We start from the raw sequence: 57,671 nt of genomic DNA, 5'->3' as shown, positions 1-57,671 counted from the left end.
GCAGTACACGTGACCGCGACGCACCGCGCGGTGCTGGGCCTGCTGGGCCGCTACTGCCGCCACCGCGGGCGGGAGGTCAACCTGCTGCTCATCGACGTCGATCCGCGGGCCGCACTGGAGGCCCAGATCCGGCGCGGACGGGCGCTCACCCCGCGCACCCACCGGCGGCATGTGCGTCGGTGGAACCGCGTGCTCCTCGACTGCGCTCGGGGCCCGGGGGCGGTGGTTCCGGCAGCGCGCTCGCTGCTCCTGCTGGACCGCTCGGCGGCCGCCGAGCTGGCCGAGATCCGCTTCGCACCGGCCGCCGCCGAGCCGGGGGACGGCGGGGCCGCGCCCCGGGCGGTGCCATAATGTGCGGGTGAGCTCCCTGGTCGACATCGCTGTGTTCGGGATCGCGGGTGCGGTCATGCTGGCGGCCCTCGTCGGGCTGCTGCTGGTCGCCGGGCGGTCCGCCGCCGCGCCCGCCAAGGGCGCGCTCGGTGCCGTCTGCGCCGGGCTGCTCCTGGCGGTCCCCGCGCTCGCGGCGGGCCGCACGCTGGGCGGCGATCCGGCGGCGGGGGCCCTCCAGGCGTTCCTGGTCGCCTCGGCGGCGGTGGTGGTGGTCTACGCAGCCGGCATGGCGCTGCTTCCCCTGGTGGCGCGACAGGCCGCGGCCGGGCTGGGCGTCGCCGGACCGCGGGGCCTGCGGCTCACGCCGGCCGTGGCGGGCGGCGGCCTGGTGGTGTGCGCCGCGCTGGGCGCCGCCGGCACCGCAATCGCCCTTCTGCTGGCGTGATGCTGCTCCGGCCGGAACCGGCCTGACCACGACCCGCTCCGCGGCGGTCGGCCCGCGACCGGTACGGCAGCCTCCGGTCCCGACCGCGTGCCGCCGGGACCGCCGACCCCGAGCGCCCTCAACCCGTCGGCGCGGCCTGCTGCTCGCCGGCCTTCTCGCGCACCACGGGGATCACCGTGCCGAGCGCCTCGCGGAAGGCCCCGTGGGTGGTGATGTAGGAGAACCCGAGCTCCTCGCGGTTGCCGACCAGCTTGGCCGCGATCTCGTCGGCGGTGCCGACGAGCACGTACGGGCAGTCCAGCACCTTGCGGACGGTGTCCAGTCCGGTCTCGGAGTATCCCTCGACGAGCTCGGCCGCGCTCTTCTCGGCGTCGTCGGTCACCACCACCGCCTGCGCCAGCATGTTGAACTCCAGGGCGTCCGCCCGCTGGCCCGCCTTCGCGCGGACGAAGTCCACGCGGCGCCGCGCCTCGTCCCGGTCGTCGACGCGGAAGGTGCCCATGCGACGGCCCTTGATCTGCCTTAGGCCGGCGAAGCCCACGATGTCGGCGTGGCGCGCGGCCAGCGCGAGGCCGGCGTCGCCGTTGGCGCCGATCAGCAGCGGCGGACGCGGGACCTGGTGCGGGAGCGGCTCCTGGCCGTCTTCGGCGAACAACCGGTCCAGCTCGCCGATGCTGCGCTCCAGCCGCTCGATCCGCTCGGCGTGGGAGCGCCAGGGGATCCCCGCCGCCTCGAACTCGGACTTCATGTGCCCGGCGCCCAGGCCGAGCTCCAACCGCCCTCCGGAGATCCGGTCCACCGTCGCGGCTTCGCGCGCCAGCAGGGCGGGGTTCCAGAACTCGTTGTTGAGCACCAGGGTGCCGAGCCGGACACGCGAGGTCGCGGCGGCCGCGGCGGCCAGCAGCGCGAAGGGCGAGGCGGCCCCCAGGTGGTCGGGAACCTGGACGGCGTCGTAGCCCGCCTCCTCAGCGGACCGGCACACCTGCATCCAGCGGTCGATCTCCTGTTGGCGGCTGTTGAAACCGAACCGGAATTTCCTCATGGCTCCGACCCAACCGGAATCGGGCTTTCGGCGCCACCCCGTCGCGGAGGAGGGGCGCCGTTTTCCGCTCTGGGCGGAGGACGCGGTGTCAGGCCCCGCCCTTCGAGCGCCGGTCGAGCTCGGCCAGGTAGGCGTTGTAGGCGTCCATGTCGGCGTCGTCGGAACCGCCGCGCCTGCTGTGGCGCTCCCTGCGGCGCTCGGCGCGCTCGTCGTCGATCCACCACTGGCGGACCATGGCGAGCATCACCAGGCCCGTGGGGACCTCGCCGACCGCCCAGGCGATGCCGCCGCCCGCGTACTGGTCGGCGCTCTGGGCGTCCAACCAGGGCACGTCGAACTGCCCGTAGTACTCCATCGCGAGCGGGGCGGACTGCATCATGATCGTGATGCCGAAGAACGCGTGCACGCCCATGGCCGCCAGCAGGAGCACCAGCCGCAGCAGATAGGGCAGGTTGCGCGGCCCCGGATCCACGCCCACGATGATCCAGTAGTAGAGGAACCCCGTGAGCAGGAAGTGCACGTTCATCAGCAGGTGCCCGGTGTGGTCGTTCATCAGCGCCGGGAACAGCGGGGTGAAGTACAGCGCGTAGGGGCTGAGGACGAACAGGGGGGCCGCCACCGCCGGATGGGTGGCGGCCTTGGAGAACCCGCTGTTGATGAAGGCGGCGAGCCACTCGCGCGGCCCGCGGTCGCCGCGGATGCGGGCCGGGTGCAGCGCCCGCAGCGCCAGGGTGACCGGCGCGCCCAGCACCAGCAGGATCGGCACGAGCATGGACAGCACCATGTGCTGCACCATGTGCATGCTGAAGGTCACCATCGAATACGTCGCCACGCCGCTGAGCAGCATGGCTACCAGCACCGCCAGGCCCGCCGCCCAGGAGAGGGTGCGGCCCCAGGGCCAGCTGTCGCCGCGGCGCAGCAGGCGCAGCACGCCCGCCGCGTAGCCGCCGCCCAGCACCACGACCACCAGCGCGAAGAACAGGTCGGGCCGCCACAGGGTGAGCAGGGTCTGCACGCTGACCGGGGGCGGGACGGGGAAACCCAGGACCGCCTCGGCCTTGGTCACCGTGCCTTGCTGCTCCGGGGGCGGAGTGCGGCTCAGCGCGGCCGCGATGCCCATCGTGGCCGACATGACCGCGATCTCCACCCCGGCCAGGCGCGCGAACAGGCGGCGGCCGCCGGCCTCGGCGATGCGCGGGATCGTCCGGCGGCGGTGGGCCCAGCCGAGCGCGCCGAGCGCGCCGAACAGCACGGCCTTGATCAGGATGAGCAGGCCGTAGGACGTGGTGACCAGGTCGGACACCGAATAGAGGCGGCTGGCGGCGCTGGCGAGGCCGCCCACGCCCACGCCGATGTAGGCCCACAGGGCCATCCGGCTGAAGCGCTCGGCGGCGACGGCGGGGTTCGCGGCCCCGGCTCGCAGCCCGTGGAAGGTCACCGCGATCAGTCCGCCCACCCACAGCGAGACCGCGAGGACGTGCAGCGCAAGGCCGGTGATGGCGAGTTCGTGACTTCCTGCGGAGGCGGAGTGGCCGGTCAGCGCCGGCGGCATCAGCCCGGCGACGGCCAGGGCGAGCGGGGCCAGGGCGCCGGCGGCGGTCTCGGCGGTGCGGCTCAGCAGCGCCGCGGCGCAGGCCAGCAGGATCACCGCCAGCAGCCCGATGCCCTGGGCCACCGAGACGGCGTAGCTGGTCAGCTGGTCGCCCACGACTTCGCCGGGCGGAAGCCCGGAGACGTCGGAGAGCTGGAAGACCAGCAGGGCACCGGCAGCGGCCGCCCACACCAGCGCCGGCCAGGCCGCGGCACGCACGTAGCCCAGCGCCTGCGCCCCCAGAGCGCCCTTGCGCAGCGGCAGCAGGAAGGCGCCCAGCACGAGCAGGCCCACGGTCAGCGCGGCGGCGGCGTCGCGCACCGCGGCGGCGGTGGGAAGCCCCCAGCGGGTGACGGGGCCCGCGTCGGGAAGGCCGGGGATCACCCGGACGGTGACCGCACCGCCTGCGACGAGGGCGACGACGAGGGCGATCAGGCCCGACGCGGCGGCGGCGACGGCGATGGTCGCGGCGGTGTCGGCACCGGGGGCGCGGACGGTCGCTTCCGGCGCGGGGCTCTCGGCGGGCTCCTCGCTCGGGAGGTCGCCCTCGCGGACTCCGGGGGAACTCACGCGGGTCGCTCCGTGGGTCAGGGGTCGCTACTGGCGGTCGCGGTGGCGGATCACCGCTGCAGCGGCGGCCGCGCCGACCAGTATCCCGGCCGCGCCCCACATCCACGGGGCGATCCAGCCGGTCGCATACGAGACGAGCAGAACAGGGACGTCCACGCGAACACCACCACGGACCACGATAAATCTACTACATCTACTACAACGTGTCGGAGACGCCGGCCCGGCAGGCGGCCCCTGCTCCGACTCCTGCTCCGACGGCGGCGCGGCGGGACCGCTCCGCTGCCCTCGTCCGTAAAGTCTCCTCTCGCGAAGGGCCCCGCGCCACCCCGCAGCGCTCGGAGCGCGCTCAGGGCCCTTCGGGCGAGCAAGGACAGGGTGGCGGCCGCCACCTCGACCCCGTCGCCGCCCGGCGGGGCGCACAGCTCGCCGTCGAACCCGTGCGGTCCGAAACGGGCCGTTCGCGGCGGAACCGCCGAAGAATGACCGGCGGCCGCGCATATGCGGACCGATCCGCTGGATTCGGCGCGTCACCGAAGCGCGACGCGTTCTTTCACCGGCGCGTCCGCGCAGTTCGCCCCCTGCGCGGCCCCGATCGCGATACCGTCGGGCGACCGCTTTCGAAAGGCGCCCGGCCGCCGTTCCCGTTCTGCGCGCGACTACCGCCATCGAGCCACGAAGGGGATTCATCGAGATGCCCCAGATCGACACCGTCATCCGCTCGCGGCAGGTCGCCACCCCCGGCGGCGTGGCGCCGGCATCAATCGGAGTGGGCGCCGGACGGATCCTCGCCGTCGCCGGGTATCGGGCGCCCAGCACCGCACCGGAGGACGTCGACCTGGGCGAAACCGCGCTGCTCCCCGGCGGTGTCGACGTCGACGCCGCCGTGCAGGCGCCGGGCCGGGATCTGGGCGAGGCATACGCCGATACCACCGCCGCCGCGGTCCGCGGCGGCGTCACCACCCTGGTCGCCTCGGGGCCGGCCGATCCGCCGATCACCGGCGAGCGGGGGCTGCTCGCCCATCTGGCCGCTGCGGCCGGGACCGTGCCCGGAGTCGCCTTCCTGGGCGCGGTCACCGCCTCCAGCACTCCCGCCGACCTCGCCGAACTGCGCGCGGCCGGTGCGGTGGGCTTCCACTGCTCGCTCTCCGACGGCGCGGGCTCGGCCGACCAGCGGATCGACGACACCCCGCTGCGCAAGGCGATGGCCGAACTGGCTGCCATGGACGCGCCGCTGGTGGTACACGCCGAGGACGCCGGCGAGCTGTCGGAGCCGCAGGGGCCCGGCCCCTCCGCGCTTATGGCCGCGCGCCCGGCGCGCGCGGAGCGGCGCGGGGTGGAGCGCCTGGTCGCGGCCGCCCGCATATCCGGCACCCGCGTGCTGGTATCGCCGTTCAGCGCGGCCGAGTGCGCGGCGGTGCTGGCCGCGGCCCGCGCCATGGGAGCCGGGATCAGCGCCCAGACCTGCCCGCACTACCTGTGCCTGCCGGTCGAGCAGGTGCCCGAGGGCTCCGCCGCGCACTCCTGCCGGCCGCCGCTGCGCAGCGGACCCAACCGCGACGCGCTGTGGAGCGCGCTGCTGGACCGCGGCGACCCGGTGATCACCCAGGTGGGCTCGGGCCACCGCCCCGGAACCGGCGTCGCCGGCATCGGCTGGACGCTCCCCGCGCTGTGGACGGCCGCCCGCCGGCGCGGATGCGACGTCGCCGACCTCGCGCGCTGGACGTCCCAGGCGCCGGCCGAGTTCGTCGGGCTGCGCCGCAAGGGCCGCATCGAGCCGGGGTACGACGCCGACCTGGTCGCATTCGACGCCGCGGCCGAGCAGACCGTCCCCGAGTCCGACCCCGGGCCCTACTGCGGGCGCAAGCTCGTCGGACGGGTGGCGGGCGCCTGGGTCGAGGGACGCGGTGCCTACGGGTGCGCGCTGCCGGCCGTGCCGCGCCGGCGGTTCGCCGAGCCGGATGGCCACGCGCCGCACACGGCGCCGGAGAAGCCCGCCGCCCGACCGCGCTGACCTGGCCGCCATTCCATTACACCATGTAAACATGCTGCGAGAACGGCAGCCATTGTGGAGATAGCGACTTGCGATCGGGCACGCGAGAGTGAAGACGTATCAATGACGATGCGAGGAGGAGCCCCGTGCGCGTCGGCGTGCCCAGCGAAGTCAAGAACCACGAGTACCGGGTGGCCATCACCCCGGCAGGCGTCCATGAACTGGTCAGCCGCGGCCATTCGGTCGCCGTCCAGAGCGGCGCCGGGCGGGGGTCCTCGATCTCCGACGAGGAGTTCGCCGCAGCAGGTGCCCGCATCCTCGACTCCGCCGACGACGTGTGGGCCGAGAGCGAGCTCGTCCTGAAGGTCAAGGAGCCGGTGGCCGAGGAGTACGACCGGATGCAACCCGGCCAGGCCCTGTTCACCTACCTCCACCTGGCGGCCTCGCGCGAGTGCACCGACGCCCTGCTGGAGCGGGGCGTCACGGGCATCGCCTACGAGACGGTGCAGCTGGCAGACGGCTCGCTGCCGCTGCTGGCCCCGATGTCGGAGGTCGCCGGACGGCTCGCCCCCCAGGTGGGCGCATACACCCTGCAGCGGCCCAGCGGCGGCCGCGGCCGGCTGATGGGCGGGGTGCCCGGGGTCGCCCCGGCCCGCGTCACCGTCGTCGGCGCGGGGGTCGCCGGTCTGAACGCCACCCGCATCGCCGCGGGCATGGGCGCCGACGTGACCCTGCTCGACCTCAACGTGGCCAAGCTGCGCCACGCCGACGACATCTACCAGGGCCGCGTGCGCACGGTAGTCTCCAACGCCTTCGAACTGGAGAGCGCCGTGCTGGAGTCGGACATGGTCGTCGGCGCGGTCCTGATCCCCGGCGCCAAGGCCCCCAAGCTGGTCTCCAACGACCTGGTGGCCAGGATGCGGCCCGGCGCGGTGCTCGTCGACATCGCCATCGACCAGGGCGGCTGCTTCGCCGACTCCCGCCCCACCACCCACGACGACCCCACGTTCGCGGTGCACGACGCGGTCTTCTACTGCGTGGCGAACATGCCCGGCGCCGTCCCCAACACCTCCACCCACGCGCTGACCAAGGAGACCCTGCGCTACGTGGTGGAGCTGGCCGGCAAGGGTTGGCGGCGGGCCCTGTCGGAGGACCCGGCGCTGGCCCAAGGGCTGAACACCCACGACGGCGTCGTCACCAACGAGGGCGTGGCCGAGGCCCACGGCGTCAAGTCGCGCACCGTGGCCGAGGTCCTGTCCGAGTAGGGCACCGGACGAACCGCGGGCGGTCGGGGACCGCCCGTGCGAGGCCCGGATCCGGCGGACGCGCCGTGCGGACCCGGGCCGGCCGTGTTGCGTTATGCTCCCCCGCGGGCACGATCCGGTTGGCACCGTCCGGGTGCCGGACCGGGCCGGACAACGCGCGAAAGGGGGCGGCGATGGGCGAACGGAAGCTGTGGAGCGGTGAACCCGTGGGCGGCAACCCATTCGCGCTGCCCCGTGGACCCCTGGGCGTCGCGGCGGGCTGGGTGCTCGCCCGCGCCAACCGGCGCCAGCAGGCCGAGATCCTCGAAGCGCTGGCGCCCGGACATTACCGAAGCGTGCTGGAGGTCGGCTGTGGACCGGGCGTGCTGCTGGACCTGCTCGCATCGGCGCCCGGCGTGGAGGAGGTCGCGGGCGTCGACCCCTCGCGGCAGATGGTGTCCATGGCCCGGCGCCGCAACGCCGCCGCGCTGCGCGCGGGCCGCCTGCGGGTGCACCCGGGCAGCGCCGGCGCCACCGGCGAGCCCGACGCGGCCTTCGACCTGGTGGTCACGGTGAACACGGTGGCGATGTGGCCGTCGCTCGACGACAGCCTGGCCGAGCTCTACCGCGTGCTGCGCCCCGGTGGGCGCGCCGCCGTCAGCTGGCACGGCGCCTCCTCGCGCTTCGCGCTGACCGACGAGGAGGACGCCCGGGTGCTCGCGGCCCTGCGGCGGCGCTTCGGAGCGGCCGAGCGCCGGGAACTCGGCTCGGCGGTGCTGTTCGAGGCGCGCCGGTAGCGGCCCCCGAGAGACCGCCGGGCACGCGCGCCGCCACCCGGCCCGGGATGCGCATCGCCGTTGATCTTGCAGCTATCGCCAATGGAAATCGCATTCCTTTACGAGGGCTACAAGATCAACGCGCTCAGCGGAACCGCCCCCACCGCTGGCAGCGTCCGCGGTGAGCGGATACGTTCGGTTGTGGGCGGTGATCGAGCCCGGACCGGGCGCCGCCCTTCGCACATCCCGGCCGAATCGAGACGGAGCCCGCGTGTCACCCACCGAACCGGCGACCCTCGCCCGCGTCACCGGCGTCGACGCCACCCTGGCCCGGTTGCCGCTGGTCCACCCCCGCTCCCGCGGGTCAGCCGAGGCCCGTCCGCAGTTCGCCCGCCACGCGCTGGTGCGGGTGCGCGACGAGCTCGGCAACACCGGGTGGGGCGAGGTGCCCGGGGCCGACGACGAACGCTGGCGGCTGCTCGTCGACGACTTCGCGCCCGCTCTCCTGCACCACAGCTGGCACCGGCCCACCGAGGCCGGCGACGCCTGGGCCGACCTGCCCTGGGCTCCGCAGGTGGCCGCCGGGCTGGACGCCGCCTGCTGGGACCTGTGGAGCCGACAGCGCGGCACGCCGCTCTCGCACGCCCTGGGCGGCGACCGCACCGCCTTCACCGCCGGCGCCACGGTCGGCCGCCAGCCGTCCGACGAGTCGCTGGTGCGCGAGGTGAACCGTCAGGTCGGCGGCGGCTTCCGGCGGGTGCGGCTGGAGGTCGGACCCGGGTGGGACGCCGATGTTGTGCACACCGTCCAGGAGAGCTTCCCCTTCCTCGTGCTGCAGGTCGACGCCGGCGGACGCTACAGCGAGGACCCCGCCGACCTGCGGGCGCTGCGGGCGCTGGACGAGTACGGTCTGATCGCGATCGAGGAGCCGTTCCCCCGCGGCGACCTGGAGGCCTGCGCGCGACTGCAGCGCGAGCTGCGCACACCCGTCGCCTTGAGCACCTCGATCGACTCGCCCGAGACCCTCGACCGCGCCGTCGCCGCCGAGGCGGCCCGCGCGCTGAGCCTGCGGACGAGCCTGCTGGGCGGGCTGACTCCGGCGCGGCGCGCCCACGATCGCGCGGTCGACGCCGGATGGGACGTGTGGTGCGGGTGGGACGCCGAGTCCGGTGTGGGCCGCGCGGCCATCGCCGCGCTGGCGTCGCTGCCCGGCGTCTCCCTGCCCAGCGAGATGCCCGGCGCAGGCGGCCACCTCACCCGCGACACGGTGCGGCCTGCGGTTCGGGCGCACGAGGGCATCACCCCCATCCCGCTGACCGAGCCGGGCCTGGGATACGAGGTCGACACCCGTGAGCTGCGCAGCCTGGCCGTCGACTCGGTCACCCTGGGCGCCGACGGCTGACCCACCAGCACCTGCCGAGCGGAGGCCCGTACGACGCCGTCGGGCCACCGGCTGACCAAGCTGCGCGCATGAGCCCCTAGCACCGGCCTTCGGGCTCCGTGCTGCCCCCGGCGCTGGACCGCTCGGGGCGGGGCCGACGATGGGATGGGCGCGCGCAGCACTGCGACACGTCGCCGGATCCGGCCGTCGCCCGGCGCGCTGCGTCGGTCGTTGGCGGACACGCTGCGCAGCGTCATCATTACCTGGAGGTGCCGACCGTTCGCCGTGCGGCCGCTCATCCGCCTGGAGGTCTCCGCCGTGTTCCACCGCGCCGCAGCAGCGGCCCTCGTCCTGGTCTCCGTGCTGTGGCCGGCGGCCCCTGCCGCGGCCGCAGCGGACGCGGCTCCGCGGGAGGTTCCGGTCGCCCCCGGTGTGGTGCTGGCGCCGGCCGGTGCCGACCACGCCTTCGGCATGCTCAGCGTGGACCTGAGCGGACCGGCGCAGGTGGCCTACGTCGGCGGCGGATCGGTCACCGAGTCCGCGCCGCTGGCCGAGCTCGCCGCGTCGCCGGGGACCGTCGCGGCCGTCAACGGCGACTTCTTCGACTCCGGCGCCTCGAACGCGCCGCTGGGCGCGGCCGTCCGCGACGGCGCGGTCCTCAAGTCGCCCGCCGCCGGCCACCGCCATGTCGCCGCGATCGACGCCGCGGGGCGCGGCGGGATCCACCGCGCCGAGTTCTCCGGCACCGCCGACCTTCCGGGCTCGGACCTGGACGTCGACCGCCTCAACAGCCACGAGGTCCCGGCCGACGGCACCGGCGTGTTCACCGGAGCCTGGGGCGCCCATCCGCGCTCGCGCGCCGCGGGATCCGGTCCCGTCACCGAACTGGTGGTGGCCGGAGGCGAGGTGCGCGACGTCCGCCGATCGGCCGGCGAGGGGGCCGTCGAGCCCGGCACCCGCGTACTGCTCGGCCGCGGCGCCGCTGCAGAACGCCTGGCCGAGGTCGAGCCGGGCGCCCGGGTCGGGCTCGACTACACGCTGCGCACCGCGGGGTCCGTACCGCACACCGCCGTCGGCGGGCGCAATGTGCTGCTGCGCGACGGGCGCGTGACCGCCGCCGACGACGGCGCCCGCCACCCGCGCACGGCCATCGGGTTCTCCCGCGACGGGCGGCGGATGTTCGCGCTGGTCGCCGACGGACGCGTCCCCGAAACCGAGGGCGCGACGCTGCGGGAGGCCGCCGAGCGGTTGCGCGCGGCCGGCGCCCATGAGGCGCTGGAGCTGGACGGCGGCGGCTCGGCGACGCTGCTCGCCCGCGAGCCCGGAACGCGCGAGGCGGTGCCGCACAACCGCCCGGGCGAGGCCCTTCGCGCGGTGTCCAACGGGCTGGCGGTGCGCGCGCCCGAAGGAGGCGGCCGTGCCCGCGGCGTGTGGGTTCGCCCGGTGCTGCGCGCGCGGCCGGAACCGGGCTCGGCGCTGCCCGTGCGGCCCGACCCCCGCCGTGTGTTCTCCGGGCTCAGCCGCGCGCTGGCCGCCCGCCCCTACGACTCCGCCTACGGGCCCGCGCCCTCGGCCGCGCCGCGCTGGACGTCCGAGGGCGGCGGGGTGGCGGAGGGGCTGTTCCGCGCCGGCGAGCCCGGCCGGGCGCGCGTGGCAGCGCGCATCGGCGGCGCGCGGGGGGCACTGGGCCTGCGCGTACTGCCGGGCCCCGATCGCCTGGAGACCGATCCCGGGGTGCTCGCCTTCGCGGACGCGTCCGCGCCGGGCCGGCCCCTGGTCGTCGACGGGGTCGCACCCGACGGCACCCGCGCGCCCGTCGAGCCCGCCGAGGCCGAGATCACCGTCGAGCCGCGCCGGCTGGCCGGCGTCACCCGGCGCGACGACGGCAGCGTGCTGGTCGAGCCCGAGACCGGCGAGGGGAGGGGCTCCGTCACGATCGCGGCGGGCGGGCGCAGCGCCGAGGTCCCGCTGGTGATCGGCTCGCGCCGCGTGCGGCTCGCCGACTTCGAGGACGCCGGGTCATGGAGGGCCGAGACCTACCGCGCCGCCTCGGCCGAGGTCGGCCCGGCGGTGGGGCGGGAGGGCCGCGGGCTCGGACTCGACTACGACTTCACCGGCGAGCGGCGCAACCGGGCCGCCTATGCCGCCGCCCCCGCGCCGCTGCCGGCGGGCGGCACCGCCTTCGGGTTCCGGCTGCGGGTGCGCGGGGACGGCAACGGCGCCCTGCTGGCACTGACCGTGTCCGACGCCGAGGGCGGACGCCGTTCGGTCTACGGCCCGCGGATCGACTGGAAGGGCTGGCGCGAGGCGGAGTTCGGCGTGCCGGAGGGGACAGCGCATCCGGTCGCGGTCGAGCGCGTGTACCTGGTCGAGACACGATCCGCCGAGCAGTACCGCGGCCGGGTGGTCTTCGACGACCTGCGCGCCTCGGTCGCCCTGGACGGCTGAGGCCCGCGCGGGGTCGGCCGCGGCCGACCCGGGACGGCCTCCCGCACCGCCCCGCCCTTGCCATACCGAACAGTCGGTTCGCTACAGTCTCTGGGAGCCGTCCGTCCGGGCCAAAGGAGTGCACACGAACATGCGGACCTTCACCGACCTCGCCGACCTCGTCGCCGCCAAGGGCGAGCACCTGGGATACAGCGGGTGGCACACCGTCACTCAGGAGTCCATCGACACGTTCGCCGACGCGACCGGCGATCACCAGTGGATCCACGTCGACCGGGACAAGGCCGCCGCGGGCCCCTTCGGCGGGACGATCGCGCACGGCTTCCTCACCCTGTCGCTGCTGTCGGCCTTCAGCCCGCAGGTGTGGCGGCTGGAGAAGCAGCCGACGATGACGATCAACTACGGCCTCAACCGGGTGCGCTTCCTGCAGCCCGTGCGCTCGGGGGCGCGCGTGCGCGACGGGGTCGAGCTCACCGACGTCCGCGAGACCAAGAGCGGGACGCTGCTCACCTTCCAGCACACCGTGGAGATCGAGGGCGAGGAGCGCAACGCTCTCGCCGCCGAGGGCCTGTCCCTGGTCGTCCCCTGAACCGCGTTCCCGCGGGCCTCGGCCGCGTTCAGCGCGGCCGAGGCGCCCGACCGCCGCGGGTGCGCACCGCTATCACAGCGCCTTGCGGACGAAGACCCGCGCGCCCTTCTCCGCCTGCTCCTCGCGCGAGCCGAGCTCGGGGAAGTCCTGCAGCCAGCGCTTGCCGATCGCGCGCTCGTCGGGACGGCCGGCGTCGTCGAGGACGAAGACGGCGTCGGGCGCGGAGCGGGGCAGCAGCACCGGCAGGGCGGGATAGCGGGCCTGCTTCGCGGTGCCCGCGGGCGGTCCGTCCACGAAGACCACGCCGATGTCGTGCAGGTCCTCCACCGCCGACGTGTCGTACCACGGCCGGGCCTCCGCGGCGGCGCCGTCGGTGTCGGTGTCGGGGAGAGGGCTCCAGTCGGTCAGCGGCGCGTGGCGGACCTCGACGATGTCCTCCAGCCGGTGGTCGCGCACCAGTTGGCGCGACAGCTCGGCATAGCGCTCGGTGTGCTCCAGGGCGACCAGGCGCCCGCGCCCGGCGCGGCGCAGCGCGTAGCCGAGCCAGACGCTGGACGCGCCGCTTCCGCACTCGACCACCAGGTCGGGCCGGTTCGTGTCGACCAGGCGCACCAGCAGCCGCATCACGTCGGGCGAGGCGGCCCAACCGCGCAGCGCGGGCATGAAGGGACCCGCCCCGAGGTACTCGCGCAGCTCGGTCCAGGCCACCTGCTGCTCGTAGTCATGGCGGCCCTGCACCGTGACGGCTTCGGTCAGCTCCTTCGACATGGACGGCAGCGCCTTGGCGCGCACCTGCTCGAGCTCCGCGCGTGTACCGGACAGCGACTTGCTCAGCTCCGCGCGGCCCGCGCCGACGGCCTCGGCCACCTCGCGCCCGCGGGTGTCGAGGCGCCGGTCCGCATCCCGCAGGCGGCGGTCCAGGGCGGACACCCGACGGGTCAACCGCACCATGAGCAGCGTGTTCGCCGCCGCCGCGGCTCCCACGGCCGCCACCAGCGCGGCGCTCTCCCAGCCGAGCACGCCCAGTCCCGCAAGCGCCGCGAGCGCGGCCAGCCCGATGGCTGCGACCAGTGCCGTCGCCGCCAGGTACTTCCAGCCGGAACGCAGGGACCGCAGGAACCGCATCGAGGACCTCCAGAATCGTGTGCCCGCCGAGCTCGGCGGACTGGGGGATCTCCCCGCCCGGGCGCGCGCGGCGTTTCGGAGATCGGCGCCGCGAAGCGGGTCGGCGGCCGACCGGAGCAGGGGGCCACCCGCGTTTCGGAACAGAATACAGCGGGGTGGAATTGACACTAACGCAATACGGGGCCGCGTGTGGCGGGCGCGCGCCGGGAGAAACACCGGACGGACACAATTCCCCTTGTGTTCATCGGCACGACAACCCCGGCGCCGCCATCCGGGCGGCCCGCATGAGGGCTCCGCCCGCCGGCGGCGCTCCGCCGAGGCCGGAGGATCACGACGCCCGGGTTCCGCCCGGCCGCCGAGCCGGTCGGCGGCGCTCCAGGGCTTCGGACCAGGCGGAACGGGATCTCCGGCGCGCCACCGGCCACACGCACACCCTCGCGGTGCCGTGCTGCCTCCGGTTTCCGCCGGTCAGCGGCGAATCGTTCCGACCAGCGTGTCCCGAGCCATTCCGGTCCGCACGGGAAATGCGCGCTCCCGCACGCCGGCCCCGCCCGGGCAATGGCCGCCGCCGACCGGAAACGGGGCCGCCGGAACCGCCTTCGACGGCGCATTCCGCGTCCCCGCATGTCCGGCGGGAAACCGGCAGCCGGCCGCGGAGTCAATTCCCGGCCGAATGCGAACGATTCCGCGCGTCCCGCGTCGCAACCGCCCGCCGCGCGCCGCCGGCGGCCTGTCCGCGTCGGACGCCGCGACGCACTAAGTTGGGGCGGGTCATGCACAACGACGACGCCGAACGGCTCCCGCAGACCGCCGGAGACAGCGCCCCCGCACCGGGAACCCGACCGCCCGGCGACGCTCCCGCACCCGCACCCGCAGCGGACCCCGCCGGCGAGGCGGAGGATTCCGCCGGCGGAGCCGCCGACCGGCTGCGGCTCTACGGCTACCTCACCGCACCCGAGCGCCGCACCTATCTGGCGGTCATGCGGCTGTTCACCTCCACTCTCATGGCCGATCTGGGCGCCGGGGAGGTCGCCGCCGCCCTGGCCGGCGCCGAGCGCCGCGGCGAGATCGACGCGGGCGAGTCCCGGCTGGAGGTCGTCGTCGACCGGCTGGAGCAGCTCGCCCGGTGGGGCAACCTCGTGCCCGGCCGCCGCGAGCCCGCCGCCACCATCGCCGAGTTCACCCGCAGCCGGGTGCGCTACCAGGCGGCCAAGCTCGCCGTGCGCGTCCAGCGCGACGCCGAGGACGTGCTCAGCGTCGCCGAGGGCGCCCGGGAGGTCTCCCGCGAACTGCTGCCCGCCATCGAGCGCGGACTCGCCGACATCGAGCGCACGCTCGGCGCGATCCTCGGCACCGAGCAGGGCCGCGGCCCGCAGGCCGCGTCGGCGCACGGACTGCGCGAGCGCCTGGCGCAGCAGGTGACCACGCTCTTCCTTCAGCACGAGGAGTTCGCTGCCGCCGTGCGCGACTTCTACGCCTACCTCGGCTCGGTCATCGCCCGCTACGACCTGGCTCCGGCGGAGACGGCCGGGTTCAAGCACATGCTGCTGGAGTACGTCGAGCTGATCGCCCAAGACGTCCTGCGCCACTCCGAGCCCGTGGTGGTTCGGCTGAGCGAGCTGAACCGCAGGCGCGCGGAGCTGCTGGAGCGGTTGGACGCCGGGGCCGGCGGCGACCTGGCCCCGCGCCCGACCCGCTCCGGCCAGACCGAGCTGATGGAGCGCGCCCCCGGGCGGCGCGCCGCCGACTGGGAGCAGCTGACGGGGTGGTTCGTGGGCCGCCCCGGCCGCCCCTCCGAGGTCGACGAGCTGCGCGAGGCCACCAGCCGCGCGATCACCGCCCTGTTCGCCAACGTCAAGCGTGTCACCGGCGCCGGGGGCGTGGACCCGGGACGGCGCCGCGACCTGGCCCGGCTGGCCGGCTGGTTCGACTCGGCCTCCCCGGAGGCCGCACACGACCTCTACGCCGCCGCCTTCGGCCTGTTCTCGGCCCGCCACCTGGCGCTGGCCGCCGACGACGACTCCCCCGATCCCACCCGCACCTGGCCGCAGGGCCGGCGCATCGACGTCGAGGTCAACGTCCGCAGCCGCAGCGAGCGCGCACCCGGCGGGCCGGCACCGCGCATCAGCGACGACCCGCTGGGACGCGCGGCGCTGCTGGAAGAGGAGGAGCGCCGCCGGGGCCGGCGCAGCGCCGCGGTGGGCGAGCTGGCGGCGGCGCGCGGCGACCTGGCGGGCGCGCGGCTGTCCAGCGACGCGCTGGAGGTGCTGTGCGAGCTGCTGACCCTGGCCGGTGCCGACCGGGACGGGACGGCCGACCAGGGCAGCGCCTCCGACGCGGCCACCGGGCTGACCGTCGTGCTGGAGCCGCGCCCCCAGGGCAGGGTGGCCCGCATCGGTTCCGAGCTGGGGGCGCTGGAGCTGCACGGCGTCGATGTGCGCCTCAGTGTCGAGGACCCGCTGCTGCCGGACGCGGAGGGAGCACGATGAGCCGCCGCGACCCGCTCACCGGCGGCGAGACCGCCGCCTTCGACGGGCTGGACGAGATCGAGGCGGCACAGGTGCGCCGGTGCGTGCGAGTGCTGCTGCGGCGCCCGCTGCTGCGGGCCGAGGGGCCCGACGGCGAGGCGCTGTCGGCCGTGCGGCGCTACGCCGACCGGCTGCAGACCCTCTTCGCGGGCTACCTGGGCTACCGGCTGGTGGTCGAGCCCGGTTTCGCGCGGCTGTACAAGACCGGGCGCACGCCGGACGGCATGGGCGGCGCGCACAAGCCCAACGGGGCGCCGTTCACCCCGCGCACCTACGCCTACCTGGCGCTGGTGCTGGCGGTGCTCACCGGAGGCCAGGGGCAGCTGCTGCTGTCGTCGCTGGTCGGCGAGGTGCGTGCGCTGGGCACCGAGGCGGGGCTGGAGCTGGGTGCGGGCATCGTCGACCGGCGCGCGCTGGCCGCGGCGCTGCGCCACCTGATCGACCTGGGCGTGCTGGCCGAGACCGACGGCAGCGTCTCGCCGTGGGCCGAGGACGCCGAGCGCGAGGCGCTGCTTACCGTCGACGCCGAGCTGCTGGGCCACCTCGTCGCGGCGCCGCTGGGACGCGCCGGCTCGCCCGAGGAGCTGGCGGGCGGCGCCGATCGCGGCGCCGAGGAGCGCCACCGCGTGCGGCGGCGGATCACCGAGGATCCGGTGGTTCCGCACTCCTCGCTGTCGCCGCAGGAGCGCGACCGGCTCCGCGCCGACCTGGGCGCCGAGGCGCGGCTGCTCGAGGACCTGACGGGGCTGCGGCTGGAGGTGCGAGCGGAGGGCGTGCTGGCCGTCGACCCCGAGGGCTACCTCACCGACCGCCACTTCCCCGGAAGCGGGACCGTGGCCCGCATCGCACTGCTGGCCGCCGCCGAGCTGCTGGCCCCGGCCCCGCCCGACCGGCACGCGGACACCGACGGCACGGACGGCACCCCCGGCGGCAGCGGTGAGGAACCGGACGGCGGCACCGAGGAGGGCTGGGTGCCGGTCACCGCCGAGCGGCTCACCGCCACGGTGGCCGGGCTGGCCGAGCGCTACCCGCGCGCCTGGTCGCGCGAGGCGGTGCGCGACACCGGCCGCCTCGCCGCGTCGGTGACCCAGACCCTGGCCCAGTCGGGACTGGCCCGCACCGGCACAGGCGGCTCCGTCGAGATCAGCACCGCGGCGGCACGATACCGTCCGGCGCCCGACGGCCCGGAGGGCGCCTCCGCCGACGGGGCCGACGCCGCCGTCGCGGAGGAGGAGTCCGGCGGAGGCGGCGCGGGCGGGGCGTCCCCCGCCGGCGGGGCCGTGCCGCCCGGCCAGGACGCCCTCTTCGGCGTCTGACGCCCGCCGCACCGCGCGGTCCGGCACCGCGGCTCGGCCCGCCGGCCTCGCGCCGCGCGGCGTCGGCACCGTCTTCTACCCTGCTCGGCAGGGGTTCGGTTGCCCGTCCGCCTTCGGGCGGAGGATTCGTGGGAGGTACACCATCGACGCCAGTGAGCCCGATCAGCAGCCGGTGTCCGCGGACGCTCCCGGCGCCGCCGACGGCGGTGGGCCGGCGGAACGAGGCGGCGCCCGTCCGCGCGAGCGGTGGCGGCTGCACCGGGCCGGGGTGGTCAACATCTGGCAGTACCGCGACGAGGAGTTCGACCTCTCCGGCGGCCGGGTGATCTTCAAGGGCACCAACGGTTCGGGCAAGTCGCGCACGCTGGAGCTGCTGCTGCCGCTGTGCCTGGACGGCGACCTGCGCAACATGGGCTGCAAGGGCTTCGACACCGTCAGTATGAGCCGGCTGATGCTCGACGACTACGCCGAGGGCAGCATGCGGCTGGGCTATGCCTGGACCGAGCTGCGCAGCATCGCGCCCGACGGTACCGAGGAGTTCGCGACCTGCGGCGTGGGCGTGAAGGCCAGTGCCTCCAGCCGCCAGGTCAGCGACTCCTGGCGCTTCATCACCCCGCTTCGGGTGAACAAGGACTTCGCGCTGACCGAGCAGGACCGCCCCATCAGCCAGGCGCGGCTGCGCGAGCGCATCGGCGAGGACGCCGTCCTCGGCGGGCAGGAGGCCTTCCAGCAGCGGGTCGCCGCGACCGTGTACGGCATCAGCGGCGGCAGCCGCTACTCCGACCTGCTGCACCTGCAGCGCACACTGCGCAATCCCGACATCGGCCTGAAGGTGCTGCAGGGCCAGCTGGAGCAGCTGCTCTCCGACGCGCTGCCGCCGGTCGACCCCGACGTCATCTCCCGCACGGCCACGGGGCTGGACAACCTCGAAGGCGTGCGGCGCAACGTCGCCCGGCTGCGCCGCGCCGACACCGCGCTGGGCGAGTTCCTCGACGGCTACGGCGGCTACGCGCTCGGGGTGCTCACCGACCGCACCGCCAAGCTGGAGGCCGCCGAGGCCGACGCTCGGCGGGCCGAGGGCAGGAGCGCCAAGCGCGAGTCCGAGCGCGCCTCCGCCGAGGAGGCGCTGCGCGGCGCCGAAGCCGAGCGCGACGCGGTCACCGAGCGCGCCGACGCGGTGCAGACCGAACTGGAGGCGCTGAAGGCCTCCCCCGCCTACACCGCGCTGGGAGACCTGGAGGACAAGGAGGCCGCCGTGGCCTCGCAGCGGCGGCACGCGGCGGCCGCGCTGGAGAACGCCGCAGGTCTGCGCTCGGCCGAAGAGCAGTCGGTCGGTGCCGTCGAGCGTGCCGCCGGGCTGGTCGACCGACTCGGCGCGGCGGCGTCCGCGGGAGCCGCCGAGGCCCGCGAGGCGCTGGAGGGCGTGGGCCTGGGCGCGGCGCTGGGGCGGCTGCCCGCGCTGGCGCCCGAGGCGGGGCGCGGGCGCACGGTCGAGCGCGTGCTGCTCTCGCCCGAGCCCGGGGCGCGCCCCGAGGAGGTGCACCGGGAGAGCGCCCCCGGGATCGCGGCGGGCGAACTCCGGGAATCGGCAGAGGCGGCGGCCGAGGGCGTGGACGAGGCGGCCCGCGCGGCCGCCGGACGCGGCCCCGAGCTGTCGGCTCTGCGCTCGCGCGCCGAGCACCTCGACGAGGAGGGCCGGCGCGTCGACGGCCTCGGGGAGCAGGCCGCGCGCGCCGCCGAGGACGCCGACGCGGCCGCGCGCAGCGCGCGCGAGGGCGAAGAACGCCTGCGCGAGTCGGGCCGGGACTGGGCCGAAGCGGTAGCGCGCTGGCACGCCGAGGCGCTGCCGGTCGACGACCGCCCCGAGCCGGGCGAGCTGCCCGAGCCGCCCGACGGCGACGAAGTCGGCGCCGACCCCGAGGGCTTCCGCGGCGTCCACCGCGACGTGCGGACCGCGCTGGCGCCGCGGGTGCGCGGCGCGCAGCACGCGGTGCTGCAGGCCGAACAGCGCCTCGCCGAGACCCGCGACGAGCGCTCCCGCCTGGAGAAGGAGCTGGCGGAACTGCGTGCGTCGGCCGAGGTCGAGCCGCCCGCACCGGCGCTGTCCACCGCCGCGCGCACCGCCGACCGGGGAGCGCCCTTCCACCGGCTGGTCGACTTCGCCGACGGGGTGCCCGGCCCGGCCCGTGCCCGCCTGGAGGCGGCGCTGGAGGCCGCGGGGCTGCTCACCGCCTGGGTGCGCGCCGACGGCCGGGTCGACGGACGCGCCGACGGCGACGACACCCTCGCGGTTGCGGGACCGGAGTGCCGCGGCCCGTCGCTCGCCGACGCGCTGCGCCCGGCCGCCGGCGACGCGGCCGTGTCCGACGAGGCGGTCGAGGCGCTGCTGCGCAGCGTCCCGCTGCTGGGCACCGCCGAGGTCGCCCCCGCCGACAGCGCCGCGCTCGCCTCCCGTGCGCAGGACGCCCCGGGCGGGCTCGCGTTCGGGCTCGACGGGCGCTGGCGGTCCGGCCCGCTGCACGGCCTCCACCGAAAGGGCGCCGCCGAGCACATCGGCGCCGGAGCACGCGAGGAGGCGCGGCGGCGGCGCGTCGCGGAACTGGAGGAGCACGGCGCGCGGTTGAGTGCCGACGAGGAGGCGCTGCAGGCGGAGCTGGCGGCCGCCCAGCGCCGGGAGGCGGCGTGGAACACCTGCCTGGAAGCCTTTCCCGACATCGGCGAGGTGCTCCGCGAGCACATCGAGACCCGGTCGCGCCGGTCTGCGGCCGCTCGCGCCGCCGCCGACGCCGAGGAGGCCGAGGCCGGGCACGCCCGCGCACGGGCGCGTCTCGCCGCCGAGCAGGCCGACCACCGGCGCGGCTGCGCCGAGCTAAGCGTGGCCCCGGGCGCGGCGGAGTTGCGCAGGCTGTGCGAGCAGGCGCGCCGCGCCGTTGAGTCGCTGGAAGGCGTGGGCGCCCTGCTGCGCCGCGACTACGCCGAGGCGCTGCGCTCGCTGGCGGCCGCGCAGGAGGACCACGAGCGCACCGTCGAGTCCCGGCGCAAGGCCGAGGGAGACGCCGCCGAGATCCACCGCGCCTACACCGAGGCCCACGCCGTGCTGTCCACCCTGCGCTCGGGGTTGGGCAGCGACGCCGAGGAGGTCGGCGGGCGCATCGCCGCCCTCCAGGAGGAGCGCGGCGAGCTTCGCAATCGGGCGCCCAAGGCGCAGGGCGAGGTCGAGGCGGCCATCAAGGCGCTCGCCGACGCCGAGGGCCGGCTGGGCGCCGTCGAGGCGCAGGTGCGCGAGGCCGGCGCCAAGGTCGCCGACGCCGAGGACGCGCTGACCGACGCCGCCGGCGTCGGAGGCGTCTGGGAGGCCGCCACGGGCCTGGTGGAGCCGCCGTTCCAGCGCGCTGAGCTGCGCGCGGCGCTGTCGGCGGCGGTAGCCGAGCGCGCCGTCGACCGCGAGGACGCGGCGGCCGAGCGGTCCGGGGCCGGGGCCTCCCGCGGCAAGGGCAGGCGCGGCGGAGGCAAAGGCGGCGCGGGCGACCCCGCCGCGCTGGAGCGCGACCTGATCGCGCGCCTGCAGGCGCTGCAGTCGGCGCTGGCCGGCACCCACGACGTGCAGGCCGACCGCGACCAGGGCATCCTGACCGTCACCGTCAGCGACGAGGCCGGGACCGCGCCCGTCGCCGCCACGGCGCGCGCGACCGCGGCCCGCCTCGCCCAGGCCGAGGACAACCTCACCGCGCGGGAGGAAAGCGTCTTCGAGGAGTACCTGCTCGGCGACATCGCCGAGGAGCTGCACCGCCAGATCGGCGCCGCCGAGGCGCTGACCCGCCGGATGAACACGGTGCTGGAGGCCGCCCACTCCAGCCAGGGCGTGCGGGTCGAGCTGTCCTGGGAACCCTCGCCGCAGCTGGACCCGGCCGAGCGCGCGGCGTTCGCGCTGGCGAAGAAGCCGCTGGCCCGCCGCAGCGCCGAGGAGAACGACCGGCTGCGCCGCGCTCTGATGGACCGCATCCGCGCTACCCGCGCCCAGGGGGCCGGCACCGGCTACGCCGAACTGCTGTCGGGGGCGCTGGACTATCGCCGGTGGTACGCCTACCGGGTGCGCATCCACGACACCGGTCCCGACGGCCGCCCGCGCGACCGCCGCGTCCGCCAGCTCTCCTCGGGCGAAACGCGCCTGGTGTCCTATGTCACCCTGTTCGCCGCCAGCGCGGCGTTCTACGACGCCCTGCAGAGCGACGCCGAGGGTTCGCTGCGCATGGTGCTGCTGGACGAGGCCTTCGAGCGGCTGGACGACCCCACCATCGCCCGGCTGCTCGAACTGCTGGTGGACCTGGACATGGACTGGGCGATCACCTGGCCCTCCGGGTACGGGGTCTCGCCCAGGATCGACCGCATGCACATCTACGACATCCTCAAGCGCAAGGGCGCCTGGGGCGTGGCCTGCGCCCGCACGACCTGGAACGGCGCGGGCTTCGAGCGGGCCGGGTGACCCCGCGCGGCGGCTGGTGCGCGCGGGGCGGGCCGCGGTCGGCGCTTCGGGCGCACACGGCGGCGGAGTCGTGGGGATAGGAAGCGGGCGGCCTGGGTAGAGCGCGGGGGTGACGGACCCGGGATTATTCCCGCCGCCCCCTGTCAGAAGGGCTATAGCGGCGGGTCGGGGCGGCTGCTGATAGCTTCTTTACCGGCGATCGCGTTCGCCCCGAATCCTTTTTAACCGCGTCAGAGGAAGGTGCGTAGAACATGCCTGCGCCTTACGAGCTTCCGGAGCTGCCCTACGACTACTCGGCGCTGGAGCCGTGGATCTCCGGTCAGATCATGGAGCTGCACCACGACAAGCACCACGCCACCTACGTCTCGGGCGCCAACACCGCGCTGGAGAAGCTGGCCGAGGCCCGGGACAAGAACGACCTGAGCACGGTCAACCTCCTGGAGAAGAACCTGGCGTTCAATCTGGCGGGGCACATCAACCACACCGTCTTCTGGCCGAACATGTCGCCGGACGGCGGCGACAAGCCCGAGGGTGAGCTCGGTGCCGCCATCGACGACCAGTTCGGGTCCTTCGACGCCTTCCGCGCCCACTTCGGCGCCGTGGCCACCGGTGTGCAGGGCTCGGGCTGGGCGATCCTCGCTTGGGACATCCTCGGCCAGCGCCTGATCATCGAGCAGCTCTACGACCACCAGGGCAACCTGGCGGCCGGCTCCTACCCGCTGCTCATGCTGGACATGTGGGAGCACGCGTTCTACCTGCAGTACAAGAACGTCAAGGCGGACTACGTCAAGGCGTTCTGGAACGTCGTCAACTGGGCGGACGTGCAGCGCCGCTTCGACGACGCCCGCAAGGTCCAGCTCGGCTGAGGCCCGCTCGACCCCGGGCGCAGCGAGCGGACGAGGGGCGGCACCGTCGGTGCCGCCCCTCGTCCCGTCCCAGGCCCCGCACCCGTTGATCTATTCCCAAAACAGCGGAGCTAGCACCTCTGACCTGGGCAAACGCACTCCATCGCGAGACGCCCACGAAATCCCGTTATCGTTCCGTGACATTCTCTGGAGTGGGTCTGGAGCGGGCCGGTTCACCCTCGTTTTGTTCCTCCGGTACGGCCGACCAGAGGGAGGCCCCACACAGCTTGTAGCTATCGTCACTGGAAATCGTTTTTCTTCACGATAGCTACAAGATCAACGGTGGTGGGCCGACTTCAGCCGCGTGATCGCCGGTTGCCGGACGGTCGCTCAGGCGCACAGGGCGGCGACGGCCTGTCGGGGTGAGTCGACCACGGGGTGGCCGGTGGCCTCCAGCCGCTCGCGGCTCATCATGCCGGCGGCGACCAGGATCGCGTGCGCGCCGGCCTCGGAGGCGGCGCGGCCGTCGTCGTCGATGTCGCCGACGAGCACCACCGTGGCGGGGTCGACCTCCAGCTCGGCGAGGTGGGCGGCCAGGTGGCGGGACTTGGAGCCGTCGCGGGTGTCGAAGCGCCGCCCGTCCACCCGCGCGAAGTGGCGCTCCAGCGCGCGCTGGGCGACCAGCGCGGTGACGCTGTCGTGGGAGGCCATCGACAGCAGCGACTGCGAGCCGCCGTAGGCGTGCCAGTCCAACAGGATGTCGGGCACACCGTCGGCCAGGCCGCAGGAGGGCAGCAGCTCGGTGTAGTGGTCGTCGTAGACCCGGTTCAGGCGGGCCCACTCCTCCTCGGCCAGAGAGCGGCCCAGCAGCTCCTCGTAGCAGTCGAGCAGCGGGCGGCGGAAGAAGGTGCGCCAGAAGTCCAGTTCCACGGGGTCCCGGCCGAACTCGGCGCAGACGCGGTTGAGGGCGGCCATGTTGGCGTGGTTGTCGTCGAGCAGCGTGCCGTTCCAGTCCCAGACGATGTGCTTGACGCCGTTGAGGCGAGCGAACCCGTTTTCTACCACGCTGAGCACTCTAAGACACGGCGCCGACCGAACCGACGCCGACCTGCGCGCGCGGGCGGCGGCGAGCACGGAGCCGTACGCAGGCTCGCGCCCGGGTCCGGGCCGAGACCGAACCGGGGTGTACCGCCCGCCGCGGGGTCAGGGGATGTGCGGCGCCGCCGAGCTCCGCCGCTCGCGCCGCCGGCGCCTGCGGCGCTGCCGAGCCCAGACGCCGACCGCCGCCATCAGGACGACGGCGACCACGGCCACGACAGGGACGAGGACGGCCGCGACCGAAGTCAGCACGCTGGCGGCGTCCTCGACGACGCTGACCACCGGGCCGCCGGCACCGAACGTCACGGCGTTGAGGACGGGTCGCGCGCTCGCCTTGAGCAGGTGGAAGGCCAGCGCTATCAGCACGCCGGCGGCGATCTGCCACCAGGCCGCTCCCCCGTCGCCTCCGGCGCCGCCCGCGTCTCCGCCGGCCAGCGAGGCGATCTCCGTGGCGGTTGCGGAGGAGGCGCCGGCGCCGAAGGTGATCCCGCCCGATGTGGGGCGCACGACGGTCTGCACCGCGTCGTTGAGGCTGTCGACCGCGGGGATCTTGTCGGCCGCGACCTCCAGCGCCAGCAGAACACCGAGGATGGCGAGCACGGCGGGGTGCTCCAGCCACTGCCATCCGGGGCCCAGCGGCAGCAGTTCGGTGTAGCGCGCGATGATTCCGACGGTCAGCAGGGGGACGTAGGCGTTGAGACCGGCGGCCGAGGCGAGCCCGGTCCCGGTCAGAATCTCCAGCATCGAGGTGCGGCCCGATCCGTCTCAGCAGCTCTGGGCACCGGAAGCGGCGCCGCTCGCGGGAGGCGCGCCGACCGCCGGTGCGCGGTCGCACTGTGAGACGCCGGAAACGGCCTCCGGGTTCCCCTCGGCTCCTGCCGGGGCCCGCGCGGGCCCGGGCGCGGGGGGGCCGCGACCGCCCGCGGACCTACTGCCGGTAGCCCTCGACGTCGTCGGCGGGGCGCACGCGCACGGCGTCGGGGTCGTCGCCGAACTCCTCGCGGGCGCGGCGCTGGCGCAGCAGGTCCCAGCACTGGTCGAGTTCGCCTTCCAGGCGGCGCATCCGCTGGCGCTCCTCCGGCGTCAGCCGGTGCTCGTTCTGCTCACGCAGGTCGCGCTCCTCGGTCACCAGGTCGCTGATGCGGCCGAGGATGCTGCTCTCCTGGTCTCTGGACTCGCTCATACCCCAATGGTCGGTCGGCGGCCATCCGGTTGGCAAGCGTTGCGGCCCTCCTCTGGAGACGGCGGCGGCCGCGGCGAGCTGCGGATTCGCCCGCCGGAGGTGCGGTCGGGCCCCCGCGGGCGCGGGGCCCTTCCACCGGCCAGGTCTGAGAGCCGCCTTCTGGGGGGACTGTCTGGGACACGGGCTTCGGCGGCCGCCTCCCCGGCCGCGCCGCCGGCGCAACCCTGCCCCCACCCCTCTCACTCTTCGGAGACTATCGATGCGGATCTACGCCGATCGCCCTCTGCGCTTCCTGGTCCAGTCCGGTGCCGACCTGCTGACCGCGGGCTGGATCGCAGCGTGGGTGTGGGCGGGCCTGACACTGCACGAGGCGCTCCGCGCCCTGGCCGAGCCCGGCGAGCTGATCGAGTCGGCCGGCGACGGCGTGGCCGAGAGCATGGCCGACGCCGCCGACCAGGCCGAGCGGGTGCCGTGGGCGGGCGACGGCCTCGCCGCGCCGTTCGGCCGCGTCGGCGACGCGGGCGCCTCGCTGAGCGAGGCCGGCCGCGGGTTCCAGGAGACCATGGGCACTGTGGCGCTGTCGCTGTCGCTGATGACGGCGGTGGTCCCGGTCCTCTTCGCGCTGGTCGCCTGGCTTCCCACGCGGGGCCGGTGGATCCGCCGGGCCTCAAGCGCCGCGGCGCTGCGGTCGATGCCCGCCGACAGCGGTGCGCCGCTGCTGGCGCTGCGCGCACTGACGACGGCGCGGCCCCGGCGGCTGCTCAAGGTCGCCCCCGATCCGGTCGGGGCATGGCGTGCGGGCGACGCGGAGGTCGTCGCGGGCCTGGCGGAGGTGGAGCTGCGCCGGTTGGGGCTGCGGCCGCGCCGGCGCTGAAAGACGAAGCCGTTGATCGTGTAGCCATCGCGAAGAAAGGCGATTTCCAGTGACGATGGCTACACGATCAACGGCAATAGGCCGACTTCACCCGCGTGGGGCGATACTGGGGCCGTTCGCCCGGCCGCGGGTATCGTCCGGGGCGGCGCGGCGCGGGAATGCCGTACGGACACAGGGCGCTGCTATACCCGAAGGGGGTATATTGATGGCTGAAGAGCGGGATACCGGAGAGAGCACTCAGATGGCCACCTACGGCTACCACGACAACAAGAAGAGCCACCTCGACCGGCTCAGCCGGATCGAGGGGCAGGTCCGTGGCCTGCGGCGGATGGTCGAGAGCGACTCTTACTGCATCGACGTCCTCACGCAGACGGCCGCGGTGAACAAGGCGCTGCGCTCGTTCGCGCTGTCGATGCTCGACGAGCACCTCAAGCACTGCGTGGGGCACGCCGTGGCCAACGGCGGCGAGGAGGCCGACGAGAAAGTGCGCGAGGCCTCCGAGGCCATCGCCCGGTTGGTGCGCTCCTGACCCGCCCTCGCAACCGACGCACCCGTCTATGAGGAAGGACCGGCCGTGGCAGCCATCACCTTCACCGTCAAGGGCATGACCTGCGATCACTGTGTCAAGGCGGTGACCGAGGAGGTCTCGGCACTGCCGGGCGTGACCTCGGTCGACGTCGACCTGGGCAGCGGCCGGGTCGACGTGGGTAGCGAGAGCCCCCTCAGCGAGGAGCAGCTCGACGCCGCCGTCGACGAGGCCGGCTACGAGATCGTCCGCTGACGGCGCCCGCCCCGCGTGCGCGGCTGCACCCGGGAGTACGCGTGCGGAGCCGGGGCAGCGGACCGAAAGTCCTCAGTCGCCCTCGGCTTGCGGAGCCGGCTCGAGCAGGCGCGCGCTCTCGCGGCGCGCGCCCTGCGGGTCGAGGTAGTGGGCGGCCTCCAGGTCCACGAAGGTCGAGGGCCTGCCGCGGTGGAAGCCCAGCCGCGCCACCTCGCCGCCGGTGACCGCGCGGATCATCCAGTTGGCCGCGACCCGCGCGCGGGCGGGGTTGGAGGGCAGGGACCACAGGTGGTATCCGCGGGTGACCGCGAACGCGGGGAAGCCCGAGAGGTCGTAGCCCAGCGGCCGCGCCACGGCGTCGCGCCCGCTCAGGTCGACGACCAGTCCCAGATCCTTGTGCAGGAACGTGCGCTTGGGCCGACCGGTCAGCGAGGCGATCACGTTCTCGGCGGCCACCGTGCCCTGGCGCTCGGCGTACTGGGCGGTCGGCGGGCACACCGCGCCCCTCTCGTCCTTGCTGAGGTCGGGCACGGCGGCGGCGTCGCCGACGGCGAACACGTCGGGCAGATCGGGCACCGCGAGGTCGGAGTCCACCACGAGTTTTCCGCGGCTGGTCTCGGCGCCCAGGGAATCCATCAGCGGGCTCGGCGAGGTGCCCGCCGTCCAGATGAGGGTGCGGCAGGGCAGCATGCGGCCGTCGGTCAGCGCGACCTTGTGCTCGGTGACCTCCCTGACCGTCACCTCCAGTTTGACCTCGACGCTCATCGAGCGCAGCAGGTCCAGCGCCTCCTCGCCCAGTCTGGTGCCCAGCTCGGGCAGGAGCCGCGGCGCGATGTCGACCAGATGCCAGTTGATGGCCGAGCGCAGCGAGGGGTAGCGGCGCGCCGCCTCCTCGGTCAGCCGGCGCAGGGACGCCGCGGTCTCCACGCCGGTGTAGCCGCCGCCGACCACGACGAACCGGCAGCGCTCCTCGCGCTCGACGGGGTCGGTGGTGGCGTTGGCCAGCTCCAGCTGGGCGAGCACGTGGTCGCGCAGCACGGTCGCCTCGGCGAGGTTCTTGTTGCCGAAGGCGTGCTCGGTCAGACCGGGGATGTCGAAGACGCGGGTGAGGCTGCCCGGCGCGAGGACGAGCCGGTCGTAGCGCTCGACGGTCGGTTCGTCGGAGATCTTGCGGATCAGCACCGCCTTGGCGTCGGTGTCGACGCCGATGGCCGAGCCGGGCACGATGCGGGTGCGGTGCAGGGAGCGGTACAGCGACACCGCCACGGATTGGGGCGTGAGCAGGCCTGAGGCCACCTGCGGCAGCAGCGGGCTGTAGAGCATGTAGTCGTTTGGCGCGACGAGGACGATCTCGGCGGCGGACCTGGGTATGCGGCGTTCGAGCCGCTTGAGGGTCTGCAGCCCTGCGAATCCCGCGCCTACCACCACGATGCGAGGCCGTGCCATGGTCGATCCACTCCCTCTTCGACCGCCCTGCTGTGCGGGTCGGCCCAGCGGCGCCTGCCGCGAGCACCCGCCGGGCGCACGAGTCCGTCTGCGCTTCGGCTGCCCGAGCACCCCGCGGTCAAACGTCGGCCCGGCGGCGCGGGGTGTTCGGGCGAGACACCGACGCGGCCCTGCGGGCGGGAGACGCCGACGCCGCACGCGCCGAGTACCGCCGCGCCCTCGCACTGTGGCGGGGCGGCGCCTTGGAGGACGTGCCCCTCGGCCGGACCCTGCGCGCCGACGCCGACGCGCTCACCGAGGCGCACGTCCGAGCGCGGGAAGGGCGCCTCGAAGCCCTGCTGCTGGCCGGCGACGTGGCGGGAGCCGCGCACGGGCTGCGCCTGCTGCTGGCCGACCACCCCCTGCGCGAGCCCGCCTGGGGGCTCCTCGTCCGGGCGCACAGCGCCGCCGGCGAGCGCGCGGCGGCGCTGAACGCCTACCAGCAGGCGCGCAGCACCCTGGCCGAGGAGCTCGGGCTGGAGCCGGGGGCCGAGCTGCAGGGCCTGCACGAGGCGATCCTCGCGGGCTCGGCCGACGCCCCGGTCTCGCCGGCGGCCGTCATGCGCGATCGCGCGGCGCCGATGCCGCAGCAGCTGCCGCCGGCTCCGGAGGCCCTGGTCGGCCGCGACCGCGAACTGGACCGCGTGCGCACGGTGCTCGCGCGGCCGGGCGGCTGGGCCGGCCCCCGCACCGAGACTCCCGAGGCCTGGCCGCCGGGGCCGGCGCTCGTCGGCATCCACGGGGTGGGGGGCACCGGCAAGTCCGCCCTTGCGGTGGCGGCCGCGCACGGCGCCGCCGACGCCTACCCGGACGGGCAGCTCTACGTCGACCTGCAGGGGACCTCGCCCGGGCTCCCGCCGCTGGAGCCGGCCGAGGTGCTCGGCAGGTTCCTGCGTGCGCTGCACGTCGCCGAGCGGATGATCAGCCCGGACACCGCCGAGGCCGCGGCCTGGTTCCGGTCCGTGACCGCGCGCAGGCGCCTGCTGATCGTCCTGGACAACGCCGTCGACTGCGACCAGGTGCGCCCCCTGCTGCCTGCGGGCGGCGGGTGCGCCGTCGTCGTCACCGGCCGCGACGAGCTGTCGGCCTTGGAAGGACTCACTCGGCTGCGGCTCGGCCAGCTCGCGACCGGCGCGGCGGTCGACCTGCTGCGCCGGTTCATCGGCCCCGAGCCGATCGACCGGCAGCCCGAGGTGGCCCGCGAGATCGCCGCGCTGTGCGGCCGCCTGCCCCTGGCGGTGCGGGTCATCGGCGTCCGCTTCGCCGAGGTCCCCGCCTGGCGGCTGCCCGACCTCGCCGAGCGGCTGCGCAACGAGCGCTTCCGCCTCGACGAGCTGGGCATGGAGAACCTGGACGTGCGCTCGACGTTCGACATCGGGTACCGCGCACTGCTCACCGGCGAGCCCCGCGGGGAGGCGGCGGCGCGCCTGTTCCGCCGCCTCGGACTGCTCAGCTTCTCCGAGATCACCCCCTTTGCTGCGGCGGCCCTCGTCGACACCGACGAGATGTCGGCCTACCGGCTGCTCGGCTCGCTCGTCCGCTACGGCCTCCTGGAGCGCGACGGCACCGTGTACCGCATGCACGACCTGCTCCGGCTGTTCGCCACCGAGCTGGCCCGCGACGAGGAGGAGCCGGCCGCGACGACGCTCTCCCTGATCCGCGTGGCCCGGCGCTACATCGAACTGATCAGCGCCAACCCGGTGCTTCGGCTTCCCCGCGCCGACGACCCCCCGACCGGCGAGCTGCCGGGACCGCGGACCGTCGCCGAAGGCAACACCTGGGTGGGCGGGCACATCGCGCCGCTCAACGCCCTGGTGCGCCAGCTCGCCCGCAGCCCTGCGCAGCTGCCGCTGGCCCGCGAACTGCTCCACGTACTCCACCGCCGGCTGGTGGTCTTCCACCCGGCCGAGTGCATCCGCCTCTACCGGCCGGTCCTGGAGGGCGCCGAGCGCGACGGCGACCGCGGCCTCGCGGCGGAGGTGCTGTGCATCCTGTCCAACGCCCACTTGAGCCTGCACCGCTACGACGACATGGCCGCCTGCGCCTACGCGGCGCTGCGCCGCCTGCCGGAGTCCGGCCACGACCGCGCCCGGGCCCGCGTCCTGGCGGTGGTCGGCGCAGCAGAGGTCCGGCTCGGTGCACTGGCAAGCGCCGCCGAGCGCCTCGCGGCGGCCCTGGCGCTGCAGGAGGGCGCGCAGCGCTGGAAGGCGGTCGGGGTGATCTCACACGACATCGCTCGAGCGGCGATCCTGCGCGGCGACCACGGCGAGGGGCTGCGGCTGCTGCACCGGAGCCTCGCCCTCAACCGCGGCCACGGCGACCTGCTCGACGCTTGCCGGATCCACGACAGCCTCGCCTGGGCCCATCTGCGGGCCGGACGCCCGGATTCCGCGGTGGGCCACGCCGACGCGGCCGCGGAGCTGGCCGAACGCACGGGACATGTGCCGTGGAGGGCGCGCGCCCTCCAGTGGCGCGGCCTCGCCCGGCACGCCCAGGGGGACACCGCCGCGGCGGTGTCGGACGCCTGGCAGGCCGAGGCGCTGTGCCGGGACACCGAGATCCCGCCGGTCCGGATCGACGCCCTGCGGATCCTCGGGGCGGTGCTGCGGATGTGCGGCGACCCCCGGGCGGAGGGCGTGCTCGCCGAAGCCGACGCCCTCGCGCAGCCACCTGACGCACCCTAGGTTCGCCGCACCCGCAGGGCCCCGCCCGCGCACCGCGCCTCGCGCGCACCCGCCCCGAAACCGCGCACCCGGTGATGCGGGCCCGGCCGCGCGCGCAGATTCGCGGCCCCTTCCTCGCCGCGGCGCCGAAGGGGAGGGCGCGGCGCGCCGCGCGACCTGGTGGTGCGCGGCGCACTCCCGGAGCAGGCGGGCTGTATCCCGCCTGTAGGTCCCCCAGGACCCCGGCGGCCTAGCGTGCCACCGAGTCGGAAAGGGGCCAGTCATCAGCACACCGCACCACCACCCAGAACACCGGCCGGGCGCCCCGGGAGCGGCAGCCGGACCTGCCGCCTTCCCGGGGGCGCCGCCCGAGGGCGCAGGCGGCCCAGGGGCGCCGCCACCGCCCGGAAACCCGGCACCCGGCACGTTCGTCCCCGTCGAAGGGCTACCACCCGCACCCCGGCGACGCAGGACCGTGACCACCTCGGCGGCGGTCACGCTGCTGTTCGGCCTGCCGTGGCTGCTGAGCAGCATGATCGTGCTCACCGTCGCCGCGGGGCTGGTCACCGCCCCGTTCACCTTCGATTCGGGGGCGGACGACGCGGTCAGCAACATCGTCGGCTGGGCGGTGGTCGTGGGGTTCCCCCTGTCCGGCGCCCTCCCGCTCTGGGGACCGGTGGAGAACACGATCGCGCGGCTGCTGTTCCGGTTCCGCCCGCCCTCACCGCAGGAGCGCCAGCGGATCGACGCGCTGTGGGCAGGCGTCGCCCGGCGCGCCGGCATCGACCCCGCCGCCTACACCCTGTGGGTCCAGGACGCCGACGACGTCAACGCTTCGGCGGGGGCGGGCCGCACCGTAGGCGTCACCCGCTTCGCGCTGGCCGAGCTCGCGCCCGCCCACCTGGAGGCCGTCCTCGCCCACGAGCTGGGGCACCACCTGGGCGGCCACCCGTGGGCGCGCATCCTCGTCTACTGGTACTCCCTGCCCACCCGTGCGGTGCTCAGGCTCGCCGGCCTGATCACCCGGCTGCTCACCCGGCTCTACAGCCTCACCATCGGCGCGATGCTCATCAGCAGGTCGCGCAACACCGGGACGGCCGCCTTCGTCGGCTGCGCCCTCCTGCTCGTTCCCGCGTTCTGCGTACTTCCATTCCTCCTCCCGCTGGTGCCGCTGGTGGTCGCCGCGCCCGTGGACGCGTGGTTCAGCAGGCGCGGCGAGCTGTACGCGGACCGGGTGGCCGCCGATCTCGGCTACGGCCCCCACCTGGCCGACCTCTTCCAGCTCTGGCAGGCCCAGGGCTACGACGACGGCCACACGCAGGCGGGCGCCCTCGAGCGGATGATGTCGAGCCACCCCGCGCTGCACGCGCGTCTGACGGCACTGCAGCGCCACGCGCAGCGCAGCGGCGCATGAGAGCGGATATCCGCGGGACGGGAGCAGGCGCGTGAGGCCTTGGCGGCGCCGAGCACCGCGCGCCCCGCGGCCGTGGGACTGGATGCGCGACCGCTATCCGGGCGCCGCGGCGGCGCTGGACGCGATGTCGGAGGACCCGGCAACTGCGGACGTCGATGCGGCGCGCATCGCCAACGCCGTGCGGCGCGCGGCGGCCGATCCGGACTATGCCGAGGTCCTCGCCGGTCAGGTCGCGTCGCAGGGCTCGTCCGCGGCGCTGCCCGCCTCGGGCGTGCGCGCGCTGCCCGGCGGCCGGCACGCCGTGCACAACCTGGCGGCCGGGCAGGTCCGCCTGGGCCGGCCCGCTCCCGACTCCCGCGGCCAGATCCTGAGCAGCGACCACTTCGGCGTGGATCTGGACGTGCTGCGGACCTCCCTGCTGGCGGTCGGCCCTCCCGGCTCGGGCAAGACACGCGGCATCGCAGTGCCCGTCGTCGAACACCTGTGCCTGGGAGCGCTCGCAGGGCAGAGCAGTGTCGTGGTCGTCGATCCCAAGGGGACGGACTTCGGGTTCGACGGGTGGTTCGATGTCACGATCGACCCCCTGGCTCCGACCTGCGGGTTCAGTCTGTTCGGCGGGGCCCGGTCGGCCGACGCCGCCGCCGACAGGCTCGCCTCGACCCTCCTGCCGCCGGACGTCAGCGACGACAAGGCCTATTTCGTCGACGCCTCGCGAAACGCGCTCTACAGCTGCCTCGCTCCGTTCCACGCGGCGTTCGGCCGGTGGCCGGCCGTCCCCGAACTGCTTGCGCTGCTGCGCGCCGAGCAGTCGGCACTGGACCGGGTCAAGAGCGCGCTCAAGGGGCCGGGCGCCAAGGAGCACAAGACCCTGCTCGACACCCGTGTCCAGCAGGGCAGGGCCCGCGTGGACGCCGCCGCCAGTCTGGTCGAGCGGTTCGCGCTGCTGGACCGGCCCGCCATGCGGGGCCTCTTCGACCACCCCGGTCCCGTGTTCCGCATGGAGGAGGTCAACCGCCCGGTCCGGGTGCGCGTCGTGCTGCCCGAGAGCGAACTGCCGGACGCCTCGCGCATCCTCGCGCGGATCGTGGTGTCCCAGTTCGTCCAGACGGTCTCGGCCCCCGATGCCGACCGCGGCGTGTTCAAGGGGCTCGTCATCGACGAGGCGGGGCGGTTCGTGGACGACTACGTGGCGCGCGGGGTCCAGCGGCTGCGTTCGGGAAACGCCGGCCTGGTACTCCTCTCGCAATCGCTTTCCGATTTTCCCGCCGAGCTCCGGCACACCGTTTTCGGGTCCACCGGATGCAAAGTGGTGTTCGGTGGCGTGGACCCGAACGACGCCGACGTTTTCTCAGCCTGGTTCGGCGAGCACTACGAGACGGAAACCGTGCGCAGCGTCGGCAGCAGTACCGACCGGCGCTACGACAGGTACGGGCGGCCCGCAGGCGGCGCAGAAAGCGAGTCGCGAGGGCTCGCCTTCCGCCGTGTCGAGCGCCCCCGGTGGTCCGCGTCGGACATCATCACCGGTGTGCCCCGCGGCCACGCGCTCGTCTGCCTCGCGCGCTCCAGCGGAGAGCGGGTCGGCCCGGTGCTGGTCGACCTCCGGTCGTAGGGGTTCGGAAAACCCCGGCCGAGCGGATCCGGGGAATGCGGAGAACTGTTGCGCTGGTGCACACCGGAAGGCCGCGGTATAATGGAGGAAGATGAGGGCAGTCCTCATTCGGAATTTCCCGCTCAGGATTTCCGGATGGGGTGCTGGGCAGGTGATTCCATCGTCTCTCGCGAAGGAAGGTTCCCATGCCCGGCAGGAACGACGAGAATGGTAGGCACCGCTCCAAGAAGACCTGGCGGGCAAAGCTGGTCGACCGCCTCGTGGGGTTGACGGAGATCGAGTTCGCCGCGGTCGCCATTGCGGCGTACGCCTACCGTCCATCACTGCTCGACGTCGTGCTCATCTGCGCCGTCGCCAGGCGCGGATAGCGCGACCGCGGTCGGGCCGGCGCCAGCCGGCCCGACCGCGCCCCCTGAATCCGTTCGGACCGCCTGCGCAGGGGCCTCAGCGCTCGGCCAGCAGGGCGGCTCGGCCCATCGAGAGCAGCAACTCGGCCATGGGTTCGGATGCCATCTGCTGGGCGCTGTGCGGGGTGGAGTTGAGCAGTCCAAAGGCCGCGTGCACGGCGGCGCGCAGGGTGGGCGGGTCGGCCTCGGGGCGCAGGCGGGCCAGCACCCCCACCCACTGCTCGACGTAGCCGCGCTGCAGGCGGCGGATGCGGCGCCGGTGGGGTTCGGCGACGTTGCCGAGCTCGCGGTCGTGCACCGTGATCAGCGCCGGCTCGGTGAGCGCGAAGCGGATGTGGCCGCGCAGCAGCTCGTCCAGCGCACGGTGCGGGTCGCCGCAGGCCTCGGCGCGCTGCCTGCCGTCGGCGGCCAGGCGCTCGCTGACCTCCAGCAGCATCGCCGCAAGCAGCGCGTCCTTGCCGGGGAAGTGCCGGTAGAGCGCCGGGCCGCTGGTTCCGACCGCCTTGCCGAGGTCGTCGATGCTGACGCCGTGGAAACCGCGTGCGGCGAACAGGTCCGCGGCGGCCCGCAGGATCTCGGCGCGGCGGGCGCCGGCGGTGCGGCCGGCCATCGGCGCCTCCTTCCCTCGCCCCGGCGGCGCCCGGACGGAGCGCGCTCGGCACTGGACACCGCCGTTAACGGATACTAACATCACCGATGTTAGCGTTCATTAACTGCGGAGGCGAACCCATGCCAACGGCACCGGTGCTCAGCTCGGCCGTCGACACCGAGGGCGCCGAGTTCGCGGCCAACGCCGCAGCGAACCGCGCCCTCGCGGCCCAACTGCGCGAGCGCCTGGCCGCCGCCGCGCTGGGCGGGCCGGAGAAGGCACGCATCCGCCACACCGAGCGCGGCAAGCTGCTGCCGCGCGAGCGCGTCGACCGGCTGCTCGACCCCGGTTCGCCGTTCCTGGAGCTGGCGCCCCTGGCCGGCTGGGGGCTCTACGGCGCCGACGGCCACGACGCGCCCGCCGCCGGGATCATCACCGGTATCGGGCGCGTGTGCGGGCGCGAGGCGGTGATCGTCGCCAACGACGCCACGGTCAAAGGCGGGAGCTACTACCCCATGACCGTCAAGAAGCACCTGCGCGCCCAGGAGGTCGCGCTGCACAACCGGCTGCCGTGCGTGTACCTGGCCGACTCCGGCGGAGCGTTCCTGCCGATGCAGGACGAGGTCTTCCCCGATCGCGAGCACTTCGGGCGCATCTTCTACAACCAGGCGACCATGTCGCAGCTGGGCATCCCGCAGGTCGCCGCCGTGCTGGGCTCCTGCACGGCCGGCGGCGCCTACGTCCCGGCGATGAGCGACGAGGCGGTGATCGTCCGCGACCAGGGCACCATCTTCCTGGGCGGCCCGCCCCTGGTGAAGGCCGCCACCGGCGAGGTCGTCACCGCCGAGGAGCTGGGCGGGGGCGACGTGCACGCGCGCGCCTCCGGGGTGGTCGACCACCTGGCCGAAGACGACGCCCACGCGCTGGCCGTCGTCCGCCAGATCGCCGACACGCTCGGCCCGCGCGGCGAGCCGGCCTGGGAGCGCGCCGAGCCGCGGCCGCCCGAGCTGGATCCCGCGGAGATCCACGGCGTGGTGCCCACCGACACCCGCACCCCCTACGACGTGCGCGAGATCATCGGCCGCGTCGTCGACGGCAGCGAGTTCACCGAATTCAAGGCCGAGTACGGCACGACCCTCGTGTGCGGGTTCGCCCGGATCCACGGCCATCCCGTGGGGATCGTGGCCAACAACGGCATCCTGTTCGCCGAGTCGGCGCTCAAGGGCGCCCACTTCATCGAGTTGTGCGACCGGCGCAGCACGCCGCTGGTGTTCCTGCAGAACATCTCGGGGTTCATGGTCGGACGCGACTACGAGGCCGGCGGGATCGCCAAGCACGGCGCGAAGATGGTCACGGCGGTGGCCTGCGCACGGGTGCCCAAGTTCACCGTTGTCGTGGGCGGGTCCTTCGGCGCGGGCAACTACAGCATGTGCGGCCGGGCGTACTCGCCGCGGTTCGTGTGGATGTGGCCCAACGCGCGGATCTCGGTGATGGGCGGCGAGCAGGCCGCCTCGGTGCTGGCGACGGTGCGGCGCGACCAGCTGGAGGCACAGGGCCGGGACTGGCCGGGCGAGGAGGAAGAGGATTTCAAGGCGCCGATCCGCGAGCAGTACGAACGGCAGGGCGACCCCTACTACTCGACCGCGCGGCTGTGGGACGACGGCGTCATCGACCCGGCCGACACCCGCACCGTGCTGGCGCTGGGCCTGGAGGCCGCCCGCTACGCCCCGCTGGAGCCGGTGGGCTACGGCGTGTTCCGGATGTGAGGGGGACGACGATGTCCGAGGGTGAGCAGCGCGCCGACCGGGCGCCGGAGGCGCAGCGGGACGGGACCGCCGATGGGGCCGCGCCGGGCGCAGGACCCGCCGGGGCCGTCCCGGGCGGGTCGGCGCCGGGCGGGCCTGCCGGCGGTCAAGGCGCGCCCTCCGCGGGTGTGCCCGCCTCCGGCGGCGCGGCCGCCGTGCTGGTGGCCAACCGCGGCGAGATCGCCGTGCGCATCATGCGGACGATCCGGCGGATGGGCCTGCGCTCGGTCGCCGTACACAGCACCGCCGACCCAGGAGCCCGGCACGTGCGCGCGGCCGACGCCGCGGTCTGCGTCGGCGGCCCCTCCCTGGCCGAAAGCTACCTCGACGCCGAGGCGATCGTGGCCGCTGCGGTGGAGTCCGGCGCGCGGATGGTGCACCCCGGCTACGGCTTCCTCGCCGAGAACGCCGATTTCGCGCGCCGCTGCGCTCAAGCGGGGCTGGTGTTCATCGGCCCGCCGCCCGAGGCGATCGAGGCGATGGGCGACAAGATCAGCGCCAAGGCGCGCGTCGCCGAGGCCGGCGTGCCGCTGCTGCCCGGGTTCGCGGAAGAACCCGGCCGGCCCATGGACGAGGACGAACTGGCGCGCGCGGCGGAGCGTACCGGCTACCCCCTGCTGATCAAGCCCTCGGCGGGCGGCGGTGGGAAGGGGATGCGCGTCGTGCACGGCCCGAGCGAGCTCGCCGCGGCGGCCGCGGCGGCGCGCCGCGAGGCCGAGGCCGCCTTCGGCGACCGGACACTGCTCGTCGAGCGGCTGGTGCGGCGGCCCCGCCACGTCGAGGTGCAGGTGCTGGCCGACCGCTACGGCAACGTGCTGCACCTGGGCGAGCGCGAGTGCAGCCTGCAGCGCCGCCACCAGAAGATCGTCGAGGAGTCGCCGTCGCCGCTGCTGAGCTCGGAGCAGCGCTCGGCGATGGGCGAGGCCGCGGTGGCCGCGGCCAAGGCGTGCGGGTACGTCGGCGCCGGGACCGTCGAGTTCATCGTCGAGCCGCCGGAGGCTGACGCAGCGGAAGGCGCCGACGCGGCGGTGGAGGGGCCGCGCGGCGGAGCGGCCGACGGCGGCCCCGAGCAGCACCGTGCGGAGGCTCCGGGGGAACCCCTTTCTTCAAGTCAACCCGATCCCGCCCACTCCGTACCACCTCGGGCTCGCGACCTGTGGACAGCCGATGCCGTCGACTACTCGTTCCTGGAGATGAACACCCGCCTGCAGGTGGAGCACCCCGTCACCGAGGCCGTGGCCGCGGTCGGCGGCCGGCGCGGCATCGACCTCGTCGAACTGCAGATCCGCGTCGCGCGCGGCGAGCCGCTGCCCTTCGCCCAGGCCGACGTCTCCCTGTCCGGCCACGCCGTCGAGGCCCGCGTCTACGCCGAGGACCCCGCTAACGGCTTCCTGCCCACGGGCGGCCGCGTCCTGCTGCTGGACGAGCCCGCGGGCGCGGACCTGCGGGTGGACTCCGGGCTGGACGAGGGCACCGAGATCACCTCCGCCTACGACCCCATGCTGGCCAAGGTGGTCGCCTGGGCCCCCGACCGCGCGGGCGCCCTGGACCGCATGGACGCCGCCCTGGCCGACTACACCCTGCTCGGCTGCGACACCAACGTGTCCTTCCTGCGCGCGCTGCTGGGCACGCCCCAGGTGCGCGCCGGAGCGCTGAGCACCGACCTCACCGAACAGCTCGCGCCCGAGCTCAGCGCCCCGGCCGACGGCTCGGGACCCGCCGCGGACTCCCCCTGCGCTCCCCCGCCCGACGCGCTGATCGCAGCGGCCGCCGACCACCAGCTCGGACTGGAACCCGACCCGCGCACCGCCGACCGCTTCGCGGTCCCCGACGGCTGGCGCATCGGCGAGCCCGGGTGGACCGCATGGCGGCTGCGCTCCCCCCGGCACGGTGCGGCAGCGGTCCGCGTGCGCCGGCGCCCCTCCCCCGCGACCGCCGCGGCCGCCGACCCGCAGAGCTTCGGCGCCCCGCCGCTGGTCCCCGGAGCCGACACGCAGGGCCCGCTCACCGTCGGCTACGAGGTCAGCGTCGACGGCGGCCCGCCCGTCGCCGTCGACGCCGCCCGCTCCCCCGACGGCCGCACCCTGACGGTCGCGCTGCGCTCGCGCACCCTGCGCTATGCCCGCGCCGCCGAGCGCGCGGGTCTGTGGCTGGGCCGCGAGGGCGCGGCCTGGCGCTTTGAGGACGACCCCGTGCTCGCACCGTCGCGCGCCGCCGGTGCGGCCGGCGACGGCACGGTGCGCAGCCCTATGCCCGGCACTGTCCTCTCACTCGCCGTCGCCGAGGGCGAGCGGGTCGTCGCCGGGTCGCCCGTGGCCGTTGTGGAGGCGATGAAGATGGAGCACACCGTCACCGCGCCCGTCGACGGCACCGTCAGCGAGCTGCCCGTGCGCCCCGGCCGCCCCGTGGCCATGGACGCGCTGCTGGCCCGCATCACCCCGGAGCCCGCGGCGACCCCGCCCGGCTCCGGGGGCCCCGACTCCGCACACACCACGCTTGAGGAGTGACCATGGCACACGGGCTGTCCGAGGAGTACGAGGAGCTGCGCCGCACCGTCGAGGAGTTCGCCCGCACCGAGGTGGCCCCGGTCATCGGCGACTACTACGAGCGCGGCGCGTTCCCCTACGGCATCGTCGCCAAGATGGGCAGCATGGGCCTGTTCGGCCTGCCGTTCCCCGAGGCGTACGGCGGCATGGGCGGCGACTACTTCGCGCTGTGCCTGGCACTGGAGGAGCTCGCCCGCGCCGACTCGTCGGTGGCGATCACCCTTGAGGCGGGAGTGTCGCTGGGCGCAATGCCGATCTTCCGCTTCGGCACCGACGAGCAGCGCCGCACCTGGCTGCCGCGGCTGTGCTCGGGCGAGGCGCTGGGCGCGTTCGGGCTGACCGAGCCGGGCGGCGGCTCCGACGCGGGCGCCACCCGCACCACCGCGCGCCTTGAGGGCGGCGAGTGGGTGGTCGACGGCACCAAGGCGTTCATCACCAACTCCGGTACCGACATCACCTCGCTGGTCACGGTCACCGCGGTCACCGGGCGGAAGGACGGCGACCGCCCGGAGATCTCGGCGATCCTGGTGCCGACGGGCACGCCGGGCATGTCGGTGGGCCAGCACTACTCCAAGGTCGGCTGGAACGCCTCGGACACCAATGAACTGGTGTTCGACGACTGCCGGGTGCCCGAGGCCAACCTGGTGGGCGAGCGCGGCCGCGGCTATGCGCAGTTCCTGCGCATCCTGGACGAGGGCCGGATCGCCATCGCGGCGCTGGGCACGGGCCTGGCCCAGGGGTGCGTCGACGAGAGCCTGCGCTACGCCGCAGAGCGCGAGGCGTTCGGCAACACCATCGGGCGCTACCAGGCGATCCAGTTCACCATCGCCGACATGGAGGCGCGCGTACACACCGCCCGCCTGGCCTACTACGACGCCGCCTCGCGCATGCTGGCGGGCGAGCCGTTCAAGAAGCAGGCCGCGATCGCGAAGCTGGCGTCCTCCAACGCCGCCATGGACAACGCACGCGACGCGACGCAGATCTTCGGCGGCTACGGGTTCATGAACGAGTACCCGGTGGGCCGGTTCTACCGCGACGCCAAGATCCTGGAGGTCGGCGAGGGGACGTCGGAGATCCAGCGCATGCTCATCGCCCGCGAGCTGGGGCTTCCCGCCTGAGGCGGCCGGGCGGATGGGCGGGCTGCCGCACCGGCGGTGCGGCTCCTAGGCTCCGCCGACCGCTCTGCTGCGCGCCACCTCGGCCTCCACCAGCGCCACGGCCGGCGCCGTCCCGTCCTCGGCGCGCACCAGCGCCCCCGTCTCACGGGCGCGGCCGGCCGCCGCAGCGTCGTCCGCGGCCTGCCGGATCCGCCCGGCGAGGCCGCCGGCGGTGATCCTGGCTGCGGGCAGCGGCTCAGGGCCGAGGCCGGCGGCGTGCACGCGGTCGGCCCAGAAGCGGTGCTCCCGGTGGAAGGGGCAGACGATCTGCGGGCGCCCGGCGGCCAGAGCGGCGCCGACGGCACCGGCTCCTCCTGCATGCAGGACCGCCGACACGCGCGGGAGGATCCAGTCGTGCGGGACCTCCCGTACGACGAGGACGTCGTCGGCCTCGGCGACCCCGGCGAGCCCGCCCCATCCGGTCGCGAGCACCGCACGGACTCCGGCGCGCCGCGCCGCGCCGACGACCTCCCGGCCCAGCCGGGCGGGGTCGCTTCCGGGCATGGAGCCGAACCCGGCGAACAAGGGCGGCTCTTGGGCCTGTAGGAACGCCGTGAGCCGCTCCGGCGGAGCCCAGTCGGCGGGCGCCGGCAGGAACCAGTAGCCGGTGGTGTGCACCCAATCGGGGTAGTCGGCGGGGTCGCCTACGAGGTGGCGGCTGTAGGCCTGCAGCAGCGGCGCCCGCGTCCCGTCGGGCCGGCGCAGGGCGTCGTGCCCGCCGCGGCGCCGGGGCAGGCCCAGGCGCCCCGCGCGCCAGGCGTTCACGGTCCCGTTGTAGGCGCGCAGAACGAGCGTGTTGGTCCGGTGGCTCGCCCGGTTCAGGGCGCGCGGCACGGGCACCGGCAGCATGGGGTTGGGAAAGGCCGCCGTGGGCACCCAGAACGGCTGCAGGGCCACCGGGACGGATGGGACCCCCAGGTACTCGGCGATGTGGTGGCCCGGATAGCCCATCCCGTGCACCACGACGTCGGCGTCGGCGAACCCGTCCGCGGCGGCGGCCATGTCGTCCAGCACCCGTACCATGTCGGCCTTGGCTCGGCGCACGATCCGCACCATCGCCCCGGCCTCGCGCAGCCGCCCGCCCCGCCTTCCCGATTCGGCCGTGTCGGCGACCAGCTCCGTGTCGTCGAGCATGCGGACCGGCCCGTCGTCGAGGGGGGCGAACGCCAGCCCGTGGTCGGCCGCCAGGGCGGCCGACGACTCCGCGGCGGCCAGCAGCGGCTCGTGCCCTGCCGCGCGCAGGGCCCGTGCGAGCGCCGCGAACGGTTGGACGTCGCCGCGCGTTCCGTGGTTGACGATGAGGACCCGCATCGTGGGGCTCCCTTCGGGCTGGCGGAATGGGCCGGTGCCGAGAGAGCGGTCGCGGCGCGCCGGCGCCGCCGGGCGGTCCCACGACCCTCTCACCGTACGAGAATTTCAGAAATTTCTGAATACTCAGACTCTACGAAGGGTTCGCTATGATGGGCTTCACCGCAGACCCCGAGGAGGAACCGGCTTGCCCGAAGCCGACGAGCGCCGGGAGACGGCCGAGCAGCTTGCGCTGACTCTGAGCGAGCACGGGATGCAGCGCATGGCGGCGCGCGTGCTGGCCGCCGCCATCTTCGCCGAGCAACCCACCCTGACCCAGGGCGAGCTGACCGAGGAGCTCGCCGTCAGCACGGGGGCCGTCTCCGGCGCGATCACCATGCTGACCTCCGTCGGCCTGGTGGAGCGCGTCCCCGCGGCCGGCAGCCGGCGCGACCACTACCGCCTGCGCGACGACGCCTGGGCCCGCCTGTTCAGCAGGCAGAACGAGGTCGTGGAGGCGATGCTGCGCATGGCCCGGCACGGCGTCGAGATCACCTCCGAAGACGGCTACGCCCGCTCCCGCCTGGAGGAGATGCGCGACTTCTACGCGTTCATGGTCGGCGAGTTCCCGGCCCTGATCGAGCGCTGGCAGCAGCAGCGGGCGACGAAGGAGCGGTAGGCCGCCGGTACCGGCGCCCGACCCCGGCGGCGCCGCGCCGACCGCGCCGCCGGAACCGAGCACGACCGCCGGCGCCTGCAGCGGCGCCTCCCGCCGACCTGCACTATCGGCGCCGGCCATCAGGCACGCACACTGCCGGCGTTCCTGCGGCACAGCGCACGAAACACCCCCATATAGTGACGCACTGTAGTTGAATGACTCCGAACCGCCCGCGGCGATGCATCCGACGCTCGCCGCCCGCACAGAACGGAGTCGCCACCCATGCCCCGATCTCTTCAGCACACGCACCGGTTCCGACGAGCCGCCGCTCTGGCGGCCGCCCTGGCGCTCGCGGCGGCCGCGTCTCCGGCCGCCGCCTGGGCCGCTCCCGCCGCCGCGTCGGCCAAGGCGAGTACGCAGCATGTCTGTCCGGCCCTCGTGCCGCCGCCCAGCCAGGCCGACCGGGAGCGCTACATGTGCGGCGACCGCCGCCTGGGACCTGCCGACCTGCCCGACGAGGGGGTCGTCGGCGAGCTCGTCGAGGAGTACGAGCGCCTCGGCGGCGCCGAACCCGTCACCTTCCTCTCCGAGCACCGCGAGACCGGTGTCGACACCGGGACCGGCGAACTCTGGGAGCGCTGGCGCTATCCCGCACACGACGGGTTCGCGCTGCGCGGAGGCCGCCCGCAGAGCGACGAGGAGACGGTCCCCGCCGGCGCGATGGTCGACCGCTTCGGATCGCCCCGCGGCGCCTTCCTCGCCCCTGCCGGGACGCCGTTCCCCGAGCGGTCGCTGCCCCCGGACTCGCTCAACACCTGGCCGGACGGCCCGGAGCACAACTACCGCTGCTACCGGGTGACCGAGGAGTTCACGGCCCGGACCGGCCCCATCGCGCCGGCGTTCGAGCAGCCCGGCGGAGGCCGCCAGATCCTGCTCACGCCCGCGCTCGTCGAGGAGGCCGGCGACCGCGACAGCCTCGGCGCCCACGCGATGGTCGAGTGGGGCTATCTCGACAAGCGCCCGGCCGGCGAGTGCGACGTCGAGCCGGACGCCGCTCTGGGGGCCTGAGCGCGTCCGCCGCCCGGGGCGCCCGCCCCACACGGGCACCCCGGGCGGATGCATGTGGAGTTCATGGAGCCGTCGCGCATGGACCTGCGACTGCGGGCGACACGTCCCGCCCCGCCTCCACCGGGGCGCCGGGGCGCCCGACGGCCGTGGTCGGCCCTACCTGCGTTCGCGCACCGCCCGGACGATCTCCTCCGCAGCCTCGTCCAGCGGCACGCCGTTGTTCTGCGAGCCGTCGCGGTAGCGGAACGACACCGCGCCCTTGGCGATGTCGTCGTCGCCGGCCAGCAGCATGAAGGGCACCTTCTGCTTCTGGGCGTTGCGGATCTTCTTCTGCATCCGGTCGTCGCCGGAGTCGACCTCGGCCCGGACGCCCTCGGCGCGCAGCCGCTCGACGAAGCCCCCGAGGTAGGGGGCGTGCTCGTCGGCGATGGGGATGCCCACCGCCTGGACCGGTGCCAGCCAGGCCGGGAACGCCCCCGCGTAGTGCTCCAGCAGCACGCCGAAGAACCGCTCGATCGAGCCGAAAAGGGCGCGGTGGATCATGATCGGGCGCTGCCGGGAGCCGTCGGAGGCGGTGTACTCCAGCTCGAAGCGCTTCGGCTGCTGCAAATCGACCTGGAGGGTGGACATCTGCCAGGTGCGGCCGATGGCGTCCTTGGCCTGCACCGAGACCTTGGGCCCGTAGTATGCGGCGCCGCCGGGGTCCATGACCAGGTCCAGCCCCTGCTTCTGGGCGGCCTGGCGGAGCAGCTCGGTGGCCTCCTCCCACTCCGCCGGCTCGCCGATGAACTTCTCGGACTCGCCTCGGGTGGACAGCTCCAGGTAGAAGTCGCTCAGCCCGTAGTCGCGCAGCAGGTCGAGCACGAAGGTGAGCAGGCGGTCCAGCTCGTCGGGGGCCTGTTCGACGGTGCAGTAGATGTGCGAGTCGTCCTGGGTGAATCCGCGGGCGCGGGTGAGGCCGTGCACGACGCCGGACTTCTCGTAGCGGTAGACGGTGCCGAACTCGAACAGCCGGAGCGGCAGCTCGCGGTAGGACCTGCCGCGCGAGCGGAAGATCAGGTTGTGCATGGGGCAGTTCATGGCCTTGAGGTAGTAGTCCTGCCCCTCGAACTCCATGGGGGGGAACATGCCCTCGCTGTAGTTCGGCAGGTGCCCCGAGGTCTCGAACAGCTGCGCCTTGGAGATGTGGGGGGTGTTGACGAACTCGTAGCCGGCCTCCTCGTGGCGCCGGCGGGAGTAGGCCTCCATCTCCTTGCGGATCACGCCGCCCTTGGGGTGGAACACCGGCAGGCCCGAGCCGAGCTCCTCGGGGAAGGAGAACAGGTCCAGCTCGGCACCCAGCCTGCGGTGGTCGCGCTTCTCGGCCTCCTCCAGGAAGGCGAGGTACTCCTTGAGCGCGTCGCGGTTCTCCCAAGCGGTGCCGTAGATGCGCTGCAGCTGCGGGTTGGTCTCGTTGCCGCGCCAGTAGGCGGCGGCCGAGCGCATCAGCTTGAAGGCGGGGATGGACCGGGTGGTGGGCAGGTGCGGGCCCCGGCACAGGTCCTTCCAGCACAGCTCGCCGGTCTTGGGGTGGATGTTGTCGTAGACGGTCAGCCCTCCGGCGCCGACCTCGACGTTGGCGCCCTCGGCGGAGTCGCCGGCGTCGCCCTTGAGGCCGATCAGCTCCAGCTTGTAGGGCTCGGTGGAGAGTTCGGCGCGGGCCTCGTCGTCGGAGACCGGGCGGCGGTCGAAGCGCTGGCCCTGCTTGACGATCTCCTGCATGCGCTTCTCGATGCGCTTGAGGTCCTCGGGAGTGAAGGGCTCGGCCACGTCGAAGTCGTAGTAGAAGCCGTTGTCGACGGGCGGGCCGATGCCCAGCTTGGCCTCGGGGAACAACTCCTGGACCGCCTGGGCCATGACGTGGGCGGTCGAGTGGCGCAGGATCGCGCGGCCGTCGTCGGAGTCGACGGCGACCGGCTCGACCGCGTCGCCCTCGGAGAGCTCGTGGGCGAGGTCGCGCAGCTCTCCGTTGACGCGGGCGGCGACCACGGTCCGCCCGTCGGCTTCGAGCGCCTGGCCGGCCGTAGTCTGAGCCGCCACCGCACGCTCGACTCCGGCGAGGGTGATACGCAGCTCAGGCACGACGGACACAGTGGCTCCTCATACGTTGGTCGGCGCTTGCGCGCGGATCTGAGACGTGCGCGGGGAGTCGGGGCCGCCCGCGCCGCTCCAATCGATGCTATCGGCTCAGCCACGCCCCATCACCCGCCTTTTCGCCGCCCGCGATGCGCCTGGCCTCAAGCCGCGGGCTCCGCGCTGCCCGCCTCCGGCCGCGGCTGTGCCGCACGGTTCGCGGGGCCCGGGGCAGCCGATCGGTGCCCTCTGAGAGCCCCCTGACAACCTGTCCGATCTGCCCGATTTCGGATGGCGGGTGGAGACCTCGAACACCGACAGGGTCGGGGATGCCGTCGAAAACGACCGCCCGGGATCGGAGCCGACCATGTTCGGATCAAGTCGGATCGTTTAGGATCCATTGGGTGCCGCAAGGCTTCCGGGCGGGCATGTACCCGCCGGAGCAGGTAGGCCAGAAGCGAGTCAGGTGCGGAGGATCCCGTGCGAGTTGTGGTGGTAGGGGCGGGCATAGCCGGGATGACGCTTGCCGCCGCACTGGTCCGCGACGGCATCGGCGTCACACTCCTGGAGCAGGCACCCGACCCGGCCCCGGCCGGTGCCGGCGTGGAGCTGACCCCCAACGCTCTGCGGCCCCTGCGGGAGCTCGACCTGGGTCCGGCCCTTGAGCGCGCCGGCGTGTACCCCGAGTCCCGCGACCTGCTGCGCTGGGACGACGAGCGCCTGCTCGCCCGCTCCCCGCTCGGCGGCGATCTGTCCGCGCGCTATGGCGCCCCCACTCTGGCCCTGCTTCGGGCCGACCTGCACCGCGCCCTGCACGACGCCCTCCCCGCCGACACCGTGCGGACCGGCCACTACGTCACCGACCTGCTGGAGAACAGCGACGGGGTCGTCGTACGCTGCGCCGACGGCCGCCAGGTGCACGGCGACGTCGCCGTCGGCGCAGACGGCGCCAACTCGCTGATCCGCAGCCTGCTCAACACCGAGCGCTACCGCCCGGCCCGGCGGCTGCTCTACCGCGGCCTCGCTCCGGCCGCCAGCGCTCCCGAGGTGTGCGGGCAGGCGCGCGTGCGGATCTGGACGGGCGGCGACCGCTACATCTCCTGCTTTCCGGTCGCCGGCGGAGAGAAGGTGAGCTTCAGCGCGACGGTGCCCGCAGGAACCGGCGAACCCGACTCCTGGACCTCGCGCGACCGCATCGGCGACCTCACCGCAGCGTTCGGCGGCTGGAGCACGTCGGCGCTGGGGCTCGTCTCCGCGGCCGAGTGGGTGGGCGTCTGGGGGGTGTACGACCACTCCCCCGTGCCGGTGTGGCAGTGCGGCAGGGTCGCACTGATGGGCGACGCGGCCCACCCCACGCTCCCCTTCTTCGCTCAGGCGACCAACCAGGCGGTCGAGGACGCCGTGGCACTGGCGGCGTGCCTGCGCAGCGCGACCTCGCTGACCGCCGGCGACGCGCTGGAGCGCTACGCCCGGCTGCGCCGGCGCCGCACGGACCGGTTGGACGCGGTCTCCCAGGACATATTGGACGCTCTACGGGCGGAGGGCGACCGGTCGCCCGAGGCCTGGGCGCGGGAGGTGAGCCGGGCCGAGTCGGCCAACGCCGACTGGATCTACGGCCTCGACCCGGTCGATGAGGACGCGCAGCCGGTCGGCGCCGACCCCGCGGCGGGCTGATGCGGCGCGCGGGGATCGGCGGCTCCAGCCCCGCCGGGCGGCGGCGGAGCGCGGAGTTGTGCGATGACAGCATCAGCCGCCCGGTAGAGGGCTTCGGATTTGTTCTGGCGGCCCCGTTACCCGCCCTTGATCCGATGGATATCGTAGGCGCATGTCTCCGAGCCCCTTGAGCGGCGCTGGCCACCCGGACCCGGCGGCATCCCCCATGGCCCGCGCGCGTCGGCCCTCACGTCGGTGGCGCAGGTTCCGCGTCCGGCTGCGCATCTGGCGGATGCGCATGCACGCCCATCCGGTACTCAGCCTGACCTGGCGGACGGTCGTCGCGGCCGTGGGCCTGGTCGTACTCCTCGCCGGAATCGTGATGTGCGTCACTCCGGGACCGGGCGTGGCCGGCATCATCCTCGGACTCGCCATTCTGGCCACCGAGTTCGCCTGGGCACGAGGGCTGCTGCGGTACGCGCGCTCGTGGGCGCACCGCGCCAGGGAGCGCGCCGTCCACAAGGCGCAGCAGCACCGCCGAGAGCGCGACCACTCCGCATCGGCGCTGCACCCCGCCCCCGACTCCGACTGAGCAGACGAGTCGCATCCGCCCGCTCGGGGCGCCTGGATTCGGACATCCTGGGGGTGCGTCGGCCATCTGCGGCGCCGGGCACGCACGCGCGCCTTCTGGTCTGGGGCGGACGGTGTCCGGAAAGGGGGCCGCGTGACCGTCATCGCCGAGCCCGGAACAGGCGAAGTCCTCCGCGAACCGACTGCCGGTACCGCACGCGATCAGCGGCCGCTCCGCAGACCGGTCGGCCACCCCAAAAACAGAAAGCCGGACCCCAGACATGGGCCCGGCTCATCCACGATGTCCCGCAGACATCACACGGGTGGGCGATACTGGACTCGAACCAGTGACCTCGTCGGTGTGAACGACGCGCTCTAGCCAACTGAGCTAATCGCCCGAAGGTGTCCCGCTCTCTGCGGGGCGAACACTGAAGACTCTAGCGCATCCGTCAGAGTGGATGATGCAGTCTCCCCGGGGGGAACGAAGCGACTGTGACCAACGTCTCATCAAGCGGAGCCATGGCTGTATTCAATCAGGGGCAAAGCGACGAAAGCCCGGCAAAGACGGGCATCCGGCAGCCGAGGGCAGCTCGGGACGTCCCCGACCCGGGCATCCCCGTGACGTGCCGCACAGATCATCGGGAAATTCCTGGTTTCTGCAGCTCATTACAGTGGCGGAGGATCTGGTGGCGGCATATGGATCGTCAACCGCACTCCAAGTCACCCCGCCGGCGAGAAGAATCCGCCGGTTGACCGTCATAGACCGCCCGCGGCCGCGTTGGAGCGGTCGAGACGGCAACGAACCCGCTCCCGCACCCGGGGCCGGACGAGAAAAAGGTTTGGCGAACATGAACAGTAGCGGCACCACTGCCAGCGCCGAGCTTGGGCTTCGGCTCGTGGTCCCCGACCGCACGGCCGTTCCTCTGGTCGCTCGGCTGGACTACACGGCCGACGACCCGTACGCGATCAAGGTCGCCTTCCACACCGGCGAGGACGAGCCCGTCGAGTGGATCTTCGCGCGCGAACTGCTGACCGTGGGCATCGTGCGTCCCGCGGGCGACGGCGACGTGCGGGTCTGGCCCGAGAAAGGCTCCGGCGAGCGCACCGTCAGCATCGCGCTGTCCTCGCCGTTCGGGCAGGCGCAGTTCGACGCCGAGGTGTCGCCTCTGGCCGAGTTCCTGCACCGCACCTACGAGATCGTGCCTGCCGGCCAGGAGGGCGACTACGTCGACCTCGACTCCGAGATCGAGCGCCACCTGCAGTCCTGAGGCCGCGCGGTCCAACGACCGCACGCCGCGGCGCCGCACGCCCGCCGAGCCCCGGGGAGCCGGACAGGCCCTCGAAGGACGGCCAGGCGGGCGGCCGTCCCCGGCCGCTGCCGACGCGCCGTCCGCGCCTCCGCGCGAGGAGATCCCCGCATCGGCGATCGGGGCGGCCTGCGCCCCCGCCTCCGGCGGCAGGGCTCGCGCGAGCGCACCGCGTCCCGCAGCCGGCGGCGCTGCGCCCGCCCCCTCAGGGGTCGATGTCGGACGCACCGCGATCCACGAACACGTCCATGGTCTTGCGTGTCACCGGGCCCGGGGCGGCGGGCAGCTCCCGGCCGTCGATCGCCCTGATGGGCTGCACGTCGCGGCCCGAGGAGGTCAGGAACGCCTCCGACACCCGGTCGAGGTCGGCCATCGCGACGTCGACCTCGGCGCCCCCGGCCCACTCCAGCACCAGTTCGCGGGTGATACCCGCCAGCGGTCCCGCCGACAACGGCGGGGTGAGCAGGTGGCCGTCCAGGACGACGAAGACGTTGCTGCCGGTGCCTTCACAGAGGTCGCCGGCGGTGTTGGCGAAGACCGCCTCCCCGGCGCCGCGCTCGCGCGCGTACTCCAGCGCCAGCACGTTCTCGGCGTAGGAGGTCGTCTTCAGCCCGGTCAGCGCTCCGTTCTCGTTGCGCGTCCAGGGCACCGCGGCCACGTTCACGGTTGGGGTGACGGGGCTGAGCGGGGCCACCGCCACCACGCACGTCAGCTCTCCCGGCGTGCGGTCCGACCCCAGCGGGCCCGGGCCGCCGGTCACCGTGATGCGGATGCGGGAGCGCTCGATCCCGGGATTGGCGTCGACCGCCTCCCGCACGCCGCCGGCGACGAGGTCGAGGTCGGGCGCCGGCAGTCCCAGCCCGGCAGCGGAGCGGGCCAGCCGCCCGAGGTGCCGCGACAGCGCGAACGGCTGCCCGGCGATGCCCTTGACGGTCTCGAAGACCCCGTCTCCCACCGTGATCCCGTGGTCCAGGACCGGGATCAGGGCTTCGCTCTCGTCAACGACCCTACCCCGGCCGAATCCCGCGCCGGCGATCCACACCCGCATGATCGATTCCTCCTTCGTGCTGGTCGCCGCGGCTGCACTGCGCGGCCCGCGCCGGACGCGGCGGCGCCGGTGCGGGCGCGGCCGGCGCCGCTGCCGCCTCACCCGCGTGCACCGCACCGATCCGTGTGCCTCCAGATCCTGCCACCCCGCTCGGCAGGAGGCGGGCGCGCCGCGTCGGTGTGCCGATGTCACCCCGTCCGGGTCCCGGCGGCGCGAAGAGAGGCAAGAGCCGTGACCAACTTTGGCCGCACCCCTATGCGTACCGGCCACCACGGGTAACGTAGCGAATCGCACCGGTACCCGTCCTATCGCACTAAGTGGTCACCCGTCCGACACGCCGCAGCAGAGCAACTGGGTGGGTTACGAATGGCTATCATCTGGGCAACGCTTATGAGGACCCTCACCCCGGGGGGTTCCGCGGACGCGTGCGCGCCCCTTGACCGGGGATCGGCGCGGTCCGGCCGAGACGACGACGGATCAAGAGAGCTATGACCCCACAGAGCACCGCCCCAGGCGAGTTGAGTTGGCTGCTCGACGACCTCCTCACCCGCGCGCAGGGAGCCCGGCACGCCATCGTCCTGTCCACTGACGGACTGCTCATGGCCTCGTCCAGCCGGTTGGACCGCGCCAGCGCCGAGCATCTGGCCGCGATCACCTCCGGCCTGCACAGCCTGGCGACGGGGGCCGGCAAGCAGTTCAGCGCGGGCGGGATCCGCCAGACCATCATCGAGATGGACGACGCCTTCCTGTTCGTCGCCGCCGCCGGGGAGGGCGCGTGCATGGCGCTGCTCTCCGACACCGAGTGCGACGTCGGTCTCGTCGCCTATGAGATGAACAAGGTGATCGAGCGCGTCGGCCAGTACCTGGCAGCTCCGCCCCGCCCCGACATGCCCACCACCCCTGCCCACGTCGAGCGCTGACCCCCTCCCAGCCGCTCCCCCGGGCGGTGCCGCGAGCCCGCACCGCCTTCCCTCCCGCCCCTCCTGCGTGCGGATTCGATTTCGTGTGCACGCGGGTTATCCGATAGAGTCCTAACCACAGCGAAGGAGGCGCCCGCCGAACGGGAAGCCTTCCTCCGCGCGGACGTGGCTCAGCTGGTAGAGCATCACCTTGCCAAGGTGAGGGTCGCGGGTTCGAATCCCGTCGTCCGCTCGGCGTGCGAACGATGCACGGTAGACCATGGGTCCGCCCATGGCCTCGCGGACGTGGCTCAGCTGGTAGAGCATCACCTTGCCAAGGTGAGGGTCGCGGGTTCGAATCCCGTCGTCCGCTCGGAGTAGCCGTAAGGGGACGAGCAAGCGCCTCGGTCACGGCTCGCGGCGGAGTGGCCGAGTGGCTTAGGCAAGGGACTGCAAATCCCTGTACACGGGTTCGATTCCCGTCTCCGCCTCCACCCGCTTCGCACTCCGGTGCGAACCAGGGCGGTTAGCTCAGTTGGTTAGAGCGCTACCTTGACACGGTAGAGGTCACAGGTTCGAATCCTGTATCGCCCACCAGCAACATCGCAGGTCAGAGGCCGCTTCGGCGGCCTTTTTCCGTTCCCGTCCGCTTCTGCGGAGACGGCTGGGAGACGATCTCTCTCCCGCTCCCCCACCGCACCTCCCTTCGCACCGGCCGCACGCTCGTACTCACCGAGCCGCGGAACCGGTCTCCACGATCCACTGGCGCTCGGCTTTCTTGAGAGTGTGCAGGCTGCGCCGCCAACTGGAAGCCGGTATGGGGTGATTCGCTATACCGAGCGGTTGGCGGATGCGGTGGCGCGCCCGTCGGTGGGATCGACGGGAGAGCGAACGGCGGCTCCACCCGCGGGTGCACCGCAGAGACCCTGCCTTTGCAGGGCGACGCTCCGGATCCGACCTGCGCCACCGCATCCTCTCGTGTAAGGAAGCGCTCAACGTCGCCACCGGCGACGAGCCGACTCCCGCAGTCCGACGCTGCCTGTCAGCGCTGCAGTGTCAGCAGACCCGGCCGATACGGCAGGAGACCGTAGTCGCCGCCGGACTCGGGGGAGCGCCCCTGGTAGAGGAACTGCATGTTGCAGGGATCGACGGTCATGGTCTGATCGGGGTCGGTGCGGACAAGCTCGCCGTGGCTGATGTCGTCGGTCCAGGTGGCGCCGCTGTTGGCCTGGCCGGCGAAGGGGTTGCTTTCGGTGGTGGCCTGCGGTGTCCACGTGCCGTCCAGGCTGTCGGCTGTGAACGAGCGGAAGTAGCGGTCTCCTTGCGCGCCGATCGCTTCGACGATCATGAGGTACTGGTCCTGGCCCTCAACGTTGTAGACCTGGACCCCTTCAAACAGGTCGTTGGTGTTGTCGGACATGATGGTCGTCGAGGTCGAGCCGAAGCTGCCCGGGAAGTCGCCGATAGGCATGCTGTCCCTGTAGATCCTGCCGTTGTCTCCGGCGAAGAACAGGTACATGTCCGAACTGTCGCCGATGAGCGCCTGATCGATGGGCCCTGTGGAGGAGTCGCCGATGCTTCCGTCGAAGAGGGTCTGCGCCTGCGACCAGCTGTTCACGTCGGCGGGATCGGTTGAGGTCCGGTAGGAGAAGGAGGGGCCGCCCCACTGGTAGGCGAGCACCCAGACGTCCCCGGGAGCGAAGTAGAAGAGAGTCGGTGCGACGGCGGCGAAGGGCATCGGGTTCTGGCCGGCCGAGTCCATGCCGGACCAGTTGTTGAAGAGGTCGAAGTTCATCGAGCCCCATGACGATCCCATATCGTGGTTCGTCGCATAGACGAGATGCTGTCCGTTGTAGGGCGCGTGGGTGAAGTCCTTGAGCGAAGCCCATCCCTGCCTCGGCTGCGCCAGCGGGCCGGTCGATGTCCAGTCGTACGTCGAGGGAAGAGCGCACGTGTCATCCGCCCCGTCGTCGTCGACCTGGACGAGTCGCCACTGCTGGTGGTCGCCACCCGAGTCGTCGGCCTGCACGATGTCGGCACCGTCAGCGTGCGAGGCGCCCTCTACCTCTACGGCCTTGCCGCTGTGCCGGTTGATCAACCGGACGTAGCCGCCGGGCGAGTCTTCCAGCCGGAACTGTTGGTTGGCCTGGTTGTAGTCGGTCCATTGGACGATGTCGGCACCGTTGGCGGTCGACCAGTTGTGGACGTCGAGCACCTTGTCCGAGATCCGTGATTGCAGACGGTAGTAGCCGTCGCCGGAGTCGACGAAGCGCCACTGCTGCTGGTGCTGGTCGTTCCGGGGCCACTGGGTGATCCGCGCCCCGTTGTCGGTGGCCCGGTTGTACACGTCCAACGCTTTGCCGCTCTCGCGGTTCACCAGCACGTACAACGCGTTGGTGTCGACTGTCGCGGCCGCGGCGGGTGTCGGTTCGACCACGGTGCCTGCACTGCCGACCACCATGACCATCACGACTGCGAGGACGGCTCGCAGGAACCGTCCTCGCAGTCGCAAGCGCGGCGCATTCGGAGACCTACTCAACGTAGACACGGTCCTTCCTCTCGGGGCCTGGAGCTGCACGGCCCCGGAGGGGCCAGCGCGAGCCGTAGGCCGGCACTTTGATTGTTAGCGCTAACATTCCTCTGGATGGCCTGCCGCATGCCTGGACGTGACTCCCACGCGACAGGACCCACCCGGAAGGTCGGGGGCGTCGCTGCCCTTGCCGCTGAATGTGAGCGATAACGCACTCGACGTCAAGTAGTTCCGGGAATATTCCGGAATATCGCGGGTCGGGGCATCACATCTTGGTCGGAGCGCGGCTGGGCGAACGAACCCGCCCGGCCTCCACGAGGACGCCGAGCGACGTCTCCGGACACGGTGGGCAGGTCCAGGCTCGGGCACGGGTCCCGAGCGCGCGGCGGTCGGCCGAGGCAAAACTGCAGGCAAAAGCACTTTCTGGCACTACCTGGCAAGGGGGCGGCGGCCCGCGCCCCGTTCACCCGGCGGGGCACGGGCCGCCGTCACGGACGGCACTCCGCTGAGTCCACTCGTGAAGGAGCCTGACGTACTCGCGAAACCGGAACACGGCTCAACCGGGCCCGACGCGAACATCGGCGGCCACAGGCTTGGGCGCCTCCCTGGCCACCTCATTTGCGGGCTCTGCTTCCCCGCTGCCGGCCATCAGGTGGCACGGCGTCGTCGGTCACCCCGCGTTCGTCATCAGCCACATAAAAGCAAAACAGCTGCTGGAAAGGGGGAATCCCACCGGGGATTGAGGCGTGGACGCCGGACACCCGCATTCGGTGCAGCGCTCCGCCACCGGCTGGGGCTCCCGAGACCATCGACCGCTCCGCTCCGGGTATAAAAGGATGGCCGCCCACGAGCTGACTGCAATCATGCCGAGCATCGTGCGTGCCCTCGGCAACCTGGGCGCGGAGAACTCGACTGCATTGCACGCTCATGCCGCGTTGAGAGGTCGCAGCATGGCTCGCGATTCGAAGCCGTGGCCCTCGCTGATATCGTTTCCGGAAACGGGTGAGCGTCACAATCGAGAGCACATCCCCCTCCGTCAGCCGGATTCCAGTGCCTCCGACCGAGAATGCAGACTGGAGCGCGGGAACCGAAAGCTGGGGAGCGGCTCGCCTTCCTGGAAAAACGGTGGTCTTCCTTGCGGGGGCGGCAGTCGGCAGTCGGTCCCCTTGCGCTGATCGACGCGGACGAGGGCGCCCGAGCGGCCGCCGCCGTGTACGCCCCGATGAACGTGGCCCGGTCCGTTCACTACGAATAGGGAAGCCGCGCAAACGTGGACGGAGAAACTGCGCGGCCGACTGGAGTCGGTTCGTGCTCACGAACCGGGTGAAAATTCGGTGGGAGGTTGTCGGACGACGACTGCCCGGTCGCCTCCAACCATCGGGCGCCGGCCACCACCGCCTCGCACCGGACGGTCGGTCCGGGACGCATCGGAGCGGGTGACGACGCCCCTTCCGGCCGCGGGGCGCGGCCCGGGACCGCAGGGGCGGCGGCTCGCGAGTGCGGCCGCGTCCGCCGGCAGGGCAACGGAGTCCCTGGAGGTCAGAGGTGTAGGAGTCGCCGGCCCCGATGTCGCGGGCTCGGCCGCCGCGGGTAGGGGCTGCTCCTGGATCGCTGCAGCACTGGGACGGTCGCCGTACCACGGCACCCGGACTTTCAAACCACCCTGAGGCCGCTCCGGTCCCCCTGCCGCCGATGCGTCGATCTCCCTGCAGGATTGCGCCTCCGACGGCGTGTTGTCCGGATTCGGCCAACGGGTTCGTTGAGAAGAAAACTGCTGCGCAGACCCGTGGAGCGCATGTCCATATGTGATGCCGCGCCGCCTCTCGGTCTTGCCGCGCCGAGATTCGGAAGGTTACGCTGTCTTCTTGTTCAAATATTCACAAGATAGTTCTGAACAACAGCCGACCGAGATCCGATGCAATCGGACCTTGAACGTTGATGACCGCCGAATGAGTAAACCGGGACTGGAGTACCCGATCGCACTCTGATCCGCGGAGTCGAGCAGATACGATCCGGCTTCGGCGAACGCACCGCGACGAGTACAAATTCGGCCATGCGCTCGATCATGTGCAGGTGAATACGGCTGTGAAGACGACACGAAAATTGGCGCGGTACACTCCTGTCGATCTCGCTGGGGCACCCGAAGTCGACGCGCTCCTCGAGCGGCTGGGATTCGGCCCCTTGGTCCGGTCCGAGGTCGCCACGTCGCCAGGGCGCAACGATATCTGGTTGGGACCTTCTGAATCAGGAATACGCGTTTTCGTCAAACGCCTGACCGGAAACAACCGCTACATCTCCGAACGCATCGAACGGATGCGTGCCTTCGAACGTTTCCGTCAGGAGACGGGTCCCGGGTCGTTGAACGCGCCGGAACTTCTCTCCAGCGAAACGGACACGGGACTGTGCGTGTTCGGCTACGTGGGCGACGCCCGGACGGGCGCCGAACTCGCGGCCGACGACCGGTTCGACGCGTCCCTTGCTGAACTGGCGGGACGCGCGCTGGGAACCGTGCACGCCGGAGCCCGCCATCACCTCGCCGACCTGGACGCGTCGCAGCCGCACATGCCCGATCCCCGCATGTTCACAGGCCTTCCGCGCGGCATGTACGACTCTCTCACCACCGCCGAGGTGGACGCCTGGAGGATGCTGCAACAGGACGCGCCGCTGGTCCGGGCCATCACCGAACTGTGCTCCGCCGAGCCCGGGAACCCAGCGGTTCCCTCCCACGGCGACCTGCGGCTCGACCAGTTCCTCGTCAGTGAGGGGGCCTTGTACGTCAGCGACTGGGAGGAGTTCCGCCTCACCGACCCGGCGCGCGACGTCGGCAACTACGCGGGCCAGTGGTTGCAAAGGGCGGTACTGGACATCGTCTCGGCCCCCGCCGGATCCGCCTTCCGCGACGCGGATCTGACCCACGAGGACGTCATGGAGCGCGGCGCGGCCAACCTGACCCGGGTGCGCCCACTCGTGGAGCGCTTCTGGAACGCCTACCGGGAACAGCACACCCGGGCCGACCCCGACCTTCCGCGACGAGCCACGGCCCACGCCGGATGGCACCTGCTCGATCGGCTCCTCGCCTCCGCGAGCCGGACCAACCGCCTGACCGGGATCGAACGGGCGGCGGCCGGCGTCGGCCGCGCGGCTCTCATCCGCCCCGATCGGTTCACGTCGGTCATCGGGCTGAGGGGGAACCGCACATGACCGCTGACACTGAGCACGCGCTCTGCCCGCGCCTCCTGGAGGCACTCGCCGGCGTCAGCGTCGCCCCGGACCGGGCGCAAGCCGACGTGTCTGGCCGGCTCGTGGAGGCCGAGCGCCCGTCCGAACTGCGGGGAGCACTGTCCACCGCCCTCTACAACACACTCCATTCATCGGGGCCATCGGGCGAGGATGAACGCCCCTACACACTCCGCGACCCCGAACTCGACCGGATGTTCGCCGACGCGCTCCCGCACCGGACCACCCTGGACGAGGTCGTGCTGGCCGACTCCGCGGGAGTCCCCTCCCCGGCACCGGGCCAGGTACTCGTGCTGCGGGGAGGCGTCCGGGTCTGGGCCGACACGTCCGACCTCGTCGAGGGGGCGGACGGTCCCCCGGGGACCCGAGCCGTTCTGCGTGTTCCTGCGGGCCGCCCCGCCGTCTCCCCCGGGTTCTTCCTGGCCAGCGGTTCCACACCCGTGGAGGGGCAGCCGCGCCTGCGCCTGTACGCGCACTTTCGCGACCCGGCGTCGGCCTACCCCGCCTGGGAGAGCGTCTTGGAGGCCATGGAGGCCCGTGGAACCGGCTACCTGGCCAAGGTCCTCTCATCCCACGCGCTCTACCCGCGGCGCGACGCGCTCGTCGTGTATCTGACCGAAGGCTTCGACGAGGTACCCGCGCTCCTCGCCGAAAGGCTCACGGGACTGCCGGGCCTGCGCCCCGACACCTCCGTGTTCGCCCGGGAGCTCGCCCCCGGGCTCGCGCTCGCGTGGGAACCCGACGACTCCAGGCCCCGGATGCGCGGACTCAGCTTCGGGCAGCACCGGGCGTCGGTGACCGCACGGGCGCTGATCCGCGAAGCGACGGAGGACGTCGCCCTCGACCGAGCCCTTGTCGAGGAGTACACCGCGGCGGGCATCGATCCCACGGCCCCGTTCCGCAACCTGGATTCACCCTGAAGAGGTTGAAAAGCTCCCTGGGGGCGTATTCGAGTACACCTCCAGTCCGGCCTTTCAACCGGACGATTCGA

General features: G+C 73.5%; 43 protein-coding genes and 5 tRNA genes (1 of these 48 only partly in view). 34 read left to right on the top strand and 14 right to left on the bottom strand.

What is annotated here, in order from left to right; all coding sequences use genetic code 11:
• Window positions 1-351: the 3' portion of an AAA family ATPase gene (locus RM446_RS02550; RefSeq protein WP_311543419.1), read on the top strand. Its footprint begins 345 nt before the window's first position; only the last 351 of its 696 coding nucleotides appear in the window; its start codon lies off the left edge, out of view; it ends in the stop codon at window positions 349-351.
• A gap of 7 nt (window positions 352-358) precedes the next feature.
• Entirely contained in the window at window positions 359-775 is a 417-nt protein-coding gene (locus RM446_RS02545; protein ID WP_311543418.1) for a hypothetical protein, read from the top strand.
• 118 nt (window positions 776-893) lie between these two features.
• Here RM446_RS02545 and RM446_RS02540 read toward each other — a convergent pair whose 3' ends face one another.
• The 3 genes from RM446_RS02540 to RM446_RS02530 all read right to left on the bottom strand — a co-directional run bounded on the left by RM446_RS02540 (window position 894) and on the right by RM446_RS02530 (window position 4,134).
• On the bottom strand, window positions 894-1,817 hold the full coding sequence (locus tag RM446_RS02540) for a TIGR03621 family F420-dependent LLM class oxidoreductase (RefSeq protein ID WP_311543417.1): 924 nt from the start codon (window positions 1,815-1,817) through the stop codon (window positions 894-896).
• A gap of 88 nt (window positions 1,818-1,905) precedes the next feature.
• Window positions 1,906-3,978 (bottom strand): cytochrome c oxidase assembly protein, encoded by a 2,073-nt coding sequence (locus RM446_RS02535; RefSeq protein WP_398694299.1) that lies wholly within the window; start codon window positions 3,976-3,978, stop codon window positions 1,906-1,908.
• A gap of 27 nt (window positions 3,979-4,005) precedes the next feature.
• A complete protein-coding gene (locus RM446_RS02530; protein WP_311543416.1) occupies window positions 4,006-4,134 on the bottom strand; it encodes a hypothetical protein in 129 nt (42 codons plus the stop codon).
• A 535-nt stretch (window positions 4,135-4,669) separates the two neighbouring features.
• Here RM446_RS02530 and RM446_RS02525 point away from each other — a divergent pair.
• From RM446_RS02525 to RM446_RS02500, 6 genes are all read left to right on the top strand, one after another.
• On the top strand, window positions 4,670-5,989 hold the full coding sequence (locus RM446_RS02525) for an amidohydrolase family protein (protein WP_311543414.1): 1,320 nt from the start codon (window positions 4,670-4,672) through the stop codon (window positions 5,987-5,989).
• Window positions 5,990-6,114: 125 nt separating this feature from the next.
• A complete protein-coding gene (gene ald / locus RM446_RS02520; protein ID WP_311543413.1) occupies window positions 6,115-7,233 on the top strand; it encodes an alanine dehydrogenase in 1,119 nt (372 codons plus the stop codon).
• A 173-nt stretch (window positions 7,234-7,406) separates the two neighbouring features.
• A complete protein-coding gene (locus RM446_RS02515) occupies window positions 7,407-8,009 on the top strand; it encodes a class I SAM-dependent methyltransferase (RefSeq protein WP_311543412.1) in 603 nt (200 codons plus the stop codon).
• A 250-nt stretch (window positions 8,010-8,259) separates the two neighbouring features.
• On the top strand, window positions 8,260-9,390 hold the full coding sequence (locus tag RM446_RS02510; RefSeq protein WP_311543411.1) for an enolase C-terminal domain-like protein: 1,131 nt from the start codon (window positions 8,260-8,262) through the stop codon (window positions 9,388-9,390).
• A gap of 264 nt (window positions 9,391-9,654) precedes the next feature.
• Window positions 9,655-11,817, top strand: a complete 2,163-nt coding sequence (locus RM446_RS02505) for a phosphodiester glycosidase family protein (RefSeq protein ID WP_311543410.1) — start codon at window positions 9,655-9,657, stop codon at window positions 11,815-11,817.
• Between the two features lie 130 nt (window positions 11,818-11,947).
• Window positions 11,948-12,403 carry a MaoC family dehydratase gene (locus RM446_RS02500; protein ID WP_311543409.1) on the top strand — a complete coding sequence of 152 codons (456 nt, stop codon included), beginning with the start codon at window positions 11,948-11,950 and terminating at the stop codon, window positions 12,401-12,403.
• A 72-nt stretch (window positions 12,404-12,475) separates the two neighbouring features.
• Here RM446_RS02500 and RM446_RS02495 read toward each other — a convergent pair whose 3' ends face one another.
• Window positions 12,476-13,528: a class I SAM-dependent methyltransferase gene (locus RM446_RS02495; protein WP_311543408.1), complete on the bottom strand. Its 1,053-nt coding sequence runs from the start codon at window positions 13,526-13,528 to the stop codon at window positions 12,476-12,478.
• Window positions 13,529-14,301: 773 nt separating this feature from the next.
• On the opposite strand from RM446_RS02495, the gene RM446_RS02490 reads away from it, so the two are divergent.
• The 4 genes from RM446_RS02490 (at window position 14,302) to RM446_RS02475 (ending at window position 22,721) form a co-directional block, all read left to right on the top strand.
• The gene (locus RM446_RS02490) at window positions 14,302-16,017 is read left to right on the top strand and encodes a DUF2397 domain-containing protein (protein ID WP_311543406.1); all 1,716 of its coding nucleotides are present in this window, start codon (window positions 14,302-14,304) and stop codon (window positions 16,015-16,017) included.
• The gene (locus RM446_RS02485) at window positions 16,014-17,372 is read left to right on the top strand and encodes a TIGR02678 family protein (RefSeq protein ID WP_311543405.1); all 1,359 of its coding nucleotides are present in this window, start codon (window positions 16,014-16,016) and stop codon (window positions 17,370-17,372) included. Before RM446_RS02490 ends, RM446_RS02485 begins: the two co-directional genes overlap by 4 nt.
• Before the next feature lie 172 nt (window positions 17,373-17,544).
• Window positions 17,545-21,855, top strand: a complete 4,311-nt coding sequence (locus tag RM446_RS02480; protein WP_311543404.1) for a TIGR02680 family protein — start codon at window positions 17,545-17,547, stop codon at window positions 21,853-21,855.
• A 251-nt stretch (window positions 21,856-22,106) separates the two neighbouring features.
• Window positions 22,107-22,721 (top strand): superoxide dismutase, encoded by a 615-nt coding sequence (locus RM446_RS02475; RefSeq protein WP_311543403.1) that lies wholly within the window; start codon window positions 22,107-22,109, stop codon window positions 22,719-22,721.
• 369 nt (window positions 22,722-23,090) lie between these two features.
• On the opposite strand, the gene RM446_RS02470 is transcribed toward RM446_RS02475, so the two are convergent.
• The 3 genes from RM446_RS02470 to RM446_RS02460 all read right to left on the bottom strand — a co-directional run bounded on the left by RM446_RS02470 (window position 23,091) and on the right by RM446_RS02460 (window position 24,981).
• Entirely contained in the window at window positions 23,091-23,765 is a 675-nt protein-coding gene (locus RM446_RS02470; RefSeq protein ID WP_311543402.1) for an HAD family hydrolase, read from the bottom strand.
• 138 nt (window positions 23,766-23,903) lie between these two features.
• Complete coding sequence (locus RM446_RS02465) at window positions 23,904-24,542, bottom strand: DUF4126 domain-containing protein (RefSeq protein WP_311543401.1); 639 nt, start codon at window positions 24,540-24,542, stop codon at window positions 23,904-23,906.
• A gap of 184 nt (window positions 24,543-24,726) precedes the next feature.
• Window positions 24,727-24,981: a DUF2630 family protein gene (locus RM446_RS02460; protein WP_311543400.1), complete on the bottom strand. Its 255-nt coding sequence runs from the start codon at window positions 24,979-24,981 to the stop codon at window positions 24,727-24,729.
• A gap of 259 nt (window positions 24,982-25,240) precedes the next feature.
• Between RM446_RS02460 and RM446_RS02455 the strand changes: the two genes are divergently transcribed.
• From RM446_RS02455 to RM446_RS02445, 3 genes are all read left to right on the top strand, one after another.
• Window positions 25,241-25,855, top strand: a complete 615-nt coding sequence (locus RM446_RS02455) for a hypothetical protein (protein WP_311543399.1) — start codon at window positions 25,241-25,243, stop codon at window positions 25,853-25,855.
• A gap of 241 nt (window positions 25,856-26,096) precedes the next feature.
• Window positions 26,097-26,384: a metal-sensitive transcriptional regulator gene (locus RM446_RS02450; RefSeq protein ID WP_311543607.1), complete on the top strand. Its 288-nt coding sequence runs from the start codon at window positions 26,097-26,099 to the stop codon at window positions 26,382-26,384.
• Window positions 26,385-26,429: 45 nt separating this feature from the next.
• Window positions 26,430-26,636, top strand: a complete 207-nt coding sequence (locus RM446_RS02445) for a heavy-metal-associated domain-containing protein (protein ID WP_311543398.1) — start codon at window positions 26,430-26,432, stop codon at window positions 26,634-26,636.
• A 72-nt stretch (window positions 26,637-26,708) separates the two neighbouring features.
• Here the strand turns inward: RM446_RS02445 and RM446_RS02440 are convergent, their stop codons facing one another.
• Complete coding sequence (locus RM446_RS02440) at window positions 26,709-28,082, bottom strand: NAD(P)/FAD-dependent oxidoreductase (protein WP_311543396.1); 1,374 nt, start codon at window positions 28,080-28,082, stop codon at window positions 26,709-26,711.
• 143 nt (window positions 28,083-28,225) lie between these two features.
• Here RM446_RS02440 and RM446_RS02435 point away from each other — a divergent pair, with 143 nt between their 5' ends.
• The 4 genes from RM446_RS02435 (at window position 28,226) to RM446_RS02420 (ending at window position 34,175) form a co-directional block, all read left to right on the top strand.
• On the top strand, window positions 28,226-30,805 hold the full coding sequence (locus RM446_RS02435; protein WP_311543395.1) for an AfsR/SARP family transcriptional regulator: 2,580 nt from the start codon (window positions 28,226-28,228) through the stop codon (window positions 30,803-30,805).
• A gap of 454 nt (window positions 30,806-31,259) precedes the next feature.
• Window positions 31,260-32,198, top strand: coding sequence for a M48 family metalloprotease (locus RM446_RS02430; protein ID WP_311543394.1), 939 nt, complete (start codon window positions 31,260-31,262; stop codon window positions 32,196-32,198).
• Window positions 32,199-32,280: 82 nt separating this feature from the next.
• Window positions 32,281-33,807 carry a type IV secretory system conjugative DNA transfer family protein gene (locus RM446_RS02425; RefSeq protein WP_311543393.1) on the top strand — a complete coding sequence of 509 codons (1,527 nt, stop codon included), beginning with the start codon at window positions 32,281-32,283 and terminating at the stop codon, window positions 33,805-33,807.
• Between the two features lie 185 nt (window positions 33,808-33,992).
• Entirely contained in the window at window positions 33,993-34,175 is a 183-nt protein-coding gene (locus tag RM446_RS02420) for a hypothetical protein (protein WP_311543392.1), read from the top strand.
• 76 nt (window positions 34,176-34,251) lie between these two features.
• Here RM446_RS02420 and RM446_RS02415 read toward each other — a convergent pair whose 3' ends face one another.
• Complete coding sequence (locus tag RM446_RS02415) at window positions 34,252-34,824, bottom strand: SACE_7040 family transcriptional regulator (protein ID WP_311543391.1); 573 nt, start codon at window positions 34,822-34,824, stop codon at window positions 34,252-34,254.
• Window positions 34,825-34,958: 134 nt separating this feature from the next.
• Here RM446_RS02415 and RM446_RS02410 point away from each other — a divergent pair, with 134 nt between their 5' ends.
• From RM446_RS02410 to RM446_RS02400, 3 genes are all read left to right on the top strand, one after another.
• Window positions 34,959-36,569, top strand: a complete 1,611-nt coding sequence (locus tag RM446_RS02410) for a carboxyl transferase domain-containing protein (RefSeq protein ID WP_449657171.1) — start codon at window positions 34,959-34,961, stop codon at window positions 36,567-36,569.
• Between the two features lie 233 nt (window positions 36,570-36,802).
• Window positions 36,803-39,115, top strand: coding sequence for an acetyl/propionyl/methylcrotonyl-CoA carboxylase subunit alpha (locus tag RM446_RS02405; protein WP_311543606.1), 2,313 nt, complete (start codon window positions 36,803-36,805; stop codon window positions 39,113-39,115).
• A gap of 2 nt (window positions 39,116-39,117) precedes the next feature.
• On the top strand, window positions 39,118-40,272 hold the full coding sequence (locus tag RM446_RS02400) for an acyl-CoA dehydrogenase family protein (protein WP_311543389.1): 1,155 nt from the start codon (window positions 39,118-39,120) through the stop codon (window positions 40,270-40,272).
• A gap of 45 nt (window positions 40,273-40,317) precedes the next feature.
• Here the strand turns inward: RM446_RS02400 and RM446_RS02395 are convergent, their stop codons facing one another.
• Window positions 40,318-41,622 (bottom strand): glycosyltransferase, encoded by a 1,305-nt coding sequence (locus RM446_RS02395; protein WP_311543388.1) that lies wholly within the window; start codon window positions 41,620-41,622, stop codon window positions 40,318-40,320.
• A gap of 184 nt (window positions 41,623-41,806) precedes the next feature.
• Here RM446_RS02395 and RM446_RS02390 point away from each other — a divergent pair, with 184 nt between their 5' ends.
• Together RM446_RS02390 and RM446_RS02385 are read left to right on the top strand one after the other, a co-directional pair.
• Complete coding sequence (locus RM446_RS02390; protein ID WP_311543387.1) at window positions 41,807-42,277, top strand: GbsR/MarR family transcriptional regulator; 471 nt, start codon at window positions 41,807-41,809, stop codon at window positions 42,275-42,277.
• A gap of 261 nt (window positions 42,278-42,538) precedes the next feature.
• Window positions 42,539-43,324 carry a TNT domain-containing protein gene (locus tag RM446_RS02385; protein ID WP_311543386.1) on the top strand — a complete coding sequence of 262 codons (786 nt, stop codon included), beginning with the start codon at window positions 42,539-42,541 and terminating at the stop codon, window positions 43,322-43,324.
• Window positions 43,325-43,480: 156 nt separating this feature from the next.
• Here RM446_RS02385 and thrS read toward each other — a convergent pair whose 3' ends face one another.
• Window positions 43,481-45,454, bottom strand: coding sequence for a threonine--tRNA ligase (gene thrS / locus RM446_RS02380; protein WP_311543385.1), 1,974 nt, complete (start codon window positions 45,452-45,454; stop codon window positions 43,481-43,483).
• A 462-nt stretch (window positions 45,455-45,916) separates the two neighbouring features.
• Here thrS and RM446_RS02375 point away from each other — a divergent pair, with 462 nt between their 5' ends.
• Both RM446_RS02375 and RM446_RS02370 read left to right on the top strand, forming a co-directional pair.
• On the top strand, window positions 45,917-47,110 hold the full coding sequence (locus tag RM446_RS02375) for an FAD-dependent monooxygenase (protein ID WP_311543384.1): 1,194 nt from the start codon (window positions 45,917-45,919) through the stop codon (window positions 47,108-47,110).
• 151 nt (window positions 47,111-47,261) lie between these two features.
• Window positions 47,262-47,681, top strand: a complete 420-nt coding sequence (locus tag RM446_RS02370; protein ID WP_311543383.1) for a PGPGW domain-containing protein — start codon at window positions 47,262-47,264, stop codon at window positions 47,679-47,681.
• A gap of 302 nt (window positions 47,682-47,983) precedes the next feature.
• Here RM446_RS02370 and RM446_RS02365 read toward each other — a convergent pair.
• Window positions 47,984-48,057 (bottom strand) — tRNA-Val (locus tag RM446_RS02365).
• Between the two features lie 450 nt (window positions 48,058-48,507).
• Between RM446_RS02365 and RM446_RS02360 the strand changes: the two genes are divergently transcribed.
• Window positions 48,508-48,927, top strand: a complete 420-nt coding sequence (locus tag RM446_RS02360) for an SsgA family sporulation/cell division regulator (protein WP_311543382.1) — start codon at window positions 48,508-48,510, stop codon at window positions 48,925-48,927.
• A 244-nt stretch (window positions 48,928-49,171) separates the two neighbouring features.
• Here the strand turns inward: RM446_RS02360 and RM446_RS02355 are convergent, their stop codons facing one another.
• A complete protein-coding gene (locus tag RM446_RS02355) occupies window positions 49,172-50,014 on the bottom strand; it encodes an aminotransferase class IV (protein WP_311543381.1) in 843 nt (280 codons plus the stop codon).
• A 488-nt stretch (window positions 50,015-50,502) separates the two neighbouring features.
• Between RM446_RS02355 and RM446_RS02350 the strand changes: the two genes are divergently transcribed.
• From RM446_RS02350 to RM446_RS02330, 5 genes are all read left to right on the top strand, one after another.
• Window positions 50,503-50,934: a roadblock/LC7 domain-containing protein gene (locus tag RM446_RS02350; RefSeq protein ID WP_311543380.1), complete on the top strand. Its 432-nt coding sequence runs from the start codon at window positions 50,503-50,505 to the stop codon at window positions 50,932-50,934.
• Between the two features lie 159 nt (window positions 50,935-51,093).
• Window positions 51,094-51,166, top strand: a tRNA-Gly gene (locus RM446_RS02345).
• A 47-nt stretch (window positions 51,167-51,213) separates the two neighbouring features.
• Window positions 51,214-51,286: transfer RNA gene (locus RM446_RS02340), tRNA-Gly, on the top strand.
• Between the two features lie 46 nt (window positions 51,287-51,332).
• Window positions 51,333-51,407: transfer RNA gene (locus tag RM446_RS02335), tRNA-Cys, on the top strand.
• A gap of 26 nt (window positions 51,408-51,433) precedes the next feature.
• Window positions 51,434-51,510: transfer RNA gene (locus tag RM446_RS02330), tRNA-Val, on the top strand.
• 445 nt (window positions 51,511-51,955) lie between these two features.
• Here RM446_RS02330 and RM446_RS02325 read toward each other — a convergent pair.
• Entirely contained in the window at window positions 51,956-53,380 is a 1,425-nt protein-coding gene (locus tag RM446_RS02325) for a non-reducing end alpha-L-arabinofuranosidase family hydrolase (protein ID WP_311543605.1), read from the bottom strand.
• Between the two features lie 2,130 nt (window positions 53,381-55,510).
• Here RM446_RS02325 and lxmK point away from each other — a divergent pair.
• A complete protein-coding gene (lxmK, locus tag RM446_RS02320; RefSeq protein WP_311543379.1) occupies window positions 55,511-56,644 on the top strand; it encodes a class V lanthionine synthetase subunit LxmK in 1,134 nt (377 codons plus the stop codon).
• On the top strand, window positions 56,641-57,600 hold the full coding sequence (locus RM446_RS02315; RefSeq protein ID WP_311543378.1) for a T3SS effector HopA1 family protein: 960 nt from the start codon (window positions 56,641-56,643) through the stop codon (window positions 57,598-57,600). The genes lxmK and RM446_RS02315 overlap by 4 nt, the downstream gene beginning before the upstream one ends.
• The last annotated feature ends 71 nt before the right edge of the window (window positions 57,601-57,671 follow it).

This window comes from Streptomonospora wellingtoniae (genome assembly GCF_031845375.1).
Taxonomy (GTDB): Bacteria; Actinomycetota; Actinomycetes; order Streptosporangiales; family Streptosporangiaceae; genus Streptomonospora; species Streptomonospora wellingtoniae.
Note: the sequence above shows the minus strand (reverse complement) of the source record. Positions and strands in the feature narration are given on the sequence as shown.

Bases quoted from the DNA above. Each gene is read 5' to 3' on its own strand.
- RM446_RS02540 (WP_311543417.1), bottom strand. From the start codon at position 1,817: ATGAGGAAATTCCGGTTCGGTTTCAACAGCCGCCAACAGGAGATCGAC.
- RM446_RS02525 (WP_311543414.1), top strand. From the start codon at position 4,670: ATGCCCCAGATCGACACCGTCATCCGCTCGCGGCAGGTCGCCACCCCC.
- RM446_RS02515 (WP_311543412.1), top strand. From the start codon at position 7,407: ATGGGCGAACGGAAGCTGTGGAGCGGTGAACCCGTGGGCGGCAACCCA.
- RM446_RS02500 (WP_311543409.1), top strand. From the start codon at position 11,948: ATGCGGACCTTCACCGACCTCGCCGACCTCGTCGCCGCCAAGGGCGAG.
- RM446_RS02495 (WP_311543408.1), bottom strand. From the start codon at position 13,528: ATGCGGTTCCTGCGGTCCCTGCGTTCCGGCTGGAAGTACCTGGCGGCG.
- RM446_RS02490 (WP_311543406.1), top strand. From the start codon at position 14,302: ATGCACAACGACGACGCCGAACGGCTCCCGCAGACCGCCGGAGACAGC.
- RM446_RS02485 (WP_311543405.1), top strand. From the start codon at position 16,014: ATGAGCCGCCGCGACCCGCTCACCGGCGGCGAGACCGCCGCCTTCGAC.
- RM446_RS02475 (WP_311543403.1), top strand. From the start codon at position 22,107: ATGCCTGCGCCTTACGAGCTTCCGGAGCTGCCCTACGACTACTCGGCG.
- RM446_RS02465 (WP_311543401.1), bottom strand. From the start codon at position 24,542: ATGCTGGAGATTCTGACCGGGACCGGGCTCGCCTCGGCCGCCGGTCTC.
- RM446_RS02460 (WP_311543400.1), bottom strand. From the start codon at position 24,981: ATGAGCGAGTCCAGAGACCAGGAGAGCAGCATCCTCGGCCGCATCAGC.
- RM446_RS02455 (WP_311543399.1), top strand. From the start codon at position 25,241: ATGCGGATCTACGCCGATCGCCCTCTGCGCTTCCTGGTCCAGTCCGGT.
- RM446_RS02450 (WP_311543607.1), top strand. From the start codon at position 26,097: ATGGCCACCTACGGCTACCACGACAACAAGAAGAGCCACCTCGACCGG.
- RM446_RS02440 (WP_311543396.1), bottom strand. From the start codon at position 28,082: ATGGCACGGCCTCGCATCGTGGTGGTAGGCGCGGGATTCGCAGGGCTG.
- RM446_RS02425 (WP_311543393.1), top strand. From the start codon at position 32,281: ATGCGCGACCGCTATCCGGGCGCCGCGGCGGCGCTGGACGCGATGTCG.
- RM446_RS02420 (WP_311543392.1), top strand. From the start codon at position 33,993: ATGCCCGGCAGGAACGACGAGAATGGTAGGCACCGCTCCAAGAAGACC.
- RM446_RS02415 (WP_311543391.1), bottom strand. From the start codon at position 34,824: ATGGCCGGCCGCACCGCCGGCGCCCGCCGCGCCGAGATCCTGCGGGCC.
- RM446_RS02405 (WP_311543606.1), top strand. From the start codon at position 36,803: ATGCGGACGATCCGGCGGATGGGCCTGCGCTCGGTCGCCGTACACAGC.
- RM446_RS02400 (WP_311543389.1), top strand. From the start codon at position 39,118: ATGGCACACGGGCTGTCCGAGGAGTACGAGGAGCTGCGCCGCACCGTC.
- RM446_RS02395 (WP_311543388.1), bottom strand. From the start codon at position 41,622: ATGCGGGTCCTCATCGTCAACCACGGAACGCGCGGCGACGTCCAACCG.
- RM446_RS02385 (WP_311543386.1), top strand. From the start codon at position 42,539: ATGCCCCGATCTCTTCAGCACACGCACCGGTTCCGACGAGCCGCCGCT.
- RM446_RS02370 (WP_311543383.1), top strand. From the start codon at position 47,262: ATGTCTCCGAGCCCCTTGAGCGGCGCTGGCCACCCGGACCCGGCGGCA.
- RM446_RS02360 (WP_311543382.1), top strand. From the start codon at position 48,508: ATGAACAGTAGCGGCACCACTGCCAGCGCCGAGCTTGGGCTTCGGCTC.
- RM446_RS02355 (WP_311543381.1), bottom strand. From the start codon at position 50,014: ATGCGGGTGTGGATCGCCGGCGCGGGATTCGGCCGGGGTAGGGTCGTT.
- RM446_RS02350 (WP_311543380.1), top strand. From the start codon at position 50,503: ATGACCCCACAGAGCACCGCCCCAGGCGAGTTGAGTTGGCTGCTCGAC.
- RM446_RS02325 (WP_311543605.1), bottom strand. From the start codon at position 53,380: ATGGTCATGGTGGTCGGCAGTGCAGGCACCGTGGTCGAACCGACACCC.
- RM446_RS02315 (WP_311543378.1), top strand. From the start codon at position 56,641: ATGACCGCTGACACTGAGCACGCGCTCTGCCCGCGCCTCCTGGAGGCA.